This is a genomic window from Micromonospora sp. NPDC048830 (assembly GCF_043198215.1).
Classification (GTDB): Bacteria; Actinomycetota; Actinomycetes; order Mycobacteriales; family Micromonosporaceae; genus Micromonospora.
In genome coordinates, this window is record NZ_JBICUP010000001.1 from 337,309 (window position 1) to 392,886 (window position 55,578).

General features: G+C 73.6%; 54 protein-coding genes and 3 pseudogenes (2 of these 57 cut by a window edge). 35 read left to right on the forward strand and 22 right to left on the reverse strand.

The features are described 5' to 3' along the window. The 14 genes from clpB to ACGFIZ_RS01700 all read left to right on the forward strand — a co-directional run. A protein-coding gene (gene clpB / locus ACGFIZ_RS01635) for an ATP-dependent chaperone ClpB (RefSeq protein WP_393414510.1) crosses the window boundary here: on the forward strand, positions 1 to 723 show its final stretch. Its footprint begins 1,869 nt before the window's first position; only the last 723 of its 2,592 coding nucleotides appear in the window; its start codon lies beyond the left edge, outside the window; the stop codon is at positions 721 to 723. Between the two features lie 159 nt (positions 724 to 882). After that, positions 883 to 1,260, forward strand: coding sequence for a hypothetical protein (locus ACGFIZ_RS01640; RefSeq protein WP_393414513.1), 378 nt, complete (start codon positions 883 to 885; stop codon positions 1,258 to 1,260). A gap of 70 nt (positions 1,261 to 1,330) precedes the next feature. Continuing rightward, entirely contained in the window at positions 1,331 to 2,227 is an 897-nt protein-coding gene (locus ACGFIZ_RS01645) for a hypothetical protein (protein WP_393414516.1), read from the forward strand. An 84-nt stretch (positions 2,228 to 2,311) separates the two neighbouring features. Further along, on the forward strand, positions 2,312 to 2,938 hold the full coding sequence (locus ACGFIZ_RS01650; RefSeq protein WP_393414519.1) for a DUF4178 domain-containing protein: 627 nt from the start codon (positions 2,312 to 2,314) through the stop codon (positions 2,936 to 2,938). Positions 2,939 to 2,940: 2 nt separating this feature from the next. After that, positions 2,941 to 3,444: a DUF2617 family protein gene (locus tag ACGFIZ_RS01655; protein ID WP_393414522.1), complete on the forward strand. Its 504-nt coding sequence runs from the start codon at positions 2,941 to 2,943 to the stop codon at positions 3,442 to 3,444. Continuing rightward, complete coding sequence (locus tag ACGFIZ_RS01660; RefSeq protein WP_393414525.1) at positions 3,441 to 3,866, forward strand: DUF4247 domain-containing protein; 426 nt, start codon at positions 3,441 to 3,443, stop codon at positions 3,864 to 3,866. The genes ACGFIZ_RS01655 and ACGFIZ_RS01660 overlap by 4 nt, the downstream gene beginning before the upstream one ends. Before the next feature lie 37 nt (positions 3,867 to 3,903). Then, the gene (locus tag ACGFIZ_RS01665; RefSeq protein WP_393414528.1) at positions 3,904 to 4,326 is read left to right on the forward strand and encodes a DUF350 domain-containing protein; all 423 of its coding nucleotides are present in this window, start codon (positions 3,904 to 3,906) and stop codon (positions 4,324 to 4,326) included. Next, the gene (locus tag ACGFIZ_RS01670) at positions 4,326 to 5,111 is read left to right on the forward strand and encodes a hypothetical protein (protein ID WP_393414531.1); all 786 of its coding nucleotides are present in this window, start codon (positions 4,326 to 4,328) and stop codon (positions 5,109 to 5,111) included. The genes ACGFIZ_RS01665 and ACGFIZ_RS01670 overlap by 1 nt, the downstream gene beginning before the upstream one ends. Next, positions 5,108 to 6,700 carry a polyamine aminopropyltransferase gene (locus ACGFIZ_RS01675; protein WP_393414534.1) on the forward strand — a complete coding sequence of 531 codons (1,593 nt, stop codon included), beginning with the start codon at positions 5,108 to 5,110 and terminating at the stop codon, positions 6,698 to 6,700. Before ACGFIZ_RS01670 ends, ACGFIZ_RS01675 begins: the two co-directional genes overlap by 4 nt. A 126-nt stretch (positions 6,701 to 6,826) precedes the next feature. After that, complete coding sequence (locus tag ACGFIZ_RS01680) at positions 6,827 to 7,729, forward strand: hypothetical protein (RefSeq protein WP_393414537.1); 903 nt, start codon at positions 6,827 to 6,829, stop codon at positions 7,727 to 7,729. 100 nt (positions 7,730 to 7,829) lie between these two features. Next, positions 7,830 to 8,450 (forward strand): hypothetical protein, encoded by a 621-nt coding sequence (locus ACGFIZ_RS01685; protein WP_393414541.1) that lies wholly within the window; start codon positions 7,830 to 7,832, stop codon positions 8,448 to 8,450. Between the two features lie 9 nt (positions 8,451 to 8,459). Then, the gene (locus ACGFIZ_RS01690; protein ID WP_393414544.1) at positions 8,460 to 9,266 is read left to right on the forward strand and encodes an SDR family NAD(P)-dependent oxidoreductase; all 807 of its coding nucleotides are present in this window, start codon (positions 8,460 to 8,462) and stop codon (positions 9,264 to 9,266) included. Positions 9,267 to 9,417: 151 nt separating this feature from the next. Further along, positions 9,418 to 9,957: an orotate phosphoribosyltransferase gene (pyrE, locus tag ACGFIZ_RS01695; protein ID WP_393414547.1), complete on the forward strand. Its 540-nt coding sequence runs from the start codon at positions 9,418 to 9,420 to the stop codon at positions 9,955 to 9,957. A 57-nt stretch (positions 9,958 to 10,014) separates the two neighbouring features. Next, complete coding sequence (locus ACGFIZ_RS01700; RefSeq protein WP_007073957.1) at positions 10,015 to 10,392, forward strand: helix-turn-helix transcriptional regulator; 378 nt, start codon at positions 10,015 to 10,017, stop codon at positions 10,390 to 10,392. Between the two features lie 217 nt (positions 10,393 to 10,609). On the opposite strand, the gene ACGFIZ_RS01705 is transcribed toward ACGFIZ_RS01700, so the two are convergent. From ACGFIZ_RS01705 to ACGFIZ_RS01715, 3 genes and pseudogenes are all read right to left on the reverse strand, one after another. Further along, complete coding sequence (locus ACGFIZ_RS01705; protein WP_393414550.1) at positions 10,610 to 11,515, reverse strand: DedA family protein; 906 nt, start codon at positions 11,513 to 11,515, stop codon at positions 10,610 to 10,612. 46 nt (positions 11,516 to 11,561) lie between these two features. Further along, positions 11,562 to 12,836, reverse strand: a pseudogene (locus tag ACGFIZ_RS01710) (polynucleotide kinase-phosphatase); the annotation flags it as partial. Positions 12,837 to 13,048: 212 nt separating this feature from the next. Beyond that, entirely contained in the window at positions 13,049 to 14,629 is a 1,581-nt protein-coding gene (locus ACGFIZ_RS01715) for an LPXTG cell wall anchor domain-containing protein (protein ID WP_393414553.1), read from the reverse strand. Positions 14,630 to 14,825: 196 nt separating this feature from the next. On the opposite strand from ACGFIZ_RS01715, the gene ACGFIZ_RS01720 reads away from it, so the two are divergent. After that, positions 14,826 to 15,056, forward strand: coding sequence for a sigma factor (locus ACGFIZ_RS01720; RefSeq protein WP_393414556.1), 231 nt, complete (start codon positions 14,826 to 14,828; stop codon positions 15,054 to 15,056). A 1-nt stretch (position 15,057) separates the two neighbouring features. Here the strand turns inward: ACGFIZ_RS01720 and ACGFIZ_RS01725 are convergent, their stop codons facing one another. Further along, entirely contained in the window at positions 15,058 to 15,390 is a 333-nt protein-coding gene (locus ACGFIZ_RS01725) for a hypothetical protein (protein WP_393414559.1), read from the reverse strand. Between the two features lie 22 nt (positions 15,391 to 15,412). Further along, a complete protein-coding gene (locus ACGFIZ_RS01730) occupies positions 15,413 to 15,625 on the reverse strand; it encodes a hypothetical protein (RefSeq protein WP_393414561.1) in 213 nt (70 codons plus the stop codon). A 126-nt stretch (positions 15,626 to 15,751) separates the two neighbouring features. On the opposite strand from ACGFIZ_RS01730, the gene ACGFIZ_RS01735 reads away from it, so the two are divergent. Next, on the forward strand, positions 15,752 to 16,144 hold the full coding sequence (locus ACGFIZ_RS01735; protein ID WP_393414564.1) for a phage holin family protein: 393 nt from the start codon (positions 15,752 to 15,754) through the stop codon (positions 16,142 to 16,144). A gap of 159 nt (positions 16,145 to 16,303) precedes the next feature. Then, positions 16,304 to 17,326 (forward strand): class II fructose-bisphosphate aldolase, encoded by a 1,023-nt coding sequence (fbaA, locus tag ACGFIZ_RS01740; RefSeq protein WP_347666288.1) that lies wholly within the window; start codon positions 16,304 to 16,306, stop codon positions 17,324 to 17,326. A 94-nt stretch (positions 17,327 to 17,420) separates the two neighbouring features. Here fbaA and ACGFIZ_RS01745 read toward each other — a convergent pair whose 3' ends face one another. Further along, positions 17,421 to 18,626, reverse strand: a complete 1,206-nt coding sequence (locus ACGFIZ_RS01745) for an LOG family protein (protein WP_393414568.1) — start codon at positions 18,624 to 18,626, stop codon at positions 17,421 to 17,423. Positions 18,627 to 18,906: 280 nt separating this feature from the next. On the opposite strand from ACGFIZ_RS01745, the gene ACGFIZ_RS01750 reads away from it, so the two are divergent. Beyond that, the gene (locus ACGFIZ_RS01750) at positions 18,907 to 19,335 is read left to right on the forward strand and encodes a DUF3151 domain-containing protein (RefSeq protein ID WP_347666286.1); all 429 of its coding nucleotides are present in this window, start codon (positions 18,907 to 18,909) and stop codon (positions 19,333 to 19,335) included. Positions 19,336 to 19,396: 61 nt separating this feature from the next. Here ACGFIZ_RS01750 and ACGFIZ_RS01755 read toward each other — a convergent pair whose 3' ends face one another. Both ACGFIZ_RS01755 and ACGFIZ_RS01760 read right to left on the reverse strand, forming a co-directional pair. After that, positions 19,397 to 21,154 carry a chromosome partitioning protein gene (locus ACGFIZ_RS01755; RefSeq protein ID WP_393414868.1) on the reverse strand — a complete coding sequence of 586 codons (1,758 nt, stop codon included), beginning with the start codon at positions 21,152 to 21,154 and terminating at the stop codon, positions 19,397 to 19,399. 713 nt (positions 21,155 to 21,867) lie between these two features. Further along, a complete protein-coding gene (locus ACGFIZ_RS01760) occupies positions 21,868 to 22,911 on the reverse strand; it encodes a hypothetical protein (protein ID WP_393414573.1) in 1,044 nt (347 codons plus the stop codon). 121 nt (positions 22,912 to 23,032) lie between these two features. On the opposite strand from ACGFIZ_RS01760, the gene ACGFIZ_RS01765 reads away from it, so the two are divergent. The 3 genes from ACGFIZ_RS01765 to purD all read left to right on the forward strand — a co-directional run bounded on the left by ACGFIZ_RS01765 (position 23,033) and on the right by purD (position 26,860). Beyond that, a complete protein-coding gene (locus tag ACGFIZ_RS01765) occupies positions 23,033 to 24,322 on the forward strand; it encodes an adenylosuccinate synthase (protein ID WP_347666283.1) in 1,290 nt (429 codons plus the stop codon). 398 nt (positions 24,323 to 24,720) lie between these two features. After that, the gene (locus ACGFIZ_RS01770) at positions 24,721 to 25,464 is read left to right on the forward strand and encodes a hypothetical protein (protein ID WP_393414576.1); all 744 of its coding nucleotides are present in this window, start codon (positions 24,721 to 24,723) and stop codon (positions 25,462 to 25,464) included. A 142-nt stretch (positions 25,465 to 25,606) separates the two neighbouring features. Then, positions 25,607 to 26,860 carry a phosphoribosylamine--glycine ligase gene (gene purD / locus ACGFIZ_RS01775; protein ID WP_393414579.1) on the forward strand — a complete coding sequence of 418 codons (1,254 nt, stop codon included), beginning with the start codon at positions 25,607 to 25,609 and terminating at the stop codon, positions 26,858 to 26,860. A 25-nt stretch (positions 26,861 to 26,885) separates the two neighbouring features. Here purD and ACGFIZ_RS01780 read toward each other — a convergent pair whose 3' ends face one another. From ACGFIZ_RS01780 to ACGFIZ_RS01790, 3 genes and pseudogenes are all read right to left on the reverse strand, one after another. Continuing rightward, a complete protein-coding gene (locus tag ACGFIZ_RS01780) occupies positions 26,886 to 28,448 on the reverse strand; it encodes an AMP-binding protein (protein WP_393414581.1) in 1,563 nt (520 codons plus the stop codon). Positions 28,449 to 28,569: 121 nt separating this feature from the next. Beyond that, positions 28,570 to 28,770 (reverse strand): annotated as a pseudogene (locus tag ACGFIZ_RS01785) (acyl-CoA dehydrogenase); the annotation flags it as partial. 92 nt (positions 28,771 to 28,862) lie between these two features. Beyond that, positions 28,863 to 29,315, reverse strand: a complete 453-nt coding sequence (locus tag ACGFIZ_RS01790; RefSeq protein ID WP_393414584.1) for an SCP2 sterol-binding domain-containing protein — start codon at positions 29,313 to 29,315, stop codon at positions 28,863 to 28,865. Between the two features lie 73 nt (positions 29,316 to 29,388). Here ACGFIZ_RS01790 and ACGFIZ_RS01795 point away from each other — a divergent pair, with 73 nt between their 5' ends. Next, positions 29,389 to 30,027 carry a TetR/AcrR family transcriptional regulator gene (locus ACGFIZ_RS01795; protein WP_393414587.1) on the forward strand — a complete coding sequence of 213 codons (639 nt, stop codon included), beginning with the start codon at positions 29,389 to 29,391 and terminating at the stop codon, positions 30,025 to 30,027. Positions 30,028 to 30,104: 77 nt separating this feature from the next. Here ACGFIZ_RS01795 and ACGFIZ_RS01800 read toward each other — a convergent pair whose 3' ends face one another. The 7 genes from ACGFIZ_RS01800 to ACGFIZ_RS01830 all read right to left on the reverse strand — a co-directional run bounded on the left by ACGFIZ_RS01800 (position 30,105) and on the right by ACGFIZ_RS01830 (position 37,284). After that, complete coding sequence (locus ACGFIZ_RS01800) at positions 30,105 to 30,722, reverse strand: DedA family protein (RefSeq protein ID WP_393414590.1); 618 nt, start codon at positions 30,720 to 30,722, stop codon at positions 30,105 to 30,107. Positions 30,723 to 30,771: 49 nt separating this feature from the next. Then, positions 30,772 to 32,061, reverse strand: coding sequence for an adenylosuccinate synthetase (locus ACGFIZ_RS01805; protein ID WP_393414593.1), 1,290 nt, complete (start codon positions 32,059 to 32,061; stop codon positions 30,772 to 30,774). Beyond that, entirely contained in the window at positions 32,058 to 33,017 is a 960-nt protein-coding gene (locus ACGFIZ_RS01810) for a hypothetical protein (RefSeq protein ID WP_393414596.1), read from the reverse strand. Before ACGFIZ_RS01810 ends, ACGFIZ_RS01805 begins: the two co-directional genes overlap by 4 nt. Before the next feature lie 11 nt (positions 33,018 to 33,028). Beyond that, a complete protein-coding gene (locus tag ACGFIZ_RS01815) occupies positions 33,029 to 34,003 on the reverse strand; it encodes a serine/threonine protein kinase (protein WP_393414599.1) in 975 nt (324 codons plus the stop codon). Further along, entirely contained in the window at positions 34,000 to 34,752 is a 753-nt protein-coding gene (locus ACGFIZ_RS01820; RefSeq protein ID WP_393414602.1) for an NUDIX domain-containing protein, read from the reverse strand. The genes ACGFIZ_RS01815 and ACGFIZ_RS01820 overlap by 4 nt, the downstream gene beginning before the upstream one ends. Positions 34,753 to 34,849: 97 nt before the next feature. Then, the gene (locus tag ACGFIZ_RS01825) at positions 34,850 to 35,929 is read right to left on the reverse strand and encodes a MaoC/PaaZ C-terminal domain-containing protein (RefSeq protein WP_393414605.1); all 1,080 of its coding nucleotides are present in this window, start codon (positions 35,927 to 35,929) and stop codon (positions 34,850 to 34,852) included. Next, complete coding sequence (locus ACGFIZ_RS01830) at positions 35,926 to 37,284, reverse strand: 3-oxoacyl-ACP reductase (protein WP_393414608.1); 1,359 nt, start codon at positions 37,282 to 37,284, stop codon at positions 35,926 to 35,928. Before ACGFIZ_RS01830 ends, ACGFIZ_RS01825 begins: the two co-directional genes overlap by 4 nt. 56 nt (positions 37,285 to 37,340) lie before the next feature. Here ACGFIZ_RS01830 and ACGFIZ_RS01835 point away from each other — a divergent pair, with 56 nt between their 5' ends. From ACGFIZ_RS01835 to ACGFIZ_RS01845, 3 genes are all read left to right on the forward strand, one after another. After that, positions 37,341 to 38,633, forward strand: a complete 1,293-nt coding sequence (locus ACGFIZ_RS01835; protein ID WP_393414611.1) for an acetyl-CoA C-acetyltransferase — start codon at positions 37,341 to 37,343, stop codon at positions 38,631 to 38,633. Between the two features lie 116 nt (positions 38,634 to 38,749). Beyond that, positions 38,750 to 39,547: a TNT domain-containing protein gene (locus ACGFIZ_RS01840; RefSeq protein WP_393414613.1), complete on the forward strand. Its 798-nt coding sequence runs from the start codon at positions 38,750 to 38,752 to the stop codon at positions 39,545 to 39,547. Positions 39,548 to 39,576: 29 nt separating this feature from the next. Then, on the forward strand, positions 39,577 to 39,828 hold the full coding sequence (locus ACGFIZ_RS01845) for a hypothetical protein (RefSeq protein WP_347666268.1): 252 nt from the start codon (positions 39,577 to 39,579) through the stop codon (positions 39,826 to 39,828). A 135-nt stretch (positions 39,829 to 39,963) separates the two neighbouring features. On the opposite strand, the gene ACGFIZ_RS01850 is transcribed toward ACGFIZ_RS01845, so the two are convergent. Further along, the gene (locus tag ACGFIZ_RS01850) at positions 39,964 to 40,704 is read right to left on the reverse strand and encodes an SDR family NAD(P)-dependent oxidoreductase (protein ID WP_393414617.1); all 741 of its coding nucleotides are present in this window, start codon (positions 40,702 to 40,704) and stop codon (positions 39,964 to 39,966) included. 128 nt (positions 40,705 to 40,832) lie between these two features. On the opposite strand from ACGFIZ_RS01850, the gene ACGFIZ_RS01855 reads away from it, so the two are divergent. Both ACGFIZ_RS01855 and purB read left to right on the forward strand, forming a co-directional pair. After that, positions 40,833 to 41,426: a hypothetical protein gene (locus ACGFIZ_RS01855; protein ID WP_393414620.1), complete on the forward strand. Its 594-nt coding sequence runs from the start codon at positions 40,833 to 40,835 to the stop codon at positions 41,424 to 41,426. 127 nt (positions 41,427 to 41,553) lie between these two features. Next, positions 41,554 to 42,978: an adenylosuccinate lyase gene (purB, locus tag ACGFIZ_RS01860; protein ID WP_393414623.1), complete on the forward strand. Its 1,425-nt coding sequence runs from the start codon at positions 41,554 to 41,556 to the stop codon at positions 42,976 to 42,978. 139 nt (positions 42,979 to 43,117) lie between these two features. Here purB and ACGFIZ_RS01865 read toward each other — a convergent pair. Both ACGFIZ_RS01865 and ACGFIZ_RS01870 read right to left on the reverse strand, forming a co-directional pair. Further along, positions 43,118 to 43,684, reverse strand: a pseudogene (locus ACGFIZ_RS01865) (YbjQ family protein). Positions 43,685 to 43,747: 63 nt separating this feature from the next. Continuing rightward, a complete protein-coding gene (locus ACGFIZ_RS01870) occupies positions 43,748 to 44,437 on the reverse strand; it encodes a S1 family peptidase (RefSeq protein WP_393414626.1) in 690 nt (229 codons plus the stop codon). Positions 44,438 to 44,805: 368 nt separating this feature from the next. Here ACGFIZ_RS01870 and purS point away from each other — a divergent pair, with 368 nt between their 5' ends. From purS to ACGFIZ_RS01890, 4 genes are all read left to right on the forward strand, one after another. Further along, the gene (purS, locus tag ACGFIZ_RS01875) at positions 44,806 to 45,069 is read left to right on the forward strand and encodes a phosphoribosylformylglycinamidine synthase subunit PurS (protein WP_347669839.1); all 264 of its coding nucleotides are present in this window, start codon (positions 44,806 to 44,808) and stop codon (positions 45,067 to 45,069) included. Next, positions 45,066 to 45,749 carry a phosphoribosylformylglycinamidine synthase subunit PurQ gene (gene purQ, locus ACGFIZ_RS01880; RefSeq protein WP_393414630.1) on the forward strand — a complete coding sequence of 228 codons (684 nt, stop codon included), beginning with the start codon at positions 45,066 to 45,068 and terminating at the stop codon, positions 45,747 to 45,749. Before purS ends, purQ begins: the two co-directional genes overlap by 4 nt. A gap of 64 nt (positions 45,750 to 45,813) precedes the next feature. Then, on the forward strand, positions 45,814 to 48,669 hold the full coding sequence (gene purL, locus ACGFIZ_RS01885; protein ID WP_393414633.1) for a phosphoribosylformylglycinamidine synthase subunit PurL: 2,856 nt from the start codon (positions 45,814 to 45,816) through the stop codon (positions 48,667 to 48,669). 4 nt (positions 48,670 to 48,673) lie between these two features. Next, positions 48,674 to 49,429 (forward strand): 2-phosphosulfolactate phosphatase, encoded by a 756-nt coding sequence (locus ACGFIZ_RS01890; protein ID WP_393414636.1) that lies wholly within the window; start codon positions 48,674 to 48,676, stop codon positions 49,427 to 49,429. 151 nt (positions 49,430 to 49,580) lie between these two features. Here ACGFIZ_RS01890 and ACGFIZ_RS01895 read toward each other — a convergent pair whose 3' ends face one another. Beyond that, positions 49,581 to 51,779: a carboxypeptidase regulatory-like domain-containing protein gene (locus tag ACGFIZ_RS01895; RefSeq protein ID WP_393414638.1), complete on the reverse strand. Its 2,199-nt coding sequence runs from the start codon at positions 51,777 to 51,779 to the stop codon at positions 49,581 to 49,583. Between the two features lie 157 nt (positions 51,780 to 51,936). Here ACGFIZ_RS01895 and ACGFIZ_RS01900 point away from each other — a divergent pair, with 157 nt between their 5' ends. The 4 genes from ACGFIZ_RS01900 to amcB form a co-directional block, all read left to right on the forward strand. Further along, a complete protein-coding gene (locus ACGFIZ_RS01900) occupies positions 51,937 to 52,302 on the forward strand; it encodes a sterol carrier family protein (protein ID WP_393414641.1) in 366 nt (121 codons plus the stop codon). A gap of 158 nt (positions 52,303 to 52,460) precedes the next feature. Further along, the gene (purF, locus tag ACGFIZ_RS01905; RefSeq protein WP_393414644.1) at positions 52,461 to 54,002 is read left to right on the forward strand and encodes an amidophosphoribosyltransferase; all 1,542 of its coding nucleotides are present in this window, start codon (positions 52,461 to 52,463) and stop codon (positions 54,000 to 54,002) included. A gap of 64 nt (positions 54,003 to 54,066) precedes the next feature. After that, entirely contained in the window at positions 54,067 to 55,221 is a 1,155-nt protein-coding gene (gene purM / locus ACGFIZ_RS01910; RefSeq protein ID WP_393414647.1) for a phosphoribosylformylglycinamidine cyclo-ligase, read from the forward strand. A gap of 128 nt (positions 55,222 to 55,349) precedes the next feature. Then, positions 55,350 to 55,578, forward strand: the 5' end (the start) of a protein-coding gene (gene amcB, locus ACGFIZ_RS01915; protein ID WP_393414871.1) for a cyclophane-forming radical SAM peptide maturase AmcB. 875 nt of this gene lie beyond the right edge of the window; the window shows 229 of its 1,104 coding nt (coding positions 1–229); its start codon is at positions 55,350 to 55,352; the stop codon falls past the right edge of the window.

A 55,578-nucleotide genomic window follows, 5' to 3' on the forward strand; every position in this document is an offset into this window, starting at 1 on the left:
GCCGAGTTCCTGTTCGACGACGAGCGGGCGATGGTCCGCATCGACATGAGCGAGTACGGCGAGAAGCACTCGGTGGCCCGCCTGGTCGGCGCCCCGCCCGGATACGTCGGCTACGAGGAGGGCGGGCAGCTCACCGAGGCGGTGCGCCGCCGGCCGTACTCGGTGGTGCTGCTGGACGAGGTGGAGAAGGCCCACCCGGACGTCTTCGACGTGCTGCTCCAGGTGCTCGACGACGGACGGCTCACCGACGGCCAGGGCCGTACGGTCGACTTCCGCAACTCGATCCTGATTCTCACCTCCAACCTCGGGTCGTCGGTGATCAGCGACCTGACGCTGGCCGAGGAGCAGCGCCGCGAGGGGGTGCTCGCCGTGGTGCGCTCGCACTTCAAGCCGGAGTTCCTCAACCGCCTCGACGACATCGTGGTCTTCGCCGGCCTGCGGGGCGACGACCTGCGCGCCATCGTGGACATCCAGCTGACGCGGATGCGGCGGCGGCTCGCCGACCGCCGGCTCGGGCTGGAGATCACCGAGGCGGCCCGGACCTGGCTCGCCGAGCACGGGTACGACCCGATCTACGGCGCCCGTCCGCTGCGCCGGCTGGTGCAGTCCGCCATCGGCGACCAACTCGCCAGGGCGCTGCTCTCCGGCACGGTCCGCGACGGCGACACGGTCCGGGTCGACCTGGCCGACGCCAAGGAGGGCCTGACGGTCACCGCCGCCTGAGCCGTACCGGCCCGGCCGCCCGGCCGGCCCCTTCGCACGGGCCGGCCGGGCGACCCCGTCACCGGTGATCAAGAAGTTTGCGTCGTGGCGCCGGGCGTCGGTGACGCAGACTTCTTGGTCGACAGGGTCAGACAGGGCGTGCGCGGGCAGTAGGGAGGCATGTTGGGGATCGGAAGGAAGGACCGGGAGCTCGGCGCGGCCGTGCGGGAGCTCGCCGGGGCGGACACGCTGGCGTTCGGCGGGGTGGGCATCGCGTCCACGCTGCTGCCCGCGACCGAGGCGTACCGGTACCTGGAGCGGGCGCTCGACGAGCGCCCCGAGGCCGTCCGGGAGAAGGTGGACTGGCTGCTCGGGCACGGGTCGCCGGCCGGGAAGGCGTACGCGGCGACGCTGCTCGCCCGGGTCGACGCGGGGGCGGGCCGGGCGGCGTGGCAGCGGCTCCGCGAGGACGGGGGCGAGTTCACCACGTTCAGCGGATGCCTGATGGGGCGGGCGACGCTGCGCGAGTACGCCGCCGCCCAGCTCGCGGGAAGCTGATCAACCAGCCAGGGGCACGCTGGCCGATCGGGGCTGCCGCCTGTGGAGCGCGGGCCGTACCGTCCGGCCCATGACCACACCCGTGTCCGTCCCGGTCCGCCCGCCCCGACCGACCTCGGTGACCGTCGCCTGCTGGCTCCAGGTCGCCACGGTGGCGGTGCTGCTCGGGCTGGCCGGGATGGTGGCGTTCGAGGCGGTGTGGTTCGACGGTCAGATCGACGAGGTGGCCCGGCTGGTGCCGGACGCCGATCCGGCCGAGGTGCGGGGCGAGCGGACGGGCAACGTCGTCGGGGCGCTCTTCCTCGGCGTGCCCGCCCTGCTGCTCGCCGGGTGGCTCGCCGGTACCGCCCTGCCGCTGCTCCGGGGCCGGAACACCGCGCGCATCCTGGTCTACGTCTCCGGCGGCGCGCAGCTGCTGCTCTGTCTCGCCCAGGCGTGCTCCGGGGCGCTGGTGATCCCGTTCGTCCTCGCGCTCGGCTTCGAGGAGGGGATGGACGCCGAGCCGGCGCCGTTTCCCGACGACGTCCCGTGGCAGGAGTCGAGGTTCCTCGAGGCCCTGTACGACCGGCAACAGGCCCATTACGACGTGATCTTCCCGGTCGGCGGGATCGGCGTGCTGACCGTCTTCCTGCTCACCGCGACCGTGGTGCTGTTGCTCTCCCTGCCGGTCGCGAACCGGTACTTCCGGCCCCGCGCCGAGCAGTGGCCGGTCGGGCCGGCACCGTACGCCGGCTGGCCCCCTGGGCCGTATCCGATGGTGGCGCCTGTGGCGCCGTATCCGATGGTGGCGCCTGTCGCGCCGTATCCGATGGGGCCGACGGTTCCGCAGCCCGGCGCCTGGGTGCCGGCCGGTTGTCCGGTCCCGCCGGGCTACCTGATCTGCCCCGACCCGGCTGTGCACGTGGCCCGCGCGCCGGCCCCCGCCGAGCCGCCCGGCACCAGTCGCCCCGAGACCCTGGGTAGCTGAGCCTTCACTCAGCCATGCGGAGGTTTTCCGCCGTGTGCGGGGTTGTTACCGTCACCGCCGACGCGGCTGGGGGAGGCGATCGGGGTGAACGGGTCGGTGGCGTATGTGGTGACGGCGCTGGGGTGCCTCGTCGGGGTGGCCGGCGTCGTGATCGCCGTGGTGGCGCTGCGCAAGTCCCGCACCAGGCGCCCGCAGGCGCCCGGTGATCCGTTCCGCGACCGGGACGCCGACGCGCTGCGCGGTGACCCGCGTCGGCTGCGTCCCGGCGACATCGTCGAGATCCGCGGCATGTCGTACGCGGTGCGCGGCTCGCTGCGGCTCGACGAGGGCGGATGGAGCTGGTCCGAGCACCTGCTCGACGACGCCGCGGACGGCCGGCGCTGGCTCTCGGTCGAGGAGGATCCGGACCTGGAGCTGGTGCTCTGGACGGCGGAGCCGAGCGCCACGCTGACCCCGGGCGCCCCGACCGTCGACTTCGACGGGCGTCGGTTCGCCAGCCAGGAGTCCGGCTCCGCGCGCTTCACCGCCACCGGGACGACCGGCCTCGACCCGGCCGGCACCATGCGCTACCACGACTACCGGTCTCCCGACGGGGCCCGGCTCTCCTTCGAGGCGTACGGGACCGCGGGGTGGGAGGTCGCCCGGGGCGAGCTGCTGCACCGCGCCGAGGTGATGGTGTACCCGCAGGGCGACCCGGGCAAGGTGAACTGATCGTGCTGGTGACCCTGGACGCCCCGTACGTCGACACCCGCGCCGCCGACCTCAGCCTCGCCCTCGGCGACGCCGAGCGCCCCGCGCTGCACGTGCTCGACCTCGACCTGCCCGCCGGGCTCCGGCTGCGCCTGCGCCTGCTCGGTGCCTCGCACCAGGTGGTGCTCCGCGCGGCGGGCGCCGAGCTGACCGAGACCGTCGCGTGCCTGCCCGGCCGGCCGCCGGAGCTGCCCGCCACGCTGCTCGACGCGGCGAACGGCTACCGGTTCGCCGCGACCGTGCTCCGCCCGCCGCCCGGAGAGCTCAGCGACCGGGTCGGCGCCCTCCGCGCCGAGCTGGCCGGCGACCCGTACGCGCTGGTCGGGGTCTTCCCCGGCGACGTCGACGCGGTGACCGCCCTCGCGGTGCGGCCCGACCCGCCCGGCGGGACGGTCGGCTGGCACACCTGGCACGCGTACCCCCAGACCAACGAGCTGGTCCTGACCGAGACGGTGGTAAGCCTGTGACGTACCGACGGTGGTTCGTGGTCGGAGCGGCGTTTGCCGTCATCGGCGCGCTGATCGCCGCCTTCGCGATCTTCTACGGCAACTTCTCCCCACGCGGCTACGTCGAGGACCGCTACACCCGGGCCGCCAGCCGGGACATCGGCGACGGCGCGGTCGCGTACACGTCGGCGAAGTCGCCCAGCCAGGTCGCCAAGGAGGTGACCGAGGCGTGGCAGCCGGCCGACCAGTACGTCGACGGCAGTGGCGTCTACCTGCGCTACGACGACGACTCGGTGGTGATCCTGCCGATCGCCGCCGGCTCGGTGATCCTGCTGGAGCGGCTGACCACCGCCTACCCGCGCTACCACGGCACGGTGGGCAACCACTGGGGCTGGGGGCGGGGCAGCACGGTCCGCGGTGGTGGCCCCGGCTCCGGCAAGTGACCGACCCCTCCCACCTCGACGAATCCTGGAGTCCCCTGTGCAGTCCCTGGTCACCGATCTGCTGGTCACGCTCGCCTACGGCGTGGTCGGCGTCGTCCTGATGGCGATCGGCTACGTCCTGGTCGACGTCGCCACCCCCGGCAAGCTCCACGAGCTGATCTGGACCGAGCGCAACCGCAACGCCGCGCTGCTGCTCGCCTCGAACCTGGCCGGGGTCGGCACCATCGTGGTCGCCGCGATCGCCGCCAGCGCGGACGACTTCGTCCCCGGCCTGGTCGGCGCGGCCGCGTACGGGATCCTCGGCCTGGTCGTCATGGCGGCGGCGTTCGTGCTGCTCGACGTGGCCACCCCGGGCCGGCTCGGGGAGATCCTGGTCGACCCCGAGCCCCACCCGGCGGTCTGGGTGTCCGCGGTGGTGCACCTGGCGACGGGCGCGATCATCGCGGCGGCGATCAGCTGATGGGCGACGGGAAGCAGCCCGACGGCGGGCAGGCGGGGAACCCGGCTCCGAACAAGGCCCTCCCCTGGATCATCGTGATTCTCGTCGTGCTCACGATCGTCGGCTGCGTCTGGAAGTTCGACGTCGGCGGCGACGACGGCGGGACAGAGGTGCCCGCCCCGACCGCGGTCGAACGCGGCGACACCGTGCCGATCCTCCAACGTTCCTCCGCCAGCCAGGGCATCTGCTACGGCTGGGTGCTGGAGGACTACTACGCCTACGACGACGAACCGCGCAGCGTCGGCTCCAACCTCGGCGACGGGGTGGCGGTCGAGGGCAACCCGGCCTGCCCGCGCTGGCTGCAGGTGCACGCCCGGGTCGGCTACGTCTCGGAGAGCAGCGACAGCAACGACTTCGCGAACGTCGACGTCAGCGGTTCCAGCGACATCCCCGCTATCGACCTGGTGCGCATGACGAGCGGGCTGGAGCGGTTCGGGCTCATCGACGAGGTGTTCATCGACGATCCGGGCTGGGCGACCACCAGGGCTGCCGTGATGCTGCCGCTGCTTGCGGCCGAGGCGGAGCTGGTCCAGCCGGCCGCCACCCCGGCCCCGGCAGCCGCCGCGCCGTCGCCGCTGCCCGACGCCGCCACCGACCTGTGGCGGGACCGGTGGGGCTACCTGATCGCCGCCGGCGCCCTGCTGCTGGTCACCGCGCTGTTCGTCACCGTCGGGCTGGTGCAGCGCCGCCGCCAGCTTGCCAAGGCGACGGCGACGGCTTCCGGCCGTACCCGGGAAGAGGCGTGACCGCCGACGCCCCGGCGGCGACGGACGGCGGCCCGGCCACCGGCTCCCGTTGGCGGTTGTCCCGTGCGGCGGTGCTGGTCGCGGTGTTCGTCTGCGCCGCCTGCGGCCTGGTGTACGAGCTGGCCCTGGTCGCGCTCGGCAGCTACCTGATCGGCGACGCCGTCGGGCAGGCGTCGATCGTGCTCGGCGTGATGGTCTTCGCGATGGGCGTCGGCGCGCTCGCCGCCAAGCCGTTGCAGTCGCGGGCCGCCGCCGCGTTCGCCGCGATCGAGCTGACCCTCGCCCTGCTCGGCGGGCTCTCGGTGCTCGGCCTGTACGCCGCCTTCGCCTGGCTCGACCTGTACGGGCCGGCGCTGGTCGGCACCGCGTTCGTGCTCGGCCTGCTGATCGGCGCGGAGATCCCGCTGCTCATGGTGCTGCTGCAACGCATCCGCGAGCAGTCCGCCGGCAGCGCGGTGGCGGACCTCTTCGCCGCCGACTATGTCGGCGCGCTGCTCGGCGGGCTGGCCTTCCCGTTCCTGCTGATGCCGGTCTTCGGCCAGCTCAAGGGCGCGCTCGTGGTCGGGGCGGTGAACGCGGTGGCCGGCCTCGCGCTGGTGGGCACGGTGTTCCGGGCGGAGCTGAGCCGCCGGGCGCGGGTCGCGCTCACCGCCGGCACCGTCGTGGTCGCCCTCTGCCTGTCGTACGCCTGGATCACCGCCCGCGACTTCGAGGTGACCGCCCGGCAGCAGCTCTACCGGGATCCGGTGGTGCACGCCGAGCGCAGCCGCTACCAGGAGATCGTGCTGACCCGCTCGGTGCGGGAGCCCGGCCACGCCGACACCGACCTGCGGCTCTACCTCAACGGCGACCTCCAGTTCAGCTCGATCGACGAGTACCGCTACCACGAGGCGCTGGCGCATCCGGCGCTGAACGGCCCACGGGGCGAGGTGCTGGTGCTCGGCGCGGGGGACGGGCTGGTCGTCCGGGAGATCCTGCGGTACGGCGACGTGCGCCGGGTCACGGTGGTCGACCTCGACCCGGCGGTGGTGCGGCTCGCCCGCAGCGAGCCGCAGCTGCGCCGGCTCAACGGCGACGCGTTCGCCGACCCCCGGGTACGGGTGGTCAACGTCGACGCGTTCGGCTGGCTGCGCGGCGCGGCGGAGCGGTTCGACGTGGTGGTGGCCGACCTGCCCGACCCGGACGAGACGGCCACCGCCAAGCTCTACACGGTCGAGTTCTACGCGCTGGTCCGGTCGGTGCTCGCCGAGGGTGGCCGGCTGGTGGTGCAGTCGGGTTCGCCGTACTTCGCGCCCCGGTCGTACTGGTCGATCGAGGCGTCGGTACGCGAGGCCGGCTTCGCCACCGTGCCGTACCACGTGGACGTGCCGAGCTTCGGTGACTGGGGCTTCGTGCTCGCCGCGCCGGGCGACGCCCCGCCGGCCCTGGCGCTGCCGGCCGACGCCCCCCGGCTGCGGTTCCTGGACGCCGGGACGCTGCGCTCGGCCGCGAGCTTCCCCGCCGACCGGGGCCGGCTGGACGTGCCCGCGTCCACCCTGTTGCAGCCCAGGGTCCTGGAGTACGCCCGCGTGGAGTGGCGCGGCTACTAGGACGGGACGGCGCGGCCGGCCGTCCGCCGCCCCGCCGGCCACCGGTCGGCGCGCCCGGGCGTCGCCACCCGTGCCGCGCTGGCCGGTAGTCGATACGGTGTGGGCGCGATCCAGGGAAGGAGAACCGTGGTCGACCCCCACAGCCCGCCGGCCCGGACACGTCCGGCCGTCGTCACCGTTTCCAGCTACCTGCTGCTGTCCTTCGCCGCGATCCAGGTGATCAACCTGATCCTGACGCTGGCGTTCATCGGGAAGACCCGCGACGTGCTGCGGGACGCGTACTCCGGTACCTCCGCCAACGGCGCGGAGGGGCTGGCGGACATCGCTTTCGCGTTCGGTCTCGGCGCGGCCGTCCTCGTCCTGCTGCTCGCGGCCGGGCTGGCGGTGCTCGCCGTGCTGAACAACCGGGGCAAGAACGGCTCCCGGATCACGACCTGGGTGCTCGGCGGCATCCTGGCCTGCTGCACCGGCACGAACCTGATCAGCGGCCTGGCGGGTGGCCTCGTCACTTCCAGCGGCCAGACGTCCGGCGACGTGCCCAGCGGGCAGGAGATCCAGCGCCGGCTGGAGGAGGCACTGCCCTCGTGGCTCGGCCCGCTCAACGTCACGCTCAACGTGGTCGGGCTGCTGGCCCTGCTGGCCGCGCTGATCCTGCTGGCCCTGCCGGCGTCGAACGAGTTCTTCCGCAAGCCGCAGCAGGGCTGGGAGCCGCCGGTTCCGGGCGGAACCTACCCGGCGTACCCGCAGGCCCCCGGCCACCCCCAGTCCCCGGGCTATCCGCAGGTTCCGGGATACCCGCAGGCTCCCGGCCACCCGCAGGCTCCGGGTTACCCCCAGGCTCCCGGCTACCCCCAGGGCCCCGGATACCAGGCCCCGGGATATCCACCCGCCCCGGGCCAGCCCACCTCGCCGTACGCGCCCCCGACCACGGCCCCGCCGGCCGGCCCGTCCGAACCGGGGCAGCCGCAGGACGGCGGCGGCACCCCGCCGACCGACCGCCCGGGCGGGGAGCCGTCCGCGCCACGCTGACGGACGGCGGGTCGACCCGGCGCGGTGAGCATCGGATAACAGCGACATCGACGGTCCCTCCGAGTAGGTTCCTTCCGGACGCCTACCGGAGGGACCTGTCGTGTCGTACCCCGATCAGGCGCCGGCCCGTCGCCCCGCGCCGGTGTGGCTGGCGGCTGCGGTGCTGGTGCTGATGGCCGTCGGCGCCCTGGCCTACGCGGTCGTCGGCCTGGTCGCCCTCGACGGCACCGTCGACCGGTTCCGCGCGGCGGCCGGCGGCACGGCCGCCGGCCCGGAGGAGATCGACGGGTTCGCCACGCTGCTCCAGGCCGTCGTCGTGGTGTCGGCGATCCTGACCGTGCTGGTCGGCGCCCTGCTCGTCGGTCTGGCGCTCGGGCTGCTCGCGCGGCGCAACGGCGCCCGGGTGGCGACCTGGGTCGTCTGCGGGTTGGGGCTGCTCGCCGGCTGCTGCGGCCTGGCGGCGCTGGTCGGCGAGCGGGCCGCGCCGCTGCGGCTGAGCGGCGACCGGACGACGGCCGAACTGCTCGGCCTGCTCGCCGACGCGTACCCGCCCTGGTGGGTCCCGGTCAACGCGGCGCTGTCGGTCGGCCAGCTGCTCGGGTACCTCGTGGTGGCCGTGCTGCTGGCCCTGCCGCAGGCGAACGCGTGGTTCCGCCGGCCCCGCCCCGCGCCCGTCCCGGTCGGGTTCCCGCCGGCCGTGCCCCCGCCTCCGTTCCGCTGAGGGGCCGCCGTGTCGGAGCAGGCACCCGCCGAGCGGCGCGCGCTGGTGACCGGGGCGACCAGCGGCATCGGCGCCGAGTTCGCCCGCCGGCTGGCCGCCGACGGGTGGGCCCTCGTGCTGGTGGCCCGCGACGCCGCCCGGCTGGCCGAGGCCGCCGCCGGGCTGACCGACCGGTACGGCCACCCCGTCGAGGTCCTCCCGGCGGACCTGTCCACCGACGACGGCTGCGCCGCCGTGGAGGCCCGGCTGGCCGACGGCTCCCCGGTCGAGCTGCTGGTCAACAACGCCGGCATCAGCCTCAACCAGCCCTTCCTGCGCTCGTCGGTGGCGGCGGAGGAGCGTCTGCTGCGGCTGAACGTGCACGCCGTGCTGCGGCTGACCCTGGCCGCGGTGGGTCCGATGATCCGGCGCGGCCGCGGGGTAGTGATAAATGTCTCTTCGGTTGCGGGCTTCGCCCCGGTCATGCCCGGGTCGACGTACCCGGCCAGCAAGGCGTGGGTCACCGCGTTCAGCGAGTCCGTGGATCTGTCCACCCGGCGCGGCGGGGTCCGCGTCATGGCACTCTGCCCCGGCTACACGCGTACGGGCGCGCACGAGCGGGTCGGCATCGACACCTCCGGAACACCCGGATTCCTGTGGCTGCAGCCGGCGCAGGTGGTCGACGAGGCCCTGCGTGACCTGCGGAAAGGCCGCTCCGTGAGCGTTCCGTCCGGGCGGTACAAGCTGGCCGTGGCCGGCATGCGGTACGCGCCCCGGAGCCTGCTGCGCCGGTTCACCCGGGACACCCGCGGGCGCGACGACCCCCGTTCGGGCTGAGCCGACGCACAGTACGACGCCGACGGACGGCCGCCACCGCCCGTCGCGGTCGCACAGAGTAGCCGGCATCGTCACCCGTCGGTCGCCCACATGGTTGAGCGGAGTGGACCCCGCACGCGCCTCCCAAACTTGCGCAGTACCCTCTATCGCCATGGAGGACCACGACGACCTGCGTAAATTCATCACCGACCTGGCCGTGGTCCACGGGCGGGTGGTGCTCTCCTCCGGGCGGGAGGCGGACTGGTACGTGGACCTGCGGCGCGTAACGCTCCATCACCGGGCGGCGCCGTTGGTAGGTAGGGCGCTGCTCGACCTGACCTCCGACTGGGAGTACGACGCCGTCGGCGGTCTGACCCTGGGCGCGGACCCGGTCGCGCTCGCCATGCTGCACGTCGCGTCGGAGATCGACCGTCCCCTCGATGCGTTCGTGGTACGGAAAGCGGGTAAGACGCATGGACTGCAACGTCGCATCGAGGGACCGGACGTGGCCGGACGACGGGTATTGGCGGTCGAAGATACGTCGACGACGGGTGGCAGCGTGCTGACCGCGGTGGAGGCACTGCGCGAGGCCGGGGCTCACGTCGTGGGCGTGGCGGTTATTGTTGATCGCGGAGCCGGGGACGCGGTTCGAGCCGCCGGACTGCCCTATCGGGCGGCCTTTACGCTGGCTGACCTCGGCCTTGTGGCCTAAAAGTTTGCCGATTCGGATCTGCTGATATGCAGGCGGATCGATGCTGCTGGTGGAAGGATGGAATACGTGGGAACTGCGTTGGCTGAAATGACCATGCCTCAGATCTCGCCGCTTGCCGGCGAGCCGATCGAACGTGCCGACGCCGAGCGTCTGGCGGGGGTCCTCAAGGCCCTTGCCGATCCCGCCCGGCTGCGGCTGCTCAGCCTGATCCAGTCGGCCCCCGAGGGGGAGGCCTGCGTGTGCGACCTGACCGCACCGCTCGGCCTCTCCCAGCCGACGGTCAGCCATCACCTGCGTATCCTCACCGAGGCCGGCTTGCTGGAGCGGGAGAAGCGCGGTGTCTGGGCGTACTACCGGCTGGTGCCGACCGCGATCGCCACGATCGCGGATCTGCTGACCCCGCCGCGTAAGCGGGCCACCAAGAAGGCCCGCTGAGGCTCTGCGCCGGGCCGTCCCGTACCGGGGACGGAGCCGGGTGGCGTGTCAGGGGTGGCGCCACCGGGCGGTGACGCCTGCCCGTCACCAGCAGCTGCCTTTCCAGCTCGCCGGAACGAACCTGTCCGGTCGCGGCTCGACGACGGCCGGCCCCCACCTCGGGGACCGGCCGTCGCCGTCGCGGCGTCGGTTCGGTTATGGCTGCTCGGAAAAGGGGTCAGCGACCTTCGCCGTGCTCCGGCCAGCGCCCGCCGCCCTGCGGCGGGTACGGCTGCTGCTGCGGCTGCCCGTACGGGTGCTGCTCGTGCGGGTGCTGCGGCTGGTCGTGGCGGCGGTGCTCGACGGCGTCCCGGGCCGCCTCGGCGACGCCTGCCACGGCCGCCGTGGCGACCACCGTCACGGCCTCGCCCCGCTTGCGCGCGCGCCGGTCGCGGAGGAACTCGAAGAAGATCGGCAGCACCGAGATCACGATGATCAGCGCGACCACCGGCAGGATGTACCTGTCGATCTTGTCGCCGATCGCCTCGTAGATCTGGTCGGCCAGCAGGTAGCCGATCAGCAGGATGCCGTCCACCCAGACGATCGCGCCGACCACGTTCCACAGGAAGAACTGCTTGGCCGGCATGCCGAGCACCCCGGCCACCGGGTTGAGGAACGTGCGGACGATCGGGATGAACCGGGCCAGCACCACGGCCTTGGCCGGGCCGAACTTCTGGAAGTAGTACTCGGCCTTCTCCACGTACTCCCGCTTGAACAGCCGGGAGTTGGGCTTGTCGAACATCCGCCGGCCGTACCGGGCGCCGAGCCAGTGCCCGAGCTGGGCGCCGACGATCGCGCAGATCGGCCCGCCGATCAGCAGCCCGGCCAGGGAGAGCCGGGTGCCGCTGCCGAAGATCGCGTCGGCCACCGGCGAGGCGGCGACGCCGGCCAGGAACAGCAGCGAGTCGCCCGGGAAGAAGAACCCGACCAGCAGGCCCGTCTCGGCGAACAGGATCACCCAGACGCCGACCAGGCCGAAGGTGTGAAGCAGGTCCTTCGGGTCGAGCGGGTTCAGGGCGAGGCTCTCGGAGACCGTCCGGGCCTTCTCTGCTGTGTCCACGGCCACACAGGTTACCCAACCCATCTGTGCCCCCGCGCCTGACCGGGCGGGCCGGCGCGGGGGTGGTGGCTCAGAGCCGGGGGTCGACCGACTCGGACTCGCAGGCGAGGATCGCGAAGACCAGCTCGTGGCGGCGCCAGAGCGGGGCGTCCGCCGCCAGCGCGTCCAGCGCGGCCAGGCCCAGGGCGTGCTCCCGCAGGGCCAGCCCGCGCTTGCGGCCCAGCGACCGGCGACGCAGCGCGGCGAGCTGCTCCGGCTCGGTGTAGTCCGGCCCGTAGATGAGCCGCAGGTACTCCCGGCCGCGGCACTTGATTCCCGGCTGGAGCAGGGAGCCCTTCGGCGATCTGGCGGCCAGCCCGGCGTACGGCTTGACGACCATGCCCTCCCCGCCGTCCGCGGTGAGCGCCAGCCACCATTCGGTGGCGGCGGCCTCGGCGGCGGCGTCGACCAGGTCGACGACCCGCCGCCGGGTGGCCGTGAAGGACTCCGGGTCCGCCGCGCGCAGCCGGTCCGCCAGGTCGAGGTGCCAGGCGTGGTCCCGGCCGGCGTGGCTGACCCCCGCGCCCGCGAGCACCGCGAACGGGGCGAGGGTCACCCCGCGCAGCCCCTCGGTCGGCCCCACGTACGCCCGGTACGCCGCCGAGTACGCCTCGACGTCCGCGCGTCGCCCGGCCATCCGCTCCCGGAGCCCCGCCACCGGCAGGCCCCGGCCGGCCGCCGCGTCGAGCGTGGCGAGCACCGCCGGCAGGGCGGCCCGCCCGGCCGCGCCCACGCCGGCGTACTGCTCGCGGATCAGCCCGCCCGCCTTCGCCGACCAGGGCAGCAGCTCGCAGTCGAGCAGCAGCCAGTCGGTGTCCAGCTCGGCCCACAGCCCGGCGGCGGTCACGGCCGCGCGGACCCGGGCCAGCAGCCCGGTGTCCAGCGGCGGCCCGAAGAACGGCCGGCCCGTGCGGGTGTGCACCACGCCGCCGCCGAACCGCCCACCGGCCTCGTCGCGCTCCACCAGCACCACGGCCCGCGAGCCCATGTGCTTCTCCTCGCAGACCACCCGGTCGACGCCCGCCGCCCGGTAGTCGGCGAACGCCTGCGCCGGGTGCTCCAGGAACCCGTCGACCGTCGACGTCGAGCAGGGGGCCATGGTCGGCGGCAGCCAGACCAGCCGGTGCGGGTCGACCGCGAACCGGCTCATCACCTCCAGCGCGGCGGCCGCGTTCTCCGCCGGCACGGTCAGCTTCCCGTACGCGTGCTCCACGTGCCGGCGGCCCGTGACGTCGCCCAGGTCCAGCACCGCGTCCGGGCGGGTCGGCGTCGGCGCGACCAGCGGCCGGGCCGGGGCGTACCACTCGGTGGGGGTTTCCGGGGAGCCCCGCCCGCTCCGGGCGGTCAGGCTTGATCCCTGCGCGGGCGGGGCTCCCCGGAAACCCTGTCGTGGTCCCGGCGTCGTCCGGGTGTCGCTGCCTTTTGTGGCGCTTGTCGGACATGGCGGTGCCCCGCCGGCCTCGTGGTCGGCGGGGCACCTGGGTTGTTGCTGTTGCCTGGTTTCTGTAAGGGTCTCTGTCAGGCGACGAAGCGGGTGCGGCGGCGCTTGGCCACCAGGTAGCCGCCCACGCCGGCCACGAGGAGCAGGGCGCCGATGCCGGCGATCAGGCCGGTGGAGGAACCGGTGATCGGCAGGGTGCCGCCGTCACCGCCGCCCTCGCCGCCACCGTCGCTGTCGTTGACCAGGATCTTCGCGATGTCGTTGGCCTTGTTCAGGTCCTCGCCCCGGCCCTCGGAAGCGTCGCTGTGGAACAGTTCGACCTCGCCCGTCAGCGCGCCGGCCTTGTCAATGCGCAGCGAGAACGGGAACGTCGCCTTCTTGCCCTTGCCGACGATCCCGTCCACGAAACAGGCGTACACGCTGCCTCCGGGCTTGCCGAGGTCCCCGCCCTCCTCGGCCTCGATGTCGAAGCAGTTCTCCGGCGCCTTGACGACGGTGGTGCCCTTGGGCACGGTCACCACCGCAGCCGTGAAGATGCCGTTCCCACCGGTGTTGATCGCTGCCGGCCCGTTGTTGGTGAAGCCGACCTCGAGCGGCATCGTCTTGCCCACCTTGGCCGTGACCGTGGCGCCGTCGGCCGCCACGTCGGCCTTCTGGTTGCCCTTCACCTTGATAGTGACCATGGTCTCGTTGTTGTACGGGTCGACGTCCGTCTGCGCGGCGCTGGACAGCGTCCCCGGGATGTCGGTCGGCTCCAGCTTGAGCATCCCGTCCGTGCCCTTGTCGCCGCTGAAATCGAAGTCTGCCCGGGCCTCCGCCCAGTCGGCGGGGGTGAGCCAGACGGCGAAGCCGACCTGCTCGTCCGGCGCCCATGCGTCGCCGGGGACGGTGAACCCGAACCCGGCATCGACCCGGGCGCCCGCGCCCGGCTTCAGCAGGTCGTCGAAGGTGCAGGCGAACATGTTGGGTGTGTAGAAGTTCGGCCCGCCGGTGCCGTACTCGCAGTTCTCGTACCGCTTGGACGGGGACAGGGCGTACGCGCCCCAGACGAGGAGCACGCTGCCGTCAACGGTCGTCTCGCCCCGGTTGGCCACGGCCAGGCGGGCCTTCATCGTCTCGCCCGGCCGGCCGGTGAGCGCCAGGGCCGTGTCCGACACCAGGTCCACACCCTCACCGATGGTGACGGTCGAGCGGAAGGAGGCGCTGGCGCCGCCCGGCGTGGTGACGGTGAACGCCAGCTCTCCCTCCTGACCCGGCTTCGACCCGTCGAGCGGCAGCACCGGAAACTGAATCACCGGCTGCTCGGGCTCCGCGTTGCGCACCTCGCACGTGATGACCGCCTTGTCCTCCTTGCAGAGGCCAGGGCCATCCGTCACCTGCACCTCGGCGAAGTCGTCGACCGCGCCGCGGTCGACGGTGACGGTGTACTCGGTGAGCGGCTGGTCGGTCAGGGCCCGCAGCGTGACCCACTTCTCGGGCCCGCCGGGTGCGACGGTGACGTTGTTGGCGAACAGGCCGAAGCCCTTGGCCTCTTGCACCTCGGCGAGGGTCACGTCGGCGGGGGTCGGGTCGGCGGCGGCGGGGGCGGCGGAGGCGGCGACGAACGCGCCTGCGACGCCGAGCCCGGCCAGCCAGCGCCGGGTGGAGCGCTTGAGCATCAGGGGGGTTCCTCCCGTGGAGATCAGGTGGAGCCCGTGGAGCTTAGGAAACGATTAAGCCGGCAGGTCACCCCGGTCGGGTGAATTCTTTTGAAACCGACCGAACGGCTGACAACATCTGCCGCAAGGGCCCACCGTCGCAACGTTCTGCCCGTCCGGTTCCGTCATCACAGGCAGGACACCGGGAGGTGCAGTGATGTACGAGGAGTTCGCCGACTCGCGGCTGACCGCGCTGCTGCGGTACGCGGTCATGCTGACCGGCGACCCGCATCAGGCGCAGGACCTGGTGCAGGAGACGATGGCGCGGGTCCAGTTGAACTGGCGCCGGGTGGTGCGGGCGGACTCGCCCGAGCGGTACGTGCGCCGGATGCTGACCAACCAGTACGTCGACTGGCGACGCGGAGGATCGACGCGGGCGCGGTGCTGACCTACCCGGTGCTGCGGGACCTCACCGACGCGCTCGACGGGGTGCGGCCCTGCTGCGGCGGGTCGACGAGCGGGGCGCGTTGACCGACCCGGTGCGGCTGTCGCGGCTGCTGGCCGAGGTGGCCCCGGACGTCACGGTCAGCCTCGCCGGCGGATCGTTGTTCGACCTGCTGCCGCTGGCGGCGAAGCTGAGGTCCATCGAGGCCGTCGGCCTCAGCCTGCCGACCGTCCCGGTCGACGCCCCGAGTTCCCAGCTCGCCCCGGATCCGGCCGCCGCCCCGGCGCTGCTCGCCGCGCTGCGCGAGGACCGGCTCGCCGAGTGGGTCGCCGCCCACCCCGAGCACGTCACCGTTTCGGTCAGCGGTAGTCGTCCTCGTCGCCCGCGACCACCCGGGCCTGCTCCATCGCGTCCCAGTCGCCGACCTCCAGGCCCCGGCTCGGCTCCGGCTCGCCGTCGGCCGGGTCGGTCGACATGGCCTGCTCGACGGCGTCGGCCGGGGGCGCCTCCGGGTCGCGCTCCTCCGGCGCGAGGTGCTCGCTCGGGGCGAAGTCCTCTTCGGGCTGAGCCATCGTCCCTCCCTGTCGATCCGGCGGAAAGCTACCCAACACCGTACGGGCTGGACGGGGTCCACGCTCGGCGGCGGCGGAAGCCGAGTCGCCCGAATCGCCCCTCCGGCCCCGACCCGCGGTGCCAGGATGGGTGCCGTGGGCTTCCTGATCCGGCTGGCGATCACCGCGGTCGCGCTGTGGATCACCGCGTTGGTGGTGCCCGGCGTCCAGTTGACCGGCCGCGGCGGGGGCGAGACGGCCCTGACCCTCGTGGTGGTGGCGCTGATCTTCGGCGTGGTCAACGCCGTGCTCAGGCCGGTGATCAGGGTGGTGGGCTGTGCCTTCTACCTGTTGACCCTGGGCCTGTTCGCCCTGGTGGTCAACGCGCTGCTGTTCCTGCTCACCGGCTGGCTCGCCCGCCAGTTGGACCTGCCGTTCCGGGTGGACGGTTTCTGGCCCGCCTTCTGGGGCGCCATCGTGATGGCGGTGGTGAGCTGGCTGATCAGCGTGGTGGTGCCGGACGCCCGGAGGGAGCGGTGAGCCGCCGACCCGATCCGGCCACGGTGTACGTACCGAAGGGTCGGTTGTGTCGGCCGGTTCCTGCTGCGGGATACTGCCGGCGGAGGACAGCGCGGTCCGGCGCACGCACGGAAGACAGCGGCCAGTACGGCCGAGAGCGGTAAGTAAGGAGCGTTCGACATGCCCATCGCTTCCCCCGAGGCTTACGCCGAGATGCTGGACCGGGCCAAGGCCGGCAGGTTCGCGTACCCCGCGATCAACGTGACCTCCTCGCAGACCCTGAACGCGGCGCTGAAGGGCTTCGCCGACGCGGAGAGCGACGGCATCATCCAGGTCTCCACCGGCGGCGCGGAGTACCTGTCCGGCCCGTCGGTCAAGGACATGGTCACCGGCTCCGTGGCGTTCGCCGCGTACGCCCACGAGGTCGCCAAGAACTACCCGGTCAACATCGCCCTGCACACCGACCACTGCCCGAAGGACAAGCTGGACAAGTTCGTCCGCCCGCTGATGGGGATCTCGCAGGAGCGCGTCAAGCGCGGCGAGGAGCCGCTGTTCCAGTCGCACATGTGGGACGGCTCGGCGGTTCCGGTGGCGGAGAACCTGGAGATCGCCGAGCAGCTCCTCGCGGAGGCCGCCAAGGGCAAGATCGTCCTTGAGATCGAGGTCGGCGTCGTCGGCGGCGAGGAGGACGGCGTCGAGAACGCCATCAACGAGAAGCTCTACACCACCGTCGAGGACGGCCTGGCCATGGTCGACGCGCTCGGCCTGGGCGAGAAGGGCCGCTACATGGCGGCGCTGACCTTCGGCAACGTGCACGGCGTGTACAAGCCGGGCAACGTCAAGCTCCGCCCCCAGGTGCTCCACGACATCCAGGTCGCGGTCGGCGCCAAGTACGGCAAGGAGAAGCCGCTCAGCCTGGTCTTCCACGGCGGCTCCGGCTCGCTGCTCTCCGAGATCCGCGAGGCGCTGGACTACGGCGTCGTGAAGATGAACATCGACACCGACACCCAGTACTGCTTCACCCGTCCGGTGGCGGACCACATGTTCCGCAACTACGACGGTGTGCTCAAGGTCGACGGCGAGGTCGGCAACAAGAAGATGTACGACCCGCGCGTCTGGGGCAAGGCCGCCGAGGCCGGCATGGCCGCCCGCGTCGTGGAGGCCTGCGAGGCGCTGCGCTCCGCGGGCACCAAGATGAAGTAGGGACGTACGACAACGGCGGCCGGCACCGAGAGCGGGTGCCGGCCGCCGTTCTGTGCGGAGTCCCCGTTGACGCCCGCGGTGGAGAAGGGCTCGTTCAGCCGGCCGTCAGCAGCCGGATCGCCTCGCGTACGTCGTCGGTGAGGTGCACCGTGCCGGACAGGTCACCGAACGGCGAGGCCGCCAGCAGCGGACGCAGCAGCGACTCGACCGGCAGCTCCCGGGTCCAGTACGCCCGGTCCAGGAAGACGTACGCGCCGCTCGCCCCGTCCGTGCCGTAGTACGTCTTCGTGGCCGCCTGGAACACCTCCTGCACGGTGCCCGCCCGCCCGGGCGCGAAGACGATCCCGCCCCGGGCCAGCCGCAGGATCGTGTCCTCCCGGATCGCGTTCGAGAAGTACTTGGCGATCCGCCCGGCGAACAGGTTCGCGGGCTCGTGGCCGTACAGCCAGGTGGGGATCGCGAGCCCGCCGGCCCGCGCCCAGCCCAGGTCCCCGCGCTGCCGGGGCACGCCCGACGGCGCCGCCCACCGGGCGCGGACCTCCAGCGCGGCGGCGGTGTAGCGCTCGTGGTCGGTGAAGTCCGGCGCGGTCGCCAGCAGATCGATCGCCGCCGTCAGCTCCTCCGCCGGTCGCGTCGACAGGTACGCCCCGAGGTTGGCCGCCTCCATCACGCCCGGCCCGCCGCCGGTCACCACCAGCCGGTCGGCCCGGGCCAGCTCCCAGCCCAGGACCGCCGCCATCCGGTACGGCACGCTGCCGCGCGGCACCGCGTGCCCGCCCATCACGCCCACCACCGACTGCGGCCCGCGCGCGGCCAGCCAGGCGCGGGTGGCGTCGACGAGCGCGTTGTCCACGCCGTGGTCGTGCAGCCGCTGGCCGAGCGCCTCCCGGACGTCGGGCAGCGCCCCGCCGTGCGCCCGGAAGTGCTCGTACACCCGGGTGTCGTACATGGCGGCGAAGCCGCCCTCGGCGAAGCCCGCGGCCAGGTCGTCCGGCGTGTAGAGGTGCGACGGCTGGGTCGGGTACGGCAGCCCGGAGAACGGCGGCACCACGTTCGCGCCGCGCCGGACCAGGTCCGCGCCCACCTCTCGGGAGGCGAAGCGGCAGCCGACGAAGAGGGTGCCGGTCACCTCCGTCCGGGTCAGGTCGGGAACCGGGTCGAGGTCGAGGCGCAGGCCCTGGACGGTCAACCCGGCCAGGGTGCCGGTGGTCAACCGCTGGTCGAACGCGCTGCGGGTCTCGACCTCGAGGGAGCTGGTGTCGGTCGGTTCGATGACGTCTGCGGGAGGTGGGGTCGGCACCAGGCCATCCTGCCCGCCCCGGGCAACCCGCCAAACCGGTCCCGGGCATCCCGTGCCGGTGCCGGACCGACGGAAGCCCGGCGGCCGGCCGCCGGGCTCCCGCGTAACCGGGTCCTGGGGAGGCTCCGGACCAATAGTTGTAGTGGAAAATACTGCCGGGCGGCATGGGCCGCAGGTGGGGTGGCGGGCACCACAGGCGTGACCAACGCCTCAGCCGTTCAGCCAGGCGGGTCCGCGGACCCCCTCGCGCGCCGCACCGCGAAGCGGGTTGAATGGGACGATGCAGAACCTGTTGCCTGAGCCGCCGGCCACCCTCCTACCGGCCGACGCCGACGCCGACGCCGCGCTCGCCGACGCCGCCGAGGCCGGCACCGACGAGGCGTACGCCCCGGTCGCGGCCAGCTTCCCCAGCTACAGCGCGGCCTGGGGTGCGCTCGCGAGCCGGGCCCTGGCCGCCGGCCAGGTCATCCCGGCGTACGCGTACGCCCGGACCGGCTACCACCGCGGCCTCGACCAGCTGCGCCGCAGCGGCTGGAAGGGGCACGGCCCCGTGCCCTGGTCCCACGCGCCCAACCGGGGCTTCCTCCGCTGCCTCTACGTGCTCTCCCGCGCCGCGGGCGAGATCGGCGAGGCGGACGAGGCCGCCCGCTGCGCCCAGTTCCTGCGCGACTGCGACCCGGCGGCCGCGGACGCGCTGGCCAGCAACTGACCCGTCCCCGCCGACCGACCACGGCCGGTCCGACGGCTCGTCGGGCCGGCCGTGGTGCCGCTCAGAGGCCCTCGGCCACCGCTGCGGCGATCTTCAGCCAGGCGTCCCGGGTGGCCGAGGAGAGCTGCCCGTACCGGAGCGGCTCGCCCGTGTCGATCAACCTCTCGTATGGTGCCAGCAGCACCGCCCGGGTTCGGGCGGCGAAGTGGTCCTGGATGGCCGGCAGGTCGATCTCCTTGCGCGACGGCGGCATGGACACCACCGTCACCGCCTGCCGGACCAGCCGCTGCCGCCCGCTCTGCTCCAGATGGTCGAGCATCCGGGCGGCGGTCTCCGCCGAGTCGTTCCGAGCCGACATGGTGACCACCAACTGGTCGGTGGCGTCCATCGCGGCCTGCCAGTTCTGCGCCCGGACGTTGTTCCCCGTGTCCACGAAGATCAACTTGTAGAACCGGCTGACCACCTCCCGGATCTCGGCGAACGCCGAGGCGGTGAGCATCTCCCCGCCGGTCGCCGACTCGTCCGAGGCGAGCACGTCGAACATCCCCTCGCCCTGCGAGCGCACGTACTGCGACAGGTCGCCGACGCGCCCGTGCGCGCCCTGGAACTGACCCAGGTCGCGCAGCAGGTCCCGCACGGTGCGGGAGTGGAAGTCCTGCTGGGCGCGCATCCCGAGCGTGCCCTGGGTCTCGTTGTTGTCCCAGGCGAGCACGTAGCCGCCGCGCTTCTGGCCGAACGTCATGGCCAGCAGCAGGATGGCGACCGTCTTGCCGGCGCCGCCCTTGGGATTCACCACGGTCACCTGGCGCAGGCCGCCGAAGTTGCGCCGCACCATCTCGATGTCGCGGCGCAGCTCCTGCTCGTGCCGGCCGGGTGCGAGTCGGACCAGGCCCATCCGGTTCACCACCGCCCGTACGCCCATCGTGGCCAGCGGCTCGGCCGGCCGCGCCTGGCGGCGCCGGGCGAAGTCCTCGGCGGTCGGCGGGACGTGCGTGCCCGGCGCCCAGGCCTGGTCCGGGTAGCCCGGCGGCACCCGGGTCACCCCGTCCGCCTCCTGGTACGGCGGCTGCGGCGCGGGCGGCTGGCCCTGCTGCGGCCAGGCCGGCGGGTGCCAGCCGGGCGTCCCGGGCTGCGCCACCCCCGTCTCGCCGGGCTGGGCCGGCCCGGGGCCCCACCCCACCGGCGGGGCGGCGCCCACGTACCCGGGCGCGTACGGGTCGGCCGGCGCTCCCGCGACGGGCGGGTACGCGGTCGGCGTCAGCGGACCGGGCGGGTTCAACACCGGCGGGTACGGTCCGGGCGGATGCGCCGGAGCCGGCTGCCCAGCCCCCTCCACCTGCTGCCCGGCCCCCTCTACCGGCTGCCCGGCGATCTCGGTCGGTGGGGCGGGTGCCTCGGTCGGCGGGAACGGCTGGTGCGCTGGCTGCCCCGCCCGTACGGCCTCGGGGCCGTCGATCGTGGGCGGTCGCACCGTCTCGGGGCCGCCGCTCACCGGTGGGTGCACCGTCTCGGGGCCGCCGCTCGCGGAGGGCCGCGGCGCCTCCGCGCCGCCGTTCGCGGGCCGCTGCGGCGGCAGCGCCCACGGCGACTCGCCGGGTCCACGTACGCCGCCGTTCGTCCTGCCCGTATCCGCCGCCGGATGCGTCTCGGCCGGCGCGTCCGGCGCCGGCTCGACCGACTCGACCTGCCCATCCGCCGCCGCCCCGTCGGGCGCGGCCGCCTCGACGGGCCCGCTCGCCACCCAATCGGGCGCGGCCGCCTCACCCTGCCCGTTCGCCGCCGCCCCGTCGGAGGTGGCTGCCTCGGCAGGGTCCGCCACCGGCTGACCAACGTCGAACGTCGGGCCCGCCGTCGTCCAGCGGGCGTCGGCCGCCGCCGATCGGCCCTCGGCCGTCCCGCTCGCCGGTCCGCCCTCGGCGGTGCCGTTCGCGGTTCGGGATCCGGCGGTGCCGCCCGCGGCCTCGGGTTCGGCGGTGCCGCCCACGGCCTGGGGTTCGGCGGTGCCGCCCGTCGACGCCTCGGCGGCGACCCGCCCGTCCATCGTGAAGGGAAGGTTCAGGTCCACGGGCGCGGGCGCGGGCTGGGCGGCCTGCGTCCCGACGCCGGGCCGGCGTGGCGCGTACCCGCTGTGCGGGTCGAGCGACGGATACATCTGCGCCGCGAGGCTCGGGTACGCGTCCCGCGCGTCCGTCGCGTCCGCGTACCCGTGCTGCGGATCGGCGTACCCGTCGCCGGCGGCGTGCGGCGCGACGGTGGCCGGCGGGCGAGGGGCCGCCGGCCAGCCGGCCTCGGCCTGCGGCGGGGCGGGTGCGGCCGGCCCGGGATCGCTCGGGTCCGGTCGCCACAGCGGTTCGATGTCCCGCTCCGGCGCCGGCTGCTGGCCGGGTACGTGGACCCGGTCGACGTTCTCGTCCACGACGGTTCCTTCCCATTCCTCCTGCCGAGGATAGGCCCCCGCGGCGGAGCCGCCCGGCCATCGACGCCGGGGCGGGTGATCGCCGCCGACCCGCGCCGGCGGTCCGGCCTGCGGGATCAGGCCGTCCAGACCGCCCAGGCGCCCGGCTCGATCCACCAGGACCGCTTGCGGCTCAGTTCCCCCGCGGCCCCGTCGTCGAGGTACGGCACCCGCTCGTCGCGCGGGATGACGGCCACCGCCCGGCCCCGGGCCCGGCGCACCTCGAAACGCACCCGCTTCCTGCCGAGCAGCGAGCGGGTCACCACGGGCACGGCCACCGCCACCTCCACCACGCCGTCCGTCGGGTCGGCGGTGGTGAGCAGCGGCAGCCCGTCGAGCTGGGCGTACCCGCCCGCGTTGCCGACCGCGCACGCCAGCAGCGGATCGTCGCCGTCCGAGAGCACCGCGTCGTCGACCTCCACCCGGCCCCGCCAGGGCAGCGGACGACCGGCCTCGTCGGCCGCGCCGAGCAGCGCGCCGTCCAGTGTCACCGAGCCACCGTCGTTGCGCAGCAGGTCGAGCCGACGCGGGTTGCCGTCGAGCACCGCGGCGGCCACCGCCGCCGGGTCGCGCGGCAGCCCGAGCTGAGCGGCCAGGTCCCGCTGCTCGCCGCCCCGGGCGGGATCGAGCGGGAGTACGCCGACCGGCGGCAGGTCCGGCACCGTACGGTCGCCGGGCAGGTCGTCGGGGCGGCGGCTGGGCGGCGGAGCGTACCGGCGGACGAGTCGGCGCAGGACGGCGCGCAACTGGGCGTCGCTCGCCGTGGCGACGACCAGCCGGGTCTTGGAGTCCGGGTCGGGCCAGGTGAGGCCGTCGGGGCGGGGCGGGCCGTCGAGCCGGGCCAGCACCTCGTCGATCTCGGCGTCGGAGCGGGCGGTGACCGTCTCGACGCGGGCGCCCCGGGCGGTGAGCGCGTCGGCGCAGGCCAGCACCGGCACCCGGGGAGTCTCGCAGCGCTCGTCGGCCTTCCCGGCGTCGTCGGCCTTCCCGGAGTTGGTCTTTTCGGAGTCGGTCTTCTCCGGGCTCTCGGTCGCGACGCCGCAGCAGGCTCCGCCGCTGCCGCACCCTCCGCCGGGAGCGTCCCGCTCCGAGCCGAGAGTGAGCAGCACCACGTCGTACACGAAGCCTCCCGACCTCCCGCCGCGACCCCTGCCGGCCACGCCGTCACTACTTGTTAGCCTGACACCCCGGGCTCGCTGACCGGTCGCCACCTGGCACCCGAGCCTTCTGAAGGCGGTGGAGATGCCAGCGATCGTGCTCCTCGGCGCCCAGTGGGGCGACGAGGGCAAGGGCAAGGTTACCGACCTGCTCGGCGAGCGGGTCGACTACGTCGTGCGCTACTCCGGCGGCAACAACGCCGGGCACACCGTCATTACGCCGGACGGGCAGAAGTACGCCCTGCACCTGATGCCGTCGGGCGCGCTCTCGCCGAACGCGATGATCGTCATCGGCAACGGCGTGGTGGTCGACCCGAAGGTGCTGCTGACCGAGATCGACGGGCTCGCCGAGCGCGGGGTCGACGTGTCCCGGCTGCGGATCTCCGGCGACGCGCACCTGATCATGCCGCACCACCGGGCGCTGGACCGGGTCGTCGAGCGCTACCTCGGCTCGTCCCGGATCGGCACCACCGGCCGCGGCATCGGGCCGGCGTACGGGGACAAGGTCGCCCGGATGGGCATCCGGCTGCAGGACCTGCTCGACCCGGGCATCCTGCGCAAGAAGCTGGAACTCGCGCTGCGCGAGAAGAACCAGATCCTGTTCAAGGTCTACAACCGCAAGGCGATCGACGTCGACGCGACCGTCGAGGAGTACCTGGAGTACGCCGAGCGGCTGCGGCCGTACATCGCGGAGACCCGGGTGATGCTCTGGGACGCCCTGGACCGCGGCGAGACGGTGCTGCTGGAGGGTGCCCAGGCCACCATGCTCGACATGGACCACGGCACGTACCCCTTCGTCACCTCGTCGAACCCGACGGCCGGCGGGGCGTGCGTGGGCGCGGGCATCCCGCCGACGGCGATCAGCAGGGTCATCGCGGTGAGTAAGGCGTACACGACGCGGGTCGGCTCGGGCCCGTTCCCGACGGAGCTGTTCGACGACAACGGCCAGCACCTGCGCAAGGTCGGCCACGAGTACGGCACCACCACGGGCCGGGAGCGCCGGTGCGGCTGGTTCGACGCGGTCGTCGCCCGGTACGCCTGCCGCCTCAACGGCGTCACCGACCTGGTCGTCACGAAGCTGGACGTGCTGACCGGCATGCCGAAGGTGCCGATCTGCGTCGGGTACGAGATCAACGGCGAGCGGTTCGACGACATGCCGATGACGCAGACCGACTTCCACCACGCCAAGCCGATCTACGAGGAGCTGGACGGCTGGTGGGAGGACATCACGACGGCCAGGACCGAGGCCGAGCTCCCGGAGAACGCCCGCCGTTACATCGCCCGCATCGAGGAGCTGTGCGGCACCCGGGTCAGCGTGGTCGGCGTCGGGCCGGGCCGCGAGGAGAACGTAACCCGCCACCCCCTCCTCCCGTGACCCCGAGCCCCGCCCGATCGCCGGCTCCCTAACCCTCCTCGGTGATCAAGAGAAATGAGTCACGAGACCGGCTCGTGACGACATAAAGCTCTTGATCACCGAGGAAGGGTGGTTCCGGGCAGAAGCGGTATCCGAGTTTTCCACAGGGTTATCCACAGGGGTCGAGCTGGGGCGGGTTGCTGGGGCAGCTTGGGTCAGGTGACGCCTCTCGAACTCGTCCGGCGGGTCGCCGCCGAGCAGGACGGAATGGTCACCGCCGCCCAGGCGTTGGCTGCCGGGCTGACCAGGACCAGGTTCGCCACCTGTGTCGCTCCGGTCGATGGACGCGTATCGCACGTGGATGTTTCGTCCCGGCCGAGAGCGTCGCCGGTGCGGGACCGGGGCTTACCCCTGCCGGCATGCGCCGTGCCCGCATCCGAGCCGCCGTCGCCTGTCTCGGGCCAGGCGCCTTCGCCGTCCTGGACACGGCCCTCGAGCTGCACCGCATTGCCGGGCTGCCCCGAAGTTCGGCGATTCATGCCTCCGTGCCGGTGGCCCGCCCCCGGCCCCAGCGACTCAGCGACCCCTTGCTCGTCGTCCATCAGTTGACGACGGCACCTGGCGACATCGTCCAAGTGTCCGGTATCCCGGTCACGTCACCGCTGCGTACGGTGACCGATGTGATACTCCGCCAGAGCCGGTATCCGGCGGTGGCGGTGCTCGACTCGGCATTGAACCGTCGGCTCCTGACCGACGAGGACCTGGCGGCGGTCCCCGCACTGATGCGGGGTCGGCGGGGCGCGGTGGCCGCGCGGGCGTACCTCGCGGACGCGGACGGTCGGGCGCAGTCGCCGCTCGAGACACGGGCGCGCCTGCGGTGCGTCGACGGCGGCGTCCCACCGGACGTGCTGCAACTAGAGGTCCGCGACGAGGAAGGTCGCCTGCTCGGCATCGGCGACCTGGGCTGGCGCGCGGCGTGGCTGATCGCCGAGGCCGACGGCAACGGCCCGCATGCCGCGCTGGACGCCCTCTTCGCGGACCGTCGTCGCCAGAACCGTCTGGTCAACGCGGGGTGGCGGATCCTACGCTTCACCTGGGCCGACACCCTTCATCCGGACTACATTCCGCGCACCGTCCGCCGCGCGATGTCCGCCCACCACTGACGCCTCCCCACGCGGCGGCTGCGGCGGCGGGCAATCTTCTGATCAAGACGTTTGCGTCATACGGGCGATCAACTTTGACGTAAATCTCTTGATCACGAGCGCGACGGAGGTGGCGCGGGTGGGGTGGGTAGGATTTGACAGCGTGCGGGTACTTCTTCTGGGTGGTGGGGGGCGTGAGCATGCGCTCGCCCTCGGGCTGGTGGCCGATCCGGCCGTTGAGGCGCTGATCGCCGCGCCGGGGAATCCCGGCATCGCCGGCGTGGCCGAGCTGCGGCAGACCGACCCCGCCGATCCGGCCGCCGTCGCCGCGTTGGCCGTCGAGGCCGCCGCCGACCTGGTCGTGATCGGCCCGGAGGCGCCGCTGGTCGCCGGGGTGGCCGACGCCGTACGGGCCAAGGGGATCCCCGTGTTCGGCCCGTCCGCCGAGGCGGCCCGGCTGGAGGGCTCGAAGGCGTTCGCCAAGGACGTGATGACCGCCGCCGGCGTGCCGACCGCCCGCGCGTACACCTGCACCGATCCGGGAAGCGTCGCGAAGGCGCTGGACGAGTTCGGGGCGCCGTACGTGGTGAAGAACGACGGGCTCGCCGCCGGTAAGGGCGTCGTGGTGACCAGCGACCGGGCGGTCGCTGAACAGCACGCTCAGGAGTGCGGCCGGGTGGTGATCGAGGAGTACCTGGCCGGTCCGGAGGTCTCCCTCTTCGTGGTCACCGACGGCGAGGCGGCGGTGCCGCTGCTGCCGGCGCAGGACTTCAAGCGGGTCGGCGACGGCGACTCCGGCCCGAACACCGGCGGCATGGGGGCGTACGCTCCGCTGCCCTGGGCGCCGCCCGGCCTGGTCGACGAGGTGATGCGGGACGTCGTCCACCCGACCCTGGCCGAGATGCGCCGCCGGGGCACCCCGTTCGCCGGGCTGCTCTACGTCGGGCTGGCGATCACGGCTGCGGGCCCCCGGGTGATCGAGTTCAACGCGCGCTTCGGCGACCCGGAGACCCAGGTCGTCCTCGCGCTGTTGGAGACCCCGCTCGCCGGCCTGCTGCACGCCGCGGCGACGGGCACCCTGGCCGCGCACCCGCCGCTGCGCTGGCGCGAGGGCGCGGCGGTGACCGTGGTGGTCGCCGCCGAGAACTACCCCGCCGCCCCGCGCACCGGCGACGTGATCACCGGCGCCGACCGTCCGGGCGTCATCCACGCCGGCACCGTCCGCCGGGCCGCCGACGGCGCGTTGCTCTCCGCCGGCGGCCGGGTCCTCTGCGGTACGGCCACCGGCCCCACCCTGGCCGCCGCGCGCGACGCCGCGTACGCGCTGGTGGACGGCATCGACCTGGCCGGCTCCCACCATCGCACCGACATCGCGGCCGCGGCCGTCGACGGCCGGATCACGGTACCGGCGAGCTGACCGGGCGGCGTCGGGGTGAACCCCGTCAGCCGTAGTAGCGGCGCAGCTCGCGCGCCAGCACCTTGCCCGTGGCGTTGCGGGGGAGGTACCTGACGAAGACCACGTCCCGGGGCACCGAGAAGCGGGCCAGGTAGTGGCGGACGTACTCGCGGACCGCCTCCGGGTCGAGGGTCTCGCCGGGGTGCAGGGCGAGGAACGCGGCGAGCCGCTGGCCGTACTCCGCGTCCGGTACGCCGATCACGGCGGCCTCCCGGACCTGGGGCAGCCGGGAGATCAGGTCCTCCACCTCGGACGGGAAGACGTTCTCCCCACCGGAGACGATCATGTCGTCGGCCCGGCCGTCGACGAAGAGCAGCCCGTCGGGGTTGAGCCGGCCGAGGTCCCCGGTGTCCAGCAGCCCGTTGTGCGACTCGCGCCCGGCGCCCGAGGTGTAGCCCTCGAACAGCATCTCGTTGCCGACGAAGATCCGGCCGACCCGGCCGGGGGTCACCGGCCGGCCCTCGTCGTCGAGGACGCGCAGCCGGGTGCCGTGCGGCGGCCGGCCGGCGGCGGTGGGGGCGGCGCGCAGGTCGTCCGGGGTCGCGATCGACGCCCAGGAGACCTCGGTCGAGCCGTACAGGTTGAACAGGACGTCGCCGTACGCGTCCATGAATCTCGTGGCGAGCCCGCCGGGCAGCGCCGACCCGCTCACCGCGACCACCTTCAGCGGCGGCCGCGGGTCCGGCACCGGCATCTCCAGCAGCCGTTGCAGCATCACCGGTACGGCGAACATCGCGTCGCAGCGCCGCGCCAGCAGCGCGTCCAGCGTCGCGGCGGGGTCGAAGCGGCGGTGCAGCACGATGGTCGCCCGCAGGGCGAGGCAGACCTGGAGGGCGGCGTACCCCCAGGTGTGGAACAGCGGCGCGGCGATCAGCACGGTGTCCCGGACGTGCAGCGGGATGCGGTCGACGATGGACACCAGCGGGCCGAAGCCGCTTGGCGTGGGGCGGCGTGCCCCCTTGGGCGCGCCGGTGGTGCCGGACGTCAGGACGATCGTCCTGCCGTCGCGCGGCGGCGGCTGGAGGCCGCCCGGCGGCGCCCCGGCGACCAGTTCCTCCAGCCGGGCCTCGTCGACCCGCTGCACCTCGGCGGGGAGCCCGGGGACGCGTTCGGCGAACTCGTCGTCGTGCACCAGCACCCGCAGCGACTGCTCGTCGGCGACGGTGGCGAGCTGCGCGGCGGAGAGCCCGGTGTTGACCAGCACGGCGTCCGCGCCGAGCAGGGTGCTGGCCACCATGGCCTCGACCAGGCCGTGGTGGTTGCGGCAGAGCAGGCCGACCCGGTCCCCGGCCTGGACGCCGAGGCCGCCGCGCAGGGACCGCGCCAGCCGTTCCGCCCGGTCGAGCAGCTCCCGGTACGTCAGCGCGGCGCCGCTCTCGTCGACGAGGGCGGCGCGGCCCGGGTCCCGGGCCACGGCCTGGCGCAGTTCGCCCGCGAGGCTCCAGCCCCACCTGCGCAGCGCGTTGAGCTGGGAGACGACCCGGATCGGGCCGCCCGGGGCGAGCAGCCCGCGCCGGGTCAGCGTGGCGACGGTGAAGGGTAGTTCCATCCGCGGGCCTCCTTCGCTGCTGAACGGAGGGCCCCCATCCGGGGACTCTTTCGCCGGGCGCCTCCTCCATCGTGCATCGCCGGCCGGGCCGCCGCCGGGTTGGCAGGTGTCGGGCGGGGTCGGAGCGGGCCCGGTCGAGCCGTTCCAGCAGGGCCTCCCGCTCGCCGAGCAGGCAGCGCCCCGGCACCCGCACGCCGTCGAGGAAGACGTCCGCCGTGTGCGAGGCCCGCAGGCCCAGCTTGCGCAGCTTCCGGGTCGCGCTCAACCCCGGGGTCCCCGGGGGTACGACGAACGCGGCCTGCCCGCGCGTCCCACTCGGCGGCGGCCTGGCGCACGACCTCGGCGGCGAAGCCGTGCACCCAGTCCCGTAGGTCCCGCTGTTCCTCGTTCAGGTCGAGCGAGAACTCGGCCATGTCAGGCCTTGGGGATGTCGAACAGGTTGGCGATGTTCGCGGCGAGGCCCAGGTCGCCCTTGGCCTTCAGCTTGCCGGTCATGAACATCATGACGGGGTTGCCGCCGCCGGAGACGACCTTCAGGAACTCGACCGGGCCCATGGTGAGGCTCAGCTTCGGGTCGTGCTGGGGGGTCTGGTTGACCGTGCACGCGCCGTCGGCGATGGCGACCTCGTACGTGTCGGTGCCGCCGTCGGGGCGGCCGGTGATGTTCCAGTGGATCACGGCGTTGGTGGAGCCGGCCCGGTCGGCGCGGAACAGCGACGGCATCCGGCCGAAGACCTCGTCCAGGATCTTGCCGCGGAGGTCGCCGGACATCACCTCGGCGATCTTGTCGTCGGGGGTGGACTTGACCAGCTGCGCGAACTCCTTCGGGCCCACGTTGGCGAAGTTGGCCGGGTCGAAGTCAGTCATGGGGATGTACCTTCCGGGCGACGACTGTGGTTACTCTCGCGTAACCTTACGTACGAGTAGGTATGCTCGCAAGGTGTCCGGCACACCCACCTTCAAGCGCCTTCCCCGGGCCGTACGCGAGCAGCAAATGCTCGACGCGGCCGTCCGGGTCTTCTCCCGACGTGGCTTCCACGCGGCCAGCATGGACGAGATCGCCGAGGTTGCCGGCATCTCGAAGCCCATGGTGTACGCGTACCTGGGCACCAAGGAGGAACTGTTCATCGCCTGCCTGCACCGGGAGGGCACCCGGATGACGGAGGCCATCGCCGGGGCGGCCGCCCCCGACCTGGCCGCCGACGAGCGGCTCTGGCGCGGGCTCCGCGCGTTCTTCGGCTTCGTCGGCGCGCACCGGGACGGCTGGGCCGTGCTCTACCGGCAGGCCCGGGGCTCGCAACCGTTCGCCGCCGAACTGGCCGCCATGCGGGCCCGCCTCGTCGAGGTGGTGGCGGGGATGCTCGACCACGCGCTGCGCGCCAGGGGGCGCGAGGTCGGCGAGACCGACCTGGAGGTCGTCGCGTACGCCCTGGTCGGCGCGAGCGAGTCGCTGGCCGACTGGCTCGCCGACCACCCGGACGCCGACGCGGAGAAGACCGCCACCCGGATGATGAACGTCGCCTGGCTGGGCGCGGACCAGCTTCTCCGCGGCGTCACCTGGCGCCCGCCCCAGGGGTAAGGAAGGGCCCCTTGTTGACGCATTCGGTAGAGCAGGGGTCCCTTGTCAACACCCGCCGCATGAGGCCAGCGCCCTCGTCAGCGCCCGGCGGCGGCACGCCGGTGGGCGCGGCGGCGCAGCCGACGTACCGCCTCCACGAGCAGGGTGACCAGCAGCGCGAGGCCGATGCCGGCCAGGAGTCCCTTGACCGGGTCCCGCTCGAAGGCCAGGCCGCCGTAGTAGCCGAGCAGTGCGCAATAGGTGGCCCAACTGCTCGCCGCCACGACGTCGTAGAGCAGGAAGCGGAGCAACGGGTAGCGGACCGCCCCCATGGTGAGGGTGACGGCCGTCCGCCCGCCGGGGACATACCGCGCGGTGGTCAGGATGAGCCCGCCGTGCCGGCCCACCGCTCGGCGGGCCCACTCCGAACCGGCCCGGCGGCGGCTGGCCGCGGGCAGCCGCGCGAGCCGCTGCGCGCCCCCGCGCCGGCCGATGCCGTACGAGCAGTGGTCGCCCGCCAGCGCGCCGAGCACCGCCACGACGATCACCAGGGCCAGTGCCGGGTGCCCGCCCGCCGCGAACACCCCGGCGGTGATCACCACGGTCTCGCCGGGCACCGCCGGGAAGACGGCGTCCACCGCGGTTACCACGAAGATCACCAGATAGACCCACGGCGAGGTGATCGTGCCGTGGAGCACGTCGAGCACCGGCTGCATGTCCCCATGCTCGACGGGCAGCGTGTTAGGAAGGGGCCCTTCCTATTTCCTATACAAAAGGCGTTAACAAGGTGCCCTTCCTTACCGCCTTGCCCTCGGCGGTGGGCGAGTGGGAAAGAAGCTCCACCCGAGCCCCCAGCGCCTCCTCCACGGCGGCGGGCCAGTCGGCCGGCGCGTCGTCGTCGTAGACGGGGCGGGCGCGCAGCAGGCGGGCGGTGAGCGCGGCCTGCCGGTCCAGGTCACCCGGCGGGCCAGGCTCCAGCCGGTCGATGGTGTCGTAGCGGCGGCACAGCCGCAGTCGCGGATGCCGATGGGCCCGGCCGCCCGCGGATCGCGCCGGGCCGGCCAGGTCCAGGTGGGTCAGCGCCAGGCCGTCGACCCCGCCGGCCACGTCGAGGGCGTACCGGTGGGAGACCGCGTCGAAGTGGCCGAACCGGAACCGGCCCTGCCAGGGGTTGGTCGGGTTGCGCGGGTCGGCCAGCGGCAGCGTCGGGTCCTCGGTGACCAGCGGGCCCGGGCCGTGCCGGGTGGTCACGACCCGCAGTACGCCCAGCCGCCGCGCCTCGCCCGCCAGGCCCGCCTCGGCGAGCAGGCCGTCGGCGTTGGCGAAGGTCGTCGTGCTCCACGTCGTGTACGGGTGGAAGCCGTGCCACTCGTCGAGGAGCACCCCCTGCGCGCCCTCGAACACGCAGGTCCCGGCGCGCAGCACCCCGGCCAGGTACGCCCGGTCGACGATCGCCACCCGCCCGGCGAACCCGGTGAACGCGGGCAGGCAGTCCTCGACCGGGGGCGCGTCCAGCGGGCCGAGTTCGGCGGTGAGCCGGTCCCGCAGCGCGGCCAGCCGGCGGCGCAGCAGCGCCGGGGTGCGGCAGTCGGCCACCCGGGGCGCCTCGTCGGGGTGGGCGAGGCCGTACGCGACCGCCTCGCCCACCCCCAGCCCGCAGGAGCCGTGCCGGTCGGCCCCCCGGGCGATCTCCCGGGCCCGGTTGGCGGCCCGGTGGTACGGCGTCGCCAGCAGCGCCTCCCCGTCGACCGTGAGCCGGTCGAGCGCGTCCGGCACCCCCACCGCGGCGAGGTGGTCGGCCTCGGCGGCCAACGCCAGCGGGTCCACCACCACGTGCCGCGACAGGTGGGTACGCACCCCGGGGCGGAACGTCCCCGCCCCGAACTGCGCGAACGTGTGGTGCCGCCCGTCGGGCAGGACGACGTTGTGTGCCGCCTGCGCGCCCCCGTTGAAGCGGACCACCGTGTGGACCGGCCGGGTCGCGCAGAGCCAGTCCACGACGGTGCCCTTGCCGGCGTCGCCGTAGCCGAGGTCGACCACGATGGTGTGGTTCACAGCCGCGTGACCCCTCCCCGCCTGGTCCCCGGCGCGGGCAGCGGCGAGACGTCGGTGCGCCGGCCGCCGCCCAGCCGGGCCAGCGCCTTCGACACCGTGCCCGTGGCCGCCGACCCGGCCCGGCGCAGGTCCCGCAGCCCCTCGTCCAGGTCGATGGCCTGCTCGCCGAGGCCGATGGTGAGCGCGATGGTCTCGCAGACCGCGTCCAGGTCGTCGAGCTCGACGGCGTTCTGCCCGAGCAGGCCCCGCCAGAAGTCCAGCACCTTCCGGCTGCCCGCGTACGCGCTGCCGGCCGGGAGCAGGTAGTACGTGTCCCAGCGCCGGGTCACCTCGTCCACGACCTGCCGCAGCGGCACGTCCTCGCGCAGATCGTCGCCGATCAGGCGGGCCACCTCGCGGGCCTTCGCCCGGGGGTAGGCCAGCTCGTCGCCGATGACGAACAGGTAGCCGCGCCGGCCCCGCTTCTCCCAGCAGTCCGTCACGGTGTGCCGGGCCATGTAGTACAGCGCCAGCTCGTACGACTCCGTCATCTGGCCGCCACCGCCGCCCTCCAGCACGATCCGGCCGAGGTCGTCGTCCATGCGGTTGTCCGACTCGAACTGCCCGACCTGCAACGGCACCCGGTCGCAGGTGGCGTCGCCGATCGCCCCGAACATGATCTGCGGGTCGCGGGCGTAGCCCTGCCGCAGCAGCAGCCCGAGCAGCTGCGGCAGCTTGGTCTGGAGCACGCGCGGCACGTTGCCCATCGAGCCGGTCACGTCGAAGAGCACGGCGATCGCCAGCGACTGCGGGTGCTCGTCCGAGTCGCGGCTCTCGCGTACGGCGCCGCGCGGGTCGAGCGCGGGGTGCACCTTGCGGGCGCCGCTGTCGCTGTAGGAGAAGGCGCTGGCGCCGGTGGCCCGGCGGTAGCGGTCGGCGGCGTCGTACACGTCGGTGGACCAGATTCCGCTGCCCATGGCAGCCTCCTTTAGGGGTTGAGGGTGAAGGGTCGGAAGGTGCGCGGCCCGTACAGCCGCTCCAGCACCTCGTCGAGTTCGCCGAGCAGCCGCCAGGCGTCGTCGGGCCGGGCCGCGAGGGTCGGCTGCGCGCAGCCGTCGGCGAAGGCGCGCAGCTCGCGCGGGGCCCGGTCGGCCATCAGCCACGTCATGCAGCGGGCGGCCATGGCGAGGTCGGTGCCGGGGCCGCAGGGCCGCCGCGCGGCGACTTCCGGCGGGTACCAGTCCTCGTGGCCGGGCACCAGCGCTGGCACGGTGCCGCCGTCTACCGCCGAGAGGCACCAGTCGACGAGCACCACGCCGTGCGCGTCCGGCTCGATCAGGACGTGCCGGGGCAGCACCGCGCCGTGCACCACGCCGGCCCGGTGGGCCAGGCCGAGCGCCACCAGCAGCCGCCGCCACATCCAGGCCGCGTCGCGGGCGTCCAACCCGGCCGGGTACGCCCGGCGCACCTCGTCGAGGCTGCGCAGGCCGGGGACGCTGGCCAGCACGTTGATCCGCCGCTCCGCGCCGGTCGCCGCGTCCCGGTGCCGGAACGAGTCCACGAGCCGGGGCACGTACGGCAGGTGCCGCGGGTCGCCCCGCTCCTCGATCGTGCGCAGCGCATGCGCCTCGCGGGCCAGCAGGTCGTTGTCGGCCGGGTCGCGGGGCAGCTTGAGCAGCCGGTCGGCGCCCGCGTCGTACAGGTCGGCCAGGTCGCCGGCGTACCGGAGATCGCCGAGGCGGTAGCCGCCGAGCACGATCGTGCGGCCGGCGCGCCAGCGGGTCGTGACCCGGACGAACGCGTCGGTGGCGTCGGCGCGTACCCGCTCGTCGGCCGCGCCCAGCCGGTCCGGGTGCAGCGCCGCGACCAGCTCGCGGTAGCGGCGGGCCGGCGCGTCGGTGCCGAACAGGTCGGCGTCGGTGCGGGCCGTCGCGACCAGGCGGATCGCCTCGTCGGTCCTCACCGCACCGTCTCCTCGCGGGCGGGGCGCAGCAGCGCCGGGTGCAGCAGCCGGGCGTCGCCGGCGCGGTAGAGCTTGGCGCGGGGGCCGCCGCGCGCCCCGCCGCGCTCGGTGCTGGCGCCGGTGCTCTCGACGAAGCCCGGCACGGAGAGCACCTTGCGGTGGAAGTTGCCCGCGTGCAGCGGGTGTCCCCAGACCGTCTCGTAGACCTCGCGCAGCTCGGTGACGGTGAACTCCGGGTCGAGGAAGCGGGTGGCCAGCGGCGTGTACTCCAGCTTGGAGCGGGCCCGCTCCAGCCCGTCGTCGATGATCCGGCCGTGGTCGAAGGCGAGCTGGCGGCTGCTCAGCGCGGTCACCGGCAGCCAGGCCGCCTCGTCGGCGTCGCTGCCGGCGGTCGCGTCGGGCAGGTCGGGGGCGAACGCCAGGTGGGCGACCGAGACGATCCGCATCCGGGGGTCCCGGTCCGGCGCGCCGTAGCTGGCGAGCTGCTCCAGGTGGACGCGGCGCAGCCGCTCGCCGCCGAGCCCGGTCTCCTCGGCCAGCTCGCGGCGGGCGGCGGCGGCCAGGTCCTCGTCGGAGCGGACGAAGCCGCCGGGCAGCGCCCAGTGCCCCGCGTACGGCGGCTCGGCCCGGCGGACGAGCAGCAGGTGCAGCGCGCCCTCGCGGATGGTCAGCGCGACCACGTCCACGGTGACGGCGACGGCCGGGTAGTCCCGGGGGTCGTACGCGGCCAGGAAGTCCTGCTCGTTCACGGCGTCACTCCCACTTCGGCATCACTCTCAGTTCGAGAAGAACTCGATGTGAGAACAACTTAGCGCACGAAGGAGTGAACGCCAAGCCCTCCGTGTCTCAGCTCACGACGCCCGCCAGGTGCGGGCGGCCCGCCCGCGCGTGGTGCAGCGCGAACTCCCACATCGTGCCCGCCTGGCGGGCGTTGAACGCCACCGTGGACGGCAGCGGCACCGGCAGCTTGAACGCCACCTCCACCGTGTACGCGTCCGGTAGCCGGCTCTCCAGCGCGGCCAGGCAACGGGCCTTGCTCCACATCCCGTGCGCGATCGGGCGCGGGAAGCCGAACAGTCGCGCGCCGAGCCGGGACGTGTGGATCGGGTTGTGGTCGCCGGAGACCCGGGCGTAGTCCCTGCCGACCCGGGGGGTCGGCCGCCACAGCGCCGACGCGGCCGGCGCCGGGGGCCGTTCGCCCGGGTCGCGCCGCCCACCGCCGCCCGCCCCGCGCTCCTTCCCGAGGCACGTCGAGACGCTTCGCCAGACCTCCTCGCCGCCGACCGACGCGACCAGCACCACGTCGACCTGCCGGCCCCGGTCGTGCGGGCGCAGGTTCTCCGCGTACGCGCGGAAGCCCAGCGTCTCGCCGGCGTCGATCGGCCGGTGCACCCTGATCCGGTTGGCCAGGTGCACCAGGCCGACCAGCGGCATCGGGAACTCCGGGGCCGCCATGAGGCGCAGCATCAGTGGAAAGCCCATGACGTACGGATACGTCGCCGGCAGCCGGTCGACGAGCCGGAACCCGCAGACCCGGTCGTAGTCGGCCAGGTGGACCCGGTCGACGGTCACCCCGGCGACGGCCAGCTCCACCTCGGGCGGCGCGGCGGCGCGGCGGCGGCCGGCCCCGGGTAGCGCCCCGAGCACGGCCTGACGGTAGAGCGGGCCGGTGGCCGGCAGCCGGGGCAGCTCCACGACCGTCCGGCCGGCCGGCGCGCCCGTCCCCGCCGCCTCGGCGTCGCGAGCCTCCCGGGTCGCGTCCTCGGCGTAGCTGGACAGGTCCTGGGTGCCCGCGGTCGCCAGGTCGTACGGGTCCGGCCGGGCGGCCCGGGCGGCGGCCAGGTCCCGCGCCGACAGGATCTCGGTCGGCCCCTCGATCAGCTCGTGCACCGACAGCTCGTCGGCGTCCTCTTCCCTGCCCATCATGCCCCCAGCAGACTCTGGCCGCACACCCGGACGATGTTGCCGCTGACCGCGGCGCTGGCCGGCCACGCCAGCCAGCCGATGGTCTCGCCGACGTCCACCGGCAGGCCGCCCTGCGCCATGCTGTTCATCCGGCGGCCCGCCTCGCGCAGCATCAGCGGCATGCGGGCGGTCAGCCGGGTCTCGATGAAGCCCGGCGCGACCGCGTTGACGCTGATCCCGCGCTCGCGCAGCACCGGGGCCAGCGACTGCACCAGGCCGATCACGCCGGCCTTGGACGTGGCGTAGTTGGTCTGGCCCCGGTTGCCGGCGATCCCGGCGATCGAGGAGACCGAGACGATCCGCCCGCCGGGCGGGATCAGCCCGCGCTCCAGCAGCAGGTCGTTGATCCGCTCCTGACTGGACAGGTTGACGTCGAGGACGGAGTCCCACCGGTCGGCGTCCATCCGGCCGAGGGTCTTGTCCCGGGTGATGCCGGCGTTGTGCACCACCGCGTCGACCCGGCCGTGCCGGCCCGCCAGGTGGTCGGCGAGCCGCGTCGGGGCGTCCGGGGCGGTCAGGTCGAGCTGCACGGCGGTGCCGGCGATCTCGTTCGCCACGGCGGCCAGCGCGTCCCCGGCGGCGGGGACGTCCAGCGCCACCACCCGGGCGCCGTCGCGGGCGAGCACCCGGGCCAGCGCCGCCCCGATGCCCCGGGCCGCCCCGGTGACCAGGACGACCTGCCCGTCCAGCGGGCGGTCCCAGTCGGCCGGCGGCTCGGCTGCGCCGGCGCCGACCCGGATCACCTGCCCCGAGACGTACGCGGACCGGCCGGACAGCAGGAAGCGCAGCGTGGCCTCCAGGCCGGTCGTCGTGCCGGCGTCGGCGTTCGGGGTGACGTAGACGAGTTGGGCGGTGACGCCCCGGCCGAACTCCTTGCCGATGCTGCGGGTGAGCCCCTCCAAGGCCCGCTGGGCGGTGGCCGCGCGGGGCGTGGCGCACTCCTCCGGCGGGGTGCCGAGCACGATCACCCGACCGCTGGGCAGCACCGAGCGGGCCTGCGGGTGGAAGAAGTCGTAGAGCTGGCGCAGGCCGGTGGAGTCGGTGACGCCGCTGGCGTCGTACACCAGGGCGGCGTACCGGGAGGTGGTGTCGGTGGCGGCGGCCGGATCGCGCAGCTCGACCCCGGCGAAGGTGAGAATCCTGGTGACCGGCTCCGCGAGCCGGCCGCCGTCGGCCGAGCCGAGCAGCACCGGCCCGGTGACCAGCGGTTCGCCCGGGGTGTGGCGGCGCAGGCGTGGGGGGTCGGGCAGCCCGAGGCGCTTGACCAGCGCGCGGCCGGCCCCCGATCGGACGAAGCTCGCGTACCTGTCGGTCATAGGCGTAGCCTACTGGCCAGTAGGTTGTGGGCAAGTCCTGATGTGGAGGCGGGATCGTGCAGAGCATCCGGCGGGTCGCGGTCATCGGCGGCAACCGCATCCCCTTCGCCCGGTCCAACTCCCGGTACGCCGGCGCGTCCAACGCGGACATGCTCGGCGCGGCGCTGGACGGGCTCGTCGCCCGCTTCGGGCTGGCCGGGCAGCGGGTCGGCGAGGTGGTCGCCGGCGCGGTGCTCAAGCACTCCCGGGACTTCAACCTGGCCCGCGAGGTGGTGCTCGGCTCGAAGCTCGACCCGCACACCCCGGCGTACGACATCCAGCAGGCGTGCGGCACGGGACTGGAGGCGGCCATCCTGGTCGCCAACAAGATCGCCCTCGGTCAGCTCGACGTGGGCATCGCCGGCGGCGTCGACACCACCTCCGACGCGCCGCTGGCGATCAACGAGGACATGCGCCGCGCCCTGCTCCGGATCAACTCCGCGCGCACCCTCGCGGGGCGGCTGAAAGCGGCGACGAGGCTGCGCCCGTCGCAGCCGTTCCGGCCGGAGATCCCGCGCAACGCCGAACCGCGTACCGGGCTGTCCATGGGCGAGCACGCCGCCCGCACCGCGCTGCGCTGGAACGTCGACCGGCAGAGCCAGGACGAGCTGGCGCTGCGCTCCCACCAGCGGCTCGCCGCCGCGTACGACCGGGGCTTCTTCGACGACCTGGTGACCCCGTACCTGGGGCTGACCCGCGACCAGAACCTGCGTCCGGACACCAGCCTGGAGAAGCTGGGTGCACTGAGGCCGGTCTTCGGCCACAGGGGTCCGGACGCCGACCGCGCCACCATGACCGCCGGCAACTCCTCGCCGCTGACCGACGGGGCGTCCACGGTGCTGCTCGCCTCCGAGGAGTGGGCGGCCGAGCACAACCTCCCCGTGCTGGCCTTCCTCACCTGGTGCGAGACGGCGGCCGTCGACTTCGTGCACGGCGACGAGGGCCTGCTGATGGCCCCCGCGTACGCGGTGCCCCGGATGCTGGCCCGGGCCGGGCTGACGCTCCAGGACTTCGACTTCTACGAGATCCACGAGGCGTTCGCCGCGCAGGTGCTGGCCACGCTGGCCGCCTGGGAGTCGCCGGAGTTCTGCAAGGACCGGCTCGGCCTGGACGCCCCGCTCGGCGCGATCGACCGAAAGCGGATCAACGTGAACGGCTCGTCGCTGGCGGCCGGGCACCCGTTCGCGGCCACCGGCGGCCGGATCGTCGCGACCCTGGCCAAGCTGCTGGCCGAGAAGGGCGGTGGGCGGGGGCTGATCTCCATCTGCGCGGCCGGCGGGCAGGGCGTGACGGCGATCCTGGAGCGCTGAGGCCCTGGCGCAACCGGACCGTTCCCCTGTTCCGGCAGCAAATCGGATAAGCGCTCACATTAACCCCGGAATGCCCCGAGGATGAGGACGATTCATCTCTCTTCGGGAGGTTCCTCATGAAACTGCAACGTTGGCTGCTGGCCGCGCTCTCCGGTGCGGCCCTGGCCCTGGTTCCCACCGCCGTTCCCGGCGCGCCGACCGTCACCGGCCAGGCCGCCGCGCTCGCCGCCGACCGCTCCGGCCAGCCCGGCGGCGGGCGCGGCGGCGGGCTGCTCGAGCCGACCGCCACCCGGCCCCCGGGCGGCGGGACGTCGGACCAGACGGCGAACGGCCTCTGCCGGCCCGGCACCCCGCCGAACGCGCCGCCGACCACCTCGTTCCTGAGCAGCAACCCGCTGCTCGGCCCGGCGGTGCTGCCCACCGCGTCGCCGGTCGGGCCGCTGCTCGCCGGCTACCAGCGCTTCGGCGCGCTCAGCGAGGCGCAGTTCAGCCAGCAGTACATGAACAGCACCCAGACCGCCTACGTCTTCCCGCCCGCCAGCGGCTTCGTCATCGCCCCGGACGGCAGGCCCATCACGCAGGCCCAGACGCTGCTCGCCGGCTACCGCCTCGACCGCTTCGGCTTCCCCGGCGGTGCGTTCCTCTCCCCGCTCGGTACGCCGTTCAGCTCCCGGGCGCTGCCCCCGCAGAGCCTGAACACCCCGGAGAACGCCCCGCTGGCCAACTACCACGTGTACTGCGTGCTCCAGCCGTTCACGGTCGACTCCGGCCCGATCGCGCCGTGGTTCGCCCAGCCCGGGCAGGGCACCCAGTTCCACCTCAACCCCGCGTACCTGCCGCAGGCCGGCGGCAGCCTGACCGTCACCTGGCTGCTGCAGAACGGGTACCTGGTCGAGGAGAACCTGCTGCAGTAGGTGGGACGGAGTCGGACGGGAGGTCGGGTGTGGACCGGTACGAGGTGCGCGGGGCGCTGCTGGCGGCGGGGCTGTCGCCGGACGCATTCGAGATCGAGGACGTCCACGAGCACGTGCCGGTCCCACCCGACTTCTGGTTCCTGCGCCACTCGCCGGGCGGGCGCTGGGAGATCGGCCTGTACGAGCGCGGCGTGCACGACGTCCGCCAGGTCTTCGACTCCGAGGAGGCCGCCGCCGACGGACTCTGGACCGCCCTGACCGGCCGCCCGGCCCCGTCCTGACCTGGCAGCCGGGCGTTCACTGGCCGTTCGTTCCGCGCGCCCGCGTCGCACGCGTTGATGATCATGAGGTTGATGGGGCGAAATGTCCGATCCACCGCCGCCAACCCCATGATCGTCGAGGGGTGGGCGGGTGAGTCAGGCGGTGGAGCCGCCGTCCACGGCGATCGACGCGCCGGTGATGTGCCGGCCGTCCTCGCCCGCCAGGTGGCTGACCGTCGCCGCCACGTCCTCCGGCCTGCCGTACCGGCCGAGCGCGATGTGCGCCCGCTGCGCGTCCGCGAACGCGCCGTCCGCCGGGTTCATGTCGGTGTCGGTGGAGCCGGGGAGGATCACGTTGACCGTGATGCCGCGCGGGCCGAGCTCGCGGGCGAGCGCCTTGGTCAGGCCGTTGACCGCGGTCTTGGTCATGGCGTAGACGCTCACCCCGAGGTCCGTGACGCGGCTGGCGTAGCTGCTGCCGATGTTGACGATCCGTCCGCCGTCGCGCAGGTGGCGTACCGCCGCCTGAGTCGCCACGAACACCGCGCGCACGTGCACGGCGATGGCCCGGTCGAGGTCGTCCAGGCTGACCTGCTCGATCGGCCCGGCCGAGAACACCCCGGCGCTGTTGACCAGGATGTCCAGGCGCCCCAGCTCGGCGGCGGCCTGGTCGACCGCCCCGACCAGCGCCGTCGCGTCGGTGCTGTCGGCCCGGATCGCCAGGCCGGTGCGCCCGTACGACTCGACGTCGGCGACGACTGCCTTTGCCTCGTCCTCCGCCGCGCGGTAGGTGAACGCGACGTGCGCCCCGTCCTTCGCCAGGCGGCGTACGACGGCGGCGCCGATACCGCGGCTCCCACCGGTCACCAGGGCAACCTTGCCGGTAAGTCTGGACACTCTTTCCCATTCCCGTCGGTCGGTCGACTCAGCAAAATGATCACCCTATCCATCGGGTTGCCGACCGTCTCTACCGTGGACGCCGCCCGTCCGGACAACGCCGGCGGCGGCACTCGCGAGGAGTCGGAATGCGCCGTCAAGCCCTGCTCCGTACCACGGTCGTCGCCTTGGTCGCCGTGCTGGCGGTCAGCGGTTGCGCGTCCAGCGGCAGCGGCAGGAAAAGCAGGACGTCCGGCGCGAAGACGTCGGCGGCCAAGGGCTCCGGCTACGCCGGCAGCGGGGCGACCGGCTCCGGCTCGACGGGCTCCGGCTCGACGGGCTCCGGCTCGACGGGTGCCGGGAGCGGCAGCAGCGGCGGGCAGTCCGGTACGACCTCGACGACGAGCACCCCGAAGCCGGCCGGCCCGACCATCGAGTACTTCCGGGTCGCGCGGAAGCCCTCCTGCCCGGCCGGGACCAGCGCCAACCCCGTCGCCGGGACCCCGGTCGTGCTGGAGTGGAGGTCCCGCCACGTCGACTCTGTCGCCCTCTCCGTCGACGGCCCGGGCGTGTACGGCGACAACTATCCGGCCGCCGGCAGCGAGACCCTGAACTTCCCCTGCTCGGGCTCGGAGGGCGACGTGCAGAAGCACACGTACCTGCTGACCGTGCGCAACGCGTACGGCAAGCGGACGAAGACGCTCGTGGTGAGCGCGACCGTGCACGACGTGGCCGGGGTCTGAGCCGGGCCGCCACGTCGCCGACATGGCGGCTACCGCGCAGGGCTGATACCGCCATGGCGCCGACACGGGGTGGATCAACTCTGGGCTGGCTGAGGCCGTGACCGGTGCGTACGGGAGAATGAGCTGCGTGACGACGATCCCGAACGTGCTCGCCCACCGCTACGCCTCACCCGAGTTGGTCGCCCTCTGGTCGCCCGAGGAGAAGGTACGGATGGAGCGGCGGCTCTGGCTCGCCGTCCTCCGCGCCCAGCGGGACCTGGGCGTCGCGGTGCCCGACGGCGTGGTCGAGGCGTACGAGCGGGTGCTCGACGACGTCGACCTGGCCTCGATCGCCGAGCGCGAGCGGGTCACCCGGCACGACGTGAAGGCCCGGATCGAGGAGTTCAGCGCGCTCGCCGGGCACGAGCACGTGCACAAGGGGATGACCTCCCGCGACCTCACCGAGAACGTCGAGCAGCTCCAGGTGCGCCGGTCGCTGGAGCTGATCCGGGACCGGGTCGTCGCCGCGCTGGCCCGGCTGGCGTGGCTCGCCCAGGAGCACTCCGGCCTGGTGATGACGGGTCGCTCGCACAACGTCGCCGCGCAGGCCACGACGCTGGGCAAGCGTTTCGCCTCCGCCGCCGAGGAGCTGCTGATCGCGTACGAGCGGCTGCAGGACCTGATCGACCGGTACCCCCTGCGCGGGATCAAGGGCCCGGTCGGCACGGCGGCCGACCAACTCGACCTGTTCGACGGCGACGCCGGCAGGGTCGCCGAGCTGGAGCGCCGGGTCGCCGAGCACCTCGGCGTCCGCCGGGTGCTGGACAGCGTCGGGCAGGTCTACCCCCGCTCACTCGACTTCGACGTCCTCGCCGCGCTGGCCCAGGTCGCCGCCGCGCCGTCGTCGCTGGCCACCACGATCCGGTTGATGGTCGGCCAGGAACTGGTCACCGAGGGGTTCAAGCCCGGCCAGGTGGGCTCCAGCGCGATGCCGCACAAGATGAACACCCGGTCCAGCGAGCGGGTGAACGGGTTCGCGGTGATCATCCGGGGCTACCTGTCGATGGTCGGCGAGCTGGCCGGGGACCAGTGGAACGAGGGGGACGTCTCCTGCTCGGTGGTCCGCCGGGTGGCCCTGCCGGACGCGTTCTTCGCCGCCGACGGGCTGTTCCAGACGTTCCTCACGGTGCTGGACGAGTTCGGGGCGTACCCGGCGGTGATCAACCGGGAGCTGGAGCGCTTCCTGCCCTTCCTCGCCACCACGAAGATCCTGGTCGCGGCCGTGCGCCGGGGCGTCGGCCGGGAGGTCGCACACGAGGCGATCAAGGAGCACGCGGTCGCGGTGGCGCTGGACATGCGCGAGCGGGGCGCCGCCGAGAACGACCTCTTCGACCGCCTCGCCGCCGACCCCCGGCTCGGCCTCACCAGGGACGAGATCGACGCCCTGGTCGCCGACCAGGGCGCGTTCGTCGGCGCGGCCGCGGCCCAGGTCGACGCGGTGACGAAGCGCATCGCCGACGTGGTCACGAGCCACCCGGACGCGGCGGCGTACTCCCCACCCCCCATCCTCTGACCGCCCACCCGCCCCACCCCGCCCCCGCCTCCGCCCCGGCCCCGGCCCCGGCCCCGGCCCCGTCGATCATGGAGTTGACGGTGATGTGGATCTCGAAAACTGCCGCCAACTCCATGATCAACGGCGTCAAGCGGGGGCGTCAGGGCTTGCGGGTGGGGGTCTCCGCGGCGGAGCTCAGGTTCGGGGCGCTCGCCGGTTCCGCGATGCCGCCGGGGGACTCCGTGAACGCCGGCTCCTGGGCGGTGTCCGCCGCGATGAGTGGCTGGTCCGGAGGCATGACGTCGGGCACCTTGGGCGCCACGATGACCGCCGTGCCGTAGGCGCAGATCTCCATCCACATCTCGCCGCAGTCGCGGCTGTCGAAGCGCATTCCCACCACGGCGTTCGCGCCGAGGCGCCGGGCCTCCTCGCCGAGCCGGGCCACCGAGTCGGTACGCCAGCGGGTGAGGTTGTCCGGCGCCATCGGGTCGTACGCGCCGCCGCGGAGGTTCTTCACCCCCTCGCGGTACGGGTTGCGGGTCCTGGCCATCGAGGACACCACTTCGCCGAGAATCTGGCGGATCTCGTAGCCGGGCAGTTGATCCGTCGTCACGACCAGCACGTTTCCGATGCTGTCGCACCGGCGGCCGCCGGTTCGTCAGCTGTCGCCAGCTGAGCGGATGCTGAGAAACGGGTCGGCGCGGACGGCCGGCGCTCCGCCGACCATCCGCGCCGTACGCGGCGTGAACCGGCCCACATCACCCAGACGGGGGTCCGGAGGGCCGGACCGTCAGACACCGGCCACCGAGGTGATCCAGGCCCGGTTGTACGCGACGCTGCCGTAGTTCTGGATGCTCACGCCGTCGGCGGTCGACGCAACGCCGACCTGGCGCCCGTTGTAGAACTGCGGGCCGCCCGAGTCGCCGCTCCAGGCGTTGCCGGTGATCCGGCTGCTCCGGATGGCCTGGCCGCCGTACGCGTCGGTGGCGCTGTTGCTGGTCACCTGGACGGTGGCGGTCTTGAGCTGGCTGGACGCGGAGCAGCCGCTGTAGCAGGTCCTGCCCCAGCCGTAGATCGAGTTGGTGGAGCCGATCGGCGGGTTGCTGCTGGCCAGCGAGACGACGGAGGTGGTCACCGGGCTGGAGAGCCGCATCAGCGCCAGGTCGTAGCGGGTGTAGGTGGCGCTGACGGTACGGGTGGTGCCGCCCGAGGCGTAGTAGACGCTGCCGACCCGGACGGACATGCTGCCGTTGATGCAGTGCCGGGCGGTGAGCACCCACGACGAGGCGATCACGCTGCCGGAGCAGGTGAACGAGCCGTTGCTGAAGACGGCGGCGGCCCAGGGCGCGGACGAGACGTAGCTCCCGCCGATGATGTACGGGCTGACGGGTTCGGCGGGGGCGGCGACGGCGCCGCTGGCGGCGCCCAGCACGCCGACGAACGCGGTGCCGAGCACGGCGAGCAGGGGACGGATACGCATGGGACGTGCTCCTTGCCTCACGGACCCGGGATCGCCGGGTCGTCGAGCCGGTGGGGGGGTGCGGATCACCCAACGGGTCGTGCATTGAGTGGCATCGATGAGACTAGGCGTCGGTGATCCCGGTGACAAGAACGTGATAGAAGCTGGGCAATGTAACGATTTGGCGTCCCCGGCCGTGACGAACGCCCTGCTCCGAGCGCGTTCCGCACACTTTCGGCCGCGGTGCGGTCCGCCATTCCGCCGACGATGTGGATCATTGGCGGACCTGCCCCCGGCCGGTTCGGCTGAGGCGGTATCTGCCAGGTACGCTGGCTGCGCTCGCCCGTTGTGGGTCGGCACCCAACTGCGTACACAGTCAGGAGTGCCCCGTGCCTCGCGTCGTCGTCGACGTCATGCTCAAGCCCGAGATTCTCGATCCGCAGGGCCAGGCCGTCGCAAACGCGCTGCCCCGGCTCGGCGTCAGCGACGTCGCCTCCGTCCGGATCGGCAGGCGTATCGAGATCGATTTCACCGGCGAACCGGACCTGGACCGGGCCCGGGAGATCGCCGACAAACTGCTGGCCAACCCGGTCATCGAGGACTTCACCGTCCGCGTGGTCGAGGCCGACGAGACCGCGGGCGCCCAGCCGTGACCGCCCGGGTCGGTGTGGTGACGTTCCCCGGCTCACTGGACGACGGGGACGCCGCCCGGGCCGTCCGGATCGCCGGCGCCGAGCCGGTCCGGCTCTGGCACGGTGACCCGCGCCTGCACGGGGTGGACGCCGTCGTCCTGCCCGGCGGGTTCTCGTACGGCGACTACCTGCGCTGCGGCGCCATCGCCCGGTTCGCCCCGGTCATGGACACCGTGGTGGACGCCGCCCGGGGCGGCCTGCCCGTGCTCGGCATCTGCAACGGCTTCCAGATCCTCTGCGAGGCCCACCTGCTGCCGGGCGCGCTCACCCGCAACCAGCACCTGCACTTCCGCAACCGCGACCAGGTCCTGCGGATCGAGTCCGTCGGCACGGCGTGGACGAACGCCTTCCAGCCCGGCCAGGAGGTGCTGATCCCGGTCAAGAACGGCGAGGGCTGCTACGTCGCCGACGCCGCGACGCTCGACCAGCTCGAGGCCGAGGGTCGGGTCGTCGCCCGCTACCTCGGCGGCAACCCCAACGGGTCGCAGCGCGACATCGCCGCGATCACGAACTCCGCCGGCAACGTGGTCGGCATCATGCCGCACCCCGAGCACGCCGTGGAGGCGCTCACCGGCCCCTCCCTGGACGGCCTCGGCTTCTTCACCTCGGTGCTCAAGCACCTGGTGGGGGCCCCGGCGTGACAGTGCGCGGCACCATCGGTCGGCTCCACCGCCCCGACGGCGGCGAGCGCAGCGAGGAGAGGTCATGACCACCCATCCGGATCCGGCGGTACGGGAGATCCCCGGCGCGGCGGAGCCCGTCGCGGCCGCCGTGGCGCCGCAGACCGGCCCGGTCGACCCGGCCCGGCCCGTCGACCCCGCCGCGTACGCCAAGCCGGCCCCGGCCGGCGGCGACTGGACGCAGTCCCTGGACACCGTGCCGCACGCCGCGGCCACCCCCGGCGAGCTCCAGCCGTACGCCGAGCTGGGCCTGCGCGACGACGAGTACGACCGCATCCGGCACATCCTCGGTCGCCGTCCCACCCAGGCCGAGCTGGCCATGTACTCGATCATGTGGAGCGAGCACTGCTCCTACAAGTCGAGCAAGGTGCACCTGCGCCAGTTCGGCGAGAAGGCCCCGCCGAGCGACCGGCTGCTCGCCGGCATCGGGGAGAACGCCGGTGTGGTCCAGGTCTCCGACGAGCTGGCGGTGACCTTCAAGGTCGAGTCGCACAACCACCCGAGCTTCGTCGAGCCGTACCAGGGCGCGGCGACCGGCGTCGGCGGCATCGTCCGGGACATCCTCGCCATGGGCGCCCGCCCGGTCGCGGTGATGGACCCGCTGCGCTTCGGCGCCGCCGACCACCCCGACACCGCCCGGGTGCTGCCCGGCGTGGTGGCCGGCGTCGGCGGCTACGGCAACTGCCTCGGCCTGCCCAACATCGGCGGTGAGGTCGTCTTCGACCCCTGCTACCAGGGCAACCCCCTGGTCAACGCCCTCTGCCTCGGCGTGCTGCCGGTCGACCGACTGCAGAAGAAGGAGGCCGCCGGCCCCGGCAACGTCGTGGTGCTGATGGGCGCCAAGACCGGCCGGGACGGCATCGGCGGCGTGTCCGTGCTGGCCAGCGCCACCTTCGACGAGGGCAGCGAGCAGCGTCGCCCGTCCGTGCAGGTGGGCGACCCGTTCACCGAGAAGCTGCTGATCGAGGCGTGCCTGGAGCTGTACGACGCCGAGCTGGTCGTCGGCATCCAGGACCTCGGCGGCGCCGGGCTGACCTGCGCGCTCACCGAGACGGCCGCTGCCGCCGGCACCGGCATGCGGGTCTGGCTGGAGCGCGTCCCGCTGCGCGAGCCCTCGATGGAGCCGCACGAGATCCTGGCCAGCGAGTCCCAGGAGCGGATGCTGCTGGTCGTCGCCCCGGACAAGCTGGAGGCGGTGCTCAAGACCGCCGAGAAGTGGGGCGTGCTCGCCACCGCCGTCGGCGAGGTCACCGCGCCGTCTCCGGACGGCCAGCCGGGCCGGCTGCTGGTCACCTGGCGCGACCAGCCCGTGGTGGACGTCCCGCCGGGCTCGCTGGTCGACGACGGCCCGGTCTACGCCCGGCCGATGCGTGAGCCGGCCGACCTGATCCTGCTCCAGGCCGACCGGGCGGAGACGCTGCCCCGGCCGACCACCCCGGAGGCGCTGCGCGAGACCGTGCTGCGCATGATCGCGTCGCCGAACCTGGCGGACAAGACCTGGGTCACCGAGCAGTACGACCGGTACGTGCTGGGCAACACCGTGCTCGCCCAGCCGGAGGACTCCGGCGTGATCCGGATCGACGAGCGCACCGGCCTCGGCGTCGCCCTGTCTGTCGACGGCAACGGCCGGTACGCCCGCCTCGACCCGTACCACGGGACGAAGCTGGCGCTGGCCGAGGCGTACCGGAACGTGGCGGTGACCGGCGCGAAGCCGATCGCCGTCACCAACTGCCTCAACTTCGGCTCGCCGGAGGACCCGGGCGTGATGTGGCAGTTCGCCGAGGCCGTGCGCGGCCTGGCGGACGGCTGCCTGGAGCTGGGCATCCCGGTGACCGGTGGCAACGTCAGCTTCTACAACCAGACCGGCCCGGCGGCGATCCACCCCACCCCGGTGGTCGGCGTGTTGGGCGTGCTGGACAACGTCGCCGACCGGGTGCCGATGGGCTTCGTCCCGCGCGCCGCGGGCGACCACGACCAGCTCTTCCTGCTCGGCGAGACGCACGTGGAGCTCTCCGGCTCGGAGTGGGCCTGGGTGACCCACGAGCACCTCGGCGGCATCCCGCCGCAGGTCGACCTCGCCCGGGAGCGCCAGCTCGCCGACCTGCTGGCTGAGGCGGCCCGGGTCGGCCACCTCAGCTCGGCGCACGACCTCTCCGACGGCGGTCTCGCGCAGAGCCTGGTCGAGTCCTGCCTGCGGCGCGGCGTTGGCGCGAAGATCGCGCTGCCGGATCAGTTCGCCACCGGCTCGCTGCCGTTCGTGTTCCTGTTCAGCGAGTCCGCCGGGCGGGCCCTGGTCTCGGTGCCGCGCGGCCACGAGAAGGCGTTCGCCGCCCTCTGCGCCGAGCGCGGCGTGCCGTGGGAGCCGATCGGCGTGACCGACCCGGCCGGCGGCGCCCTGGAGCTGGTCGGCCAGTTCCGGATCGGCCTGGACGAGCTGCGCGCTGCGCACACCGCCACGCTGCCCCGGCTCTTCGGCGGGTCGGAGCCGGCCGGGGTGGGCCAGCCCACCCAGGCCGCCCCGCGCTCGCGGGACGCCGCCCAGGCCACGACGGCCGCTCCGGTGGCCGGCGAGACGGAGGCCGGGGCCGATTCGGGGCCGGCCGTCCACGCGGAGCCGGAGCTGTCGGCTCCCGCCGGGTCGGGGGCGTCCGTTCCCGGCGCGCCGGAGGCGCTGGCTCCCACCGGGCCGGGGGCGTCCGTTCCCGCCGGGCCGGAGATGGCCGCAGGGCCGGCCCTTTCCGCCGAGTCGGCGGGCGACGCCGAGCCGGACGGGGCCGTGACCGGGCACGGCGACGAGGCGGCCCGGGCCGACGCCGGCCCCGGGCCGAGCGCCCCGGACTCCGGTGACCCGGAACAGCGGGCGACGACCGACGAGCGCTGAGGCGATGGCCGCGGCCGTCTTCGCCCAACCCGGCTCCGGCGCCCGCTTCGACTGGGGGCTGACCGGGGCGGCGGAGCTCGGCCGCGTCTGCGCCGTCCTGGTGGTGGTGGACGTGCTCTCGTTCACCACCACCGTCGAGGTCGCCGTCGCCCGGGGGATGCGTGTCCACCCCTTCCCGTGGGGCGAGCAGGCGGCTGAGTACGCCCGCCGCGTCGGCGCGGTCGCCGCCGTCGGCCGCCGGCAGACGACCCCGGAGCATCCGTGGTCGCTGTCCCCGGCGGCGCTGCGCACCGCGCCCGTCGTCGCGGATCTCGTCCTGCCGTCTCCCAACGGCTCGGCCATCAGCGCCGCGGCGAGCGCCACCGGGCTGCCGGTGGTCGCCGCCTGCCTGCGCAACGCCCGGGCCGTCGGGCGCTGGCTGCGCGAGCAGGGGTACGGCTCGACGGCCGCGCCGATCGGGGTCGTCGCGGCCGGCGAACGCTGGCCGGACGGGTCGCTGCGCCCCTCCGTCGAGGACCAACTCGGGGCGGCGTGCGTGCTCGACGCACTGTCCGGCGTACCGGGTGGGCTGTCAGTCGAGGCGGCGATGGCACTGGCCGTCCTGACCAGCACGCCGGACGTGCCGGCGGCCGTGCGGGGATGCGTCTCCGGCCGGGAACTCGTCGAGGGCGGCTTCCCGGCCGACGTGGAGGTCGCGGTCCAGGTCGGCGTCTCCGAGGTGGTCCCGCTGCTACGGCAGGGCGTCTTCTCCGCCGCCTGACGCCCTGGGGTTGCACACACCAGCGTCAGGTCGGCGTGCAACACCGCCTTTTCCCGGGCCTCCGGGCCGCGCCGGAACGAAAGAGGGTGGCTGCCCGATCAGCTCGGGCAGCCACCTCTTCACACGTTCGGTGGGTGGAGCGGACGGGGCGTCAGTCGTCCAGCCAGTCCAGCCGGCGACCGCCCCGGTCCTGCTGCGGCGCGCCGTCCGACCGGCCCCGGCTGCCCTGGGGCGAGTCCCCGTAGTAGCCGCCGGCCTGCTGGTCGTACCCGTCCTGCTGGCCGTAGCCGCGGTCGTCGTAGCTGCCGCGCTGCCGCGGCGGCTCCTGACCGTAGCCGCTCTGCTGGCCGTAGCCGCCCTGTTGGCCGTGGCCACTCTGCTGGCCGTAGCCGTCGTTGCCGTAGCCGCCCTGCTGGTCGTAGCCGCGGTCGTAGCCCTGCCGGCCGGAGTCGTACCCGCCGCCGGTGCCGCCGTCGTAGCCGCCGCCCTGCCGGCCGTACCCGCCGCCGTAGCCACCGCTGCTGTCGCCGCCCCGGCCGTACTGCTGGGTCTCGCCGTACCCGGGCTCCTGCTCCGGCTGGTAGGTGGTCGTCGGGTACGGGTCGGCCGCCGGCGGGGTGTACGAGCCGGTCGACTCGCCGGTGTAGCGGCCGGTCGACTCGTCGTAGCGCTCGCCGTAGCCGCCGCCCTGGCCGCCGTAGCTGCCTGCGGGCGCGCCGTAGTCGCGGTTGCCGTAACCACCGCCGGAGGCGGGTGCGTCGCCGTAGCCGCCGCTGCTCGGCGAGCCGCCGTAGCCGCCGCCGGACGCCGGGGCGTTGCCGTAGCCGCCGCCGGACGCCGGGGCGTTGCCGTAGCCGCCGCCCGAGGCGGGCGCGTTGCCGTAGCCGCCGCCGGACGCCGGGGCGTTGCCGTAGCCGCCGCCCGAGGCGGGCGCGTTGCCGTAGCCGCCGCCGGAGGCTGGAGCGTTGCCGTAGCCGCCGTCAGAGGCTGGGGCGTTGCCGCCGTAGCCGCCGGAGGCGGAGCCGCTGCCGTAGCCGCCGCCGGAGGCCGGGGCGTTGCCGTAGGCGCCGCCTGAGGAGGGCGAGTTGCCGTAGGTGCCTGCCGCGCCGTAACCGCCCTGGCCCTGTGGCTCGTCGCCGTAGCCGCCGCCGGCCCAGCCCTGCTGGCCGCCGGGGCCGTACGAGGGCGGCGGTGCGCCGTACGGGTCCGGCGGTACGTCGTCGACGACAGGCTGGTGCAGCATCGTCGGCGCGTCGCTGAGCGAGGCACCGGCGACCATCGTCCGGTCCGAGCCCATGCCGGCCCGGTTGACCACCCTGGTCTGGTCGTCCGCTCCGTGGTACGCCCCCCGGGCGGGCGGCACGGTGCCCGGTCCGGCGGCGGCGCCCGCCGGCCCGTCGTCGGTGTCGTCGTCGCCGTTCTCCCGGCGCTTCATCCAGAGCAGCACCATCGTGCCGACGCCGACCGCCACGAAGAGGCCGCCGAGCAGGATCAGCAGCCAGTTGCCGAAGCCGGAGTCCTCCTCGGCCGCGGCGTTCTGCTGGGCCCCCGGGCTGGCCTCGGCCGACGGGTCGGTGGGCTCCTCGGTGGGCTCGTCGGTCGGCAGCGCCTCCTCCGTCGCCTCGGGGGTGGCGCTCGGCGTCACCTGCACCGGGATCGCGAGGCTGATCCGCTGACCGGTCACGGTCTGCCCGCCGCTGGCGTTGAAGCTCTTGGTGGCGCGGACCTCGCCCTTGACGGCGCCGAGAGTGAGCCGGCCCGGGGCGATCGGGTTGCTGCTGCTGCCGGAGAACCGGAAGTTGCCGCTGCCGTCGCTGGTGGTGTTGAGGACCTTGCCGGTGCTGTCCTGGAGCATGACGGTCGCGTTCGGCACGGGGTCGCTGTTCGCGGCGACGACCACCTTGCCGGAGACGGACTTGACCGTCTGCTCCTGCGTCGGACTCGGAGCCGCCTGAGCCTTCACCGTCAACGAAAAACTGTCGCTCTTGCCGGAGACGTTGACGGTGACCTGTTGCCCGTCGACGCCGGGGGCGTTGTCGGCGGCCCGCAGCCGGATCTCCTGCGTCTCACCCTGAGGGTCGTTCACGACGACCCTGCCGCAGCCCCCGACGCAACTGACGCCCTGGGGCAGCCCAGTCAGGCTGATGGTGGCGCTCTCCACCGGGCCGTCGGGGGTGATGGTGACGCTCACGGAGGTCTCGTTGCCCGCCTGCACCGTGGTGGACTTGGGCGACACCTTGACATCTGCGACGGCTAGTGCAGGTGTTGCGGGGACGGCGAGCAGCGCGCCGGCTACCAGCGCTACGACCACACCGGCCCGCTGCTTCCAGGCACGTCGGTGTGTTGACACGTCCACCGCCTTCCGGTCTGACCTCCCCCGGGCCGGTCGCCGGGCCGGGGATCATCACGGTACGAAATACGCCGTCGGCAACTATGCCTTGTCCGACTCCGTCAGCGCGACCCAGGGCAGCGTCGAAAGCGTCGGACCCGGGTCGTATTGTCCCGTCGTGTCCTCTCCGCACCCAAAGTCCGCAGCGGTTGCCGCGGCGTTCGCCGCCCTCGACGAGGGTCGTACCCCCGAACGGGCGGTGTTCCGGGAGGCGGTCCGTGCCCTGTTGACGGCCCTCGCGGAGCGTGTCCCCGGCCGATCGGTCGAGGTGCGTGTTCCACCATACGGCGCGGTGCAGTGCGTACCCGGGCCCCGACACACCCGGGGCGCGCCGCCGAACGTCGTGGAGATGGATCCGGTCACCTGGCTGGAGGTCGCGACAGGTCGCCGAGGGTGGGCGGAGACGGTCGCCGAGGGGCGCGTACGGGTCAGCGGTGTCCGGGCCGACCTGTCTGTCCACCTTCCGCTCGACCTGGGCGAATAAATCTGCGAGATAGGTAACACAGGGCTGTCGAATCGTGACTTTCTGTATCGAACCTGGTTCGCGTACACTGTCAGGCGACGACATGGCCCGGCCGAGCAGCACGGATTCAGCCCCGTGACTTCGCCCGGCCAGTCCCGACCAGCATGAGGGAGCGGCAGGTGCCCCGAGGCGACGGCCGGCTGAGCCACGACCTTGACCCCCAACGACCCGGCCCCCAGGACGCGTGCGGCGTCTTCGGCGTCTGGGCGCCGGGGGAGGAGGTCGCCAACCTGACCTACTTCGGGCTCTACGCCCTCCAGCACCGTGGCCAGGAGGCCGCCGGGATCGCCGTCAGTGACGGTTCCGGCGTGGTGGTCTACAAGGATCTCGGCCTGGTCGCCCAGGTCTTCGACGAGCCCACCCTGGCCAGCCTGCGCGGGCACGTCGCGATCGGGCACGCCCGCTACTCGACCACCGGCGCCTCGACCTGGGAGAACGCCCAGCCGACGATCCGGTCCACCAGCGCCGGCACCACGATCGCCCTGGCCCACAACGGCAACCTGGTCAACACCGCCGAGCTGCAGCGCGAGGTCAGCGAGCGTGGGCTGGCCACCGACGGCTCGACCAACGACACCTCCCTGGTCACCATGCTGCTGGCCAGCCGGCCGGATCTCTCGGTCGAGGCCGCCGCACTGGAGGTGCTGCCCCGGCTGCGCGGCGCGTTCAGCTTCGTCTTCATGGACGAGTCGACCCTCTACGCGGCCCGCGACCCGCACGGCGTACGCCCGTTGGTGCTCGGCCGCCTGGAGCGCGGCTGGGTGGTGGCCAGCGAGACGGCCGCGCTGGACATCGTGGGCGCGAGTGTGGTCCGTGAGATCGAGCCGGGCGAGCTGATCGCCATCGACGAGGACGGCCTGCGCTCCGCCCGGTTCGCCGCGCCCGAGCCGAAGGGCTGCCTCTTCGAGTACGTCTACATCGCCCGCCCGGACGCCACCATCGCCGGCCGGAACGTGCACGCGGCGCGGGTGCAGATCGGCCGCCAGCTCGCCAAGGAGCACCCGGTGGAGGCCGACCTGGTCATCCCGGTGCCGGAGTCGGGCACGCCGGCCGCGATCGGGTACGCCGAGGAGTCCGGCATCACCTACGGCGCCGGCCTGATGAAGAACCCGTACGTCGGGCGGACGTTCATCCAGCCGTCGCAGACCCTGCGCCAGCTCGGCATCCGGCTCAAGCTCAATCCGCTGCGGGAGAACGTCCGCGGCAAGCGGCTGGTCGTGGTCGACGACTCGATCGTGCGCGGCAACACCCAGCGGGCCATCGTGCGGATGCTGCGCGAGGCGGGCGCGCTGGAGGTGCACGTCCGGATCTCCTCCCCGCCGGTCAGCTGGCCGTGCTTCTACGGCATCGACTTCGCCACCCGCGCCGAGCTGCTCGCCAACGGGCTCGACAACGAGGGCATCCGGCGGTCGATCGGGGCCGACACGCTGGGTTACGTGTCGCTGTCCGGCCTGATCGCCGCGACCGAGCAGCCGAAGAGCCGGCTCTGCCGGGCGTGCTTCGATGGGGAGTACCCGATTTCGCTGCCGGCCGGGAACCTGATCGGCAAGCACGTGCTCGAAGGAGTGGGGCGCCGCGTCGCCAGCACGGCGCCGGAGGATCCCGACCGCACCACCCCACCACTCGTCGCCACTTCGGGCGGCGCGACCGCACACCGCCCATAGCACCGCCCGACGCGGTCTGGACCGGCCGCCGCCGGCGCCCGCGAGAACCACAAAGGGGAGAACCGTGACGCACGTGTCCGAGCGCAGCGGCACCGAAACCAGCCCGACCGGCACCGGCGCCGACCGTCAGCCCTGGACGGCCGGGGCCGGCCGCGCCGCGCGCAAACGCTCGGTCTCGTACGCCGAGGCCGGCGTCTCGATCGAGGCGGGCGACCGCGCCGTCGAGCTGCTGAAGTCCAAGGTGCGCCAGACCCGCCGGCCCGAGGTCCTGGGTGACCTCGGCGGTTTCGCGGGCCTGTTCCGGCTCGACACCGCGAAGTACCGCAACCCGATCCTGGCGTCGTCCACGGACGGGGTCGGCACCAAGCTGGTGATCGCCCAGCAGCTCGACATCCACGACACGATCGGCATCGACCTGGTCGCCATGGTCGTGGACGACCTGGTCGCCTGCGGCGCCGAGCCGCTGTTCCTGCTCGACTACATCGCCTGCGGCGAGGTGGTTCCGGACAAGGTCGCCGAGATCGGTGCCGGCATCGCCGACGGTTGCCGGTACGCCGGCTGCGCGCTGCTCGGCGGCGAGACGGCCGAGCACCCCGGCGTGCTGCGCCCGGACGAGTACGACGTCTCGGCCACGGGCGTCGGCGTGGTGGAGGAGAGCGAGATCCTGGGCCCGGAGCGGGTCGAGGTCGGCGACGTGGTGATCGCCATGCGCTCGTCGGGCCTGCACTCCAACGGCTACTCCCTGGTCCGGCACGTGCTGCTGGGCGCGGGTCGGATGCGGCTGGACGTGGTGATCGAGGACTTCGGCCGGCAGCGCACCCTCGGTGAGGAGCTGCTGACCCCGACCAAGATCTACGCGAAGGACTGCCTCAAGCTGATCGCCGAGGCGGAGGTGCGGGCGATCGCTCACGTCACCGGCGGCGGCATCCCTGGCAACCTGGTCCGGGTTCTGCCCGAGCACGTCGACGCCGTGGTCAGCCGCTCCACCTGGAAGCCCCAGCCGATCTTCGACCTGATCCAGTCCAAGGGCCGGATCGAGGATCCGGAGATGGAGGCCACGTTCAACATGGGCGTCGGCATGTTCGCGGTCGTCGCGGCCGAGGACGCCGACCGGGCCCTGGCCACGCTGACCGGGCGGGGCGTCGACGCGTGGCAGGCCGGCGAGATCATCGAGGGCACCGGCAAGGTGCAGATGGTGGGGCAGCACACCCGCGGGTGATCACACTGCGTTGATCATCCGGGCACCTGATCGGGGGTTCACCCGAGTGGCCATCGCCGCCTAGCCTGAAGGGCACCTTCGGGCCAGGAAGGAGGGTGATGGCTGCTCGGGTACGGCCGATCGGCGGAATGCGCGGCATCGCTGCGGTCCCGTCGTACGTCGTGATGCAGCCCACCACGCTCTGCAACCTGGACTGTGCGTACTGCTACCTGCCGTTGCGGGCCGTCGACCGGCGGATGTCCGTCGAGGTGGCCGAGGCGGTGGCCGCCTCGGTGAACCCGTGGGCGGCGGCCGGGCGCTTCTCGGTGGTCTGGCATGGCGGTGAGCCCCTCGCGGCCGGCCGGGAGCACCTGGCGG

Bases quoted from the DNA above. Each gene is read 5' to 3' on its own strand.
- ACGFIZ_RS01840 (WP_393414613.1), top strand. From the start codon at position 38,750: ATGAAACTGCAACGTTGGCTGCTGGCCGCGCTCTCCGGTGCGGCCCTG.
- ACGFIZ_RS01720 (WP_393414556.1), top strand. From the start codon at position 14,826: ATGTACGAGGAGTTCGCCGACTCGCGGCTGACCGCGCTGCTGCGGTAC.
- fbaA (WP_347666288.1), top strand. From the start codon at position 16,304: ATGCCCATCGCTTCCCCCGAGGCTTACGCCGAGATGCTGGACCGGGCC.
- ACGFIZ_RS01800 (WP_393414590.1), bottom strand. From the start codon at position 30,722: ATGCAGCCGGTGCTCGACGTGCTCCACGGCACGATCACCTCGCCGTGG.
- ACGFIZ_RS01825 (WP_393414605.1), bottom strand. From the start codon at position 35,929: ATGATGGGCAGGGAAGAGGACGCCGACGAGCTGTCGGTGCACGAGCTG.
- ACGFIZ_RS01640 (WP_393414513.1), top strand. From the start codon at position 883: ATGTTGGGGATCGGAAGGAAGGACCGGGAGCTCGGCGCGGCCGTGCGG.
- ACGFIZ_RS01670 (WP_393414531.1), top strand. From the start codon at position 4,326: ATGGGCGACGGGAAGCAGCCCGACGGCGGGCAGGCGGGGAACCCGGCT.
- ACGFIZ_RS01890 (WP_393414636.1), top strand. From the start codon at position 48,674: ATGGCCGCGGCCGTCTTCGCCCAACCCGGCTCCGGCGCCCGCTTCGAC.
- ACGFIZ_RS01790 (WP_393414584.1), bottom strand. From the start codon at position 29,315: ATGACTGACTTCGACCCGGCCAACTTCGCCAACGTGGGCCCGAAGGAG.
- purL (WP_393414633.1), top strand. From the start codon at position 45,814: ATGACCACCCATCCGGATCCGGCGGTACGGGAGATCCCCGGCGCGGCG.
- ACGFIZ_RS01810 (WP_393414596.1), bottom strand. From the start codon at position 33,017: ATGGGCAGCGGAATCTGGTCCACCGACGTGTACGACGCCGCCGACCGC.
- pyrE (WP_393414547.1), top strand. From the start codon at position 9,418: ATGGAGGACCACGACGACCTGCGTAAATTCATCACCGACCTGGCCGTG.
- ACGFIZ_RS01855 (WP_393414620.1), top strand. From the start codon at position 40,833: ATGCGCCGTCAAGCCCTGCTCCGTACCACGGTCGTCGCCTTGGTCGCC.
- ACGFIZ_RS01735 (WP_393414564.1), top strand. From the start codon at position 15,752: ATGGGTGCCGTGGGCTTCCTGATCCGGCTGGCGATCACCGCGGTCGCG.
- ACGFIZ_RS01830 (WP_393414608.1), bottom strand. From the start codon at position 37,284: ATGACCGACAGGTACGCGAGCTTCGTCCGATCGGGGGCCGGCCGCGCG.
- ACGFIZ_RS01705 (WP_393414550.1), bottom strand. From the start codon at position 11,515: ATGGGTTGGGTAACCTGTGTGGCCGTGGACACAGCAGAGAAGGCCCGG.
- ACGFIZ_RS01715 (WP_393414553.1), bottom strand. From the start codon at position 14,629: ATGCTCAAGCGCTCCACCCGGCGCTGGCTGGCCGGGCTCGGCGTCGCA.
- ACGFIZ_RS01730 (WP_393414561.1), bottom strand. From the start codon at position 15,625: ATGGCTCAGCCCGAAGAGGACTTCGCCCCGAGCGAGCACCTCGCGCCG.
- ACGFIZ_RS01870 (WP_393414626.1), bottom strand. From the start codon at position 44,437: ATGCGTATCCGTCCCCTGCTCGCCGTGCTCGGCACCGCGTTCGTCGGC.
- ACGFIZ_RS01750 (WP_347666286.1), top strand. From the start codon at position 18,907: ATGCAGAACCTGTTGCCTGAGCCGCCGGCCACCCTCCTACCGGCCGAC.
- ACGFIZ_RS01645 (WP_393414516.1), top strand. From the start codon at position 1,331: ATGACCACACCCGTGTCCGTCCCGGTCCGCCCGCCCCGACCGACCTCG.
- ACGFIZ_RS01770 (WP_393414576.1), top strand. From the start codon at position 24,721: ATGCGCCGTGCCCGCATCCGAGCCGCCGTCGCCTGTCTCGGGCCAGGC.
- ACGFIZ_RS01700 (WP_007073957.1), top strand. From the start codon at position 10,015: ATGGAATACGTGGGAACTGCGTTGGCTGAAATGACCATGCCTCAGATC.
- ACGFIZ_RS01765 (WP_347666283.1), top strand. From the start codon at position 23,033: ATGCCAGCGATCGTGCTCCTCGGCGCCCAGTGGGGCGACGAGGGCAAG.
- ACGFIZ_RS01780 (WP_393414581.1), bottom strand. From the start codon at position 28,448: ATGGAACTACCCTTCACCGTCGCCACGCTGACCCGGCGCGGGCTGCTC.